Annotated in this window: 55 protein-coding genes and 1 riboswitch (1 of these 56 running past the window's edge); of the genes, 30 read left to right on the top strand and 25 right to left on the bottom strand. The window is 41.0% G+C overall.

Annotated features, from left to right (window positions below; all coding sequences use genetic code 11):
- The 3 genes from CDG77_RS11200 to CDG77_RS11190 form a co-directional block, all read right to left on the bottom strand.
- Positions 1 to 320, bottom strand: partial view of a hypothetical protein gene (locus tag CDG77_RS11200; protein ID WP_094329450.1) — the 5' end (the start) only. It extends 460 nt beyond the left edge of the window; the window shows 320 of its 780 coding nt (coding positions 1-320); its start codon is at positions 318 to 320; the stop codon falls past the left edge of the window.
- 165 nt (positions 321 to 485) lie between these two features.
- On the bottom strand, positions 486 to 1,322 hold the full coding sequence (locus tag CDG77_RS11195; protein WP_094329449.1) for a CheR family methyltransferase: 837 nt from the start codon (positions 1,320 to 1,322) through the stop codon (positions 486 to 488).
- Between the two features lie 210 nt (positions 1,323 to 1,532).
- Positions 1,533 to 2,078, bottom strand: a complete 546-nt coding sequence (locus tag CDG77_RS11190) for a hypothetical protein (protein WP_094329448.1) — start codon at positions 2,076 to 2,078, stop codon at positions 1,533 to 1,535.
- Positions 2,079 to 2,389: 311 nt separating this feature from the next.
- On the opposite strand from CDG77_RS11190, the gene CDG77_RS38495 reads away from it, so the two are divergent.
- From CDG77_RS38495 to CDG77_RS11175, 4 genes are all read left to right on the top strand, one after another.
- Positions 2,390 to 2,671, top strand: coding sequence for a Uma2 family endonuclease (locus CDG77_RS38495; RefSeq protein WP_262985149.1), 282 nt, complete (start codon positions 2,390 to 2,392; stop codon positions 2,669 to 2,671).
- Entirely contained in the window at positions 2,662 to 2,907 is a 246-nt protein-coding gene (locus CDG77_RS38490) for a Uma2 family endonuclease (RefSeq protein ID WP_317615915.1), read from the top strand. The genes CDG77_RS38495 and CDG77_RS38490 overlap by 10 nt, the downstream gene beginning before the upstream one ends.
- A gap of 160 nt (positions 2,908 to 3,067) precedes the next feature.
- Positions 3,068 to 3,619 carry a DUF2231 domain-containing protein gene (locus CDG77_RS11180; protein ID WP_094329447.1) on the top strand — a complete coding sequence of 184 codons (552 nt, stop codon included), beginning with the start codon at positions 3,068 to 3,070 and terminating at the stop codon, positions 3,617 to 3,619.
- 382 nt (positions 3,620 to 4,001) lie between these two features.
- The gene (locus tag CDG77_RS11175) at positions 4,002 to 4,223 is read left to right on the top strand and encodes a hypothetical protein (protein ID WP_094329446.1); all 222 of its coding nucleotides are present in this window, start codon (positions 4,002 to 4,004) and stop codon (positions 4,221 to 4,223) included.
- Positions 4,224 to 4,228: 5 nt separating this feature from the next.
- Here the strand turns inward: CDG77_RS11175 and CDG77_RS11170 are convergent, their stop codons facing one another.
- Positions 4,229 to 4,450: a ferredoxin-thioredoxin reductase variable chain gene (locus CDG77_RS11170; protein ID WP_181154510.1), complete on the bottom strand. Its 222-nt coding sequence runs from the start codon at positions 4,448 to 4,450 to the stop codon at positions 4,229 to 4,231.
- A 655-nt stretch (positions 4,451 to 5,105) separates the two neighbouring features.
- On the opposite strand from CDG77_RS11170, the gene CDG77_RS11165 reads away from it, so the two are divergent.
- Positions 5,106 to 5,849: a M50 family metallopeptidase gene (locus CDG77_RS11165; protein ID WP_094329445.1), complete on the top strand. Its 744-nt coding sequence runs from the start codon at positions 5,106 to 5,108 to the stop codon at positions 5,847 to 5,849.
- A 31-nt stretch (positions 5,850 to 5,880) separates the two neighbouring features.
- Here the strand turns inward: CDG77_RS11165 and CDG77_RS11160 are convergent, their stop codons facing one another.
- Positions 5,881 to 6,885 carry a 2-hydroxyacid dehydrogenase gene (locus tag CDG77_RS11160; protein ID WP_094329444.1) on the bottom strand — a complete coding sequence of 335 codons (1,005 nt, stop codon included), beginning with the start codon at positions 6,883 to 6,885 and terminating at the stop codon, positions 5,881 to 5,883.
- A 409-nt stretch (positions 6,886 to 7,294) separates the two neighbouring features.
- On the opposite strand from CDG77_RS11160, the gene CDG77_RS11155 reads away from it, so the two are divergent.
- The 3 genes from CDG77_RS11155 (at position 7,295) to CDG77_RS11145 (ending at position 9,629) form a co-directional block, all read left to right on the top strand.
- Complete coding sequence (locus CDG77_RS11155) at positions 7,295 to 7,855, top strand: hypothetical protein (protein WP_094329443.1); 561 nt, start codon at positions 7,295 to 7,297, stop codon at positions 7,853 to 7,855.
- Positions 7,856 to 7,882: 27 nt separating this feature from the next.
- Entirely contained in the window at positions 7,883 to 8,656 is a 774-nt protein-coding gene (locus CDG77_RS11150) for a nucleoside phosphorylase (protein WP_094329442.1), read from the top strand.
- 391 nt (positions 8,657 to 9,047) lie between these two features.
- Complete coding sequence (locus CDG77_RS11145) at positions 9,048 to 9,629, top strand: retropepsin-like aspartic protease family protein (protein ID WP_094329441.1); 582 nt, start codon at positions 9,048 to 9,050, stop codon at positions 9,627 to 9,629.
- 3 nt (positions 9,630 to 9,632) lie between these two features.
- Here the strand turns inward: CDG77_RS11145 and CDG77_RS11140 are convergent, their stop codons facing one another.
- Genes CDG77_RS11140 through CDG77_RS11125 form a run of 4 tightly spaced genes read right to left on the bottom strand, consistent with a single transcriptional unit; the run spans position 9,633 to position 12,312 of the window.
- Positions 9,633 to 10,466 (bottom strand): energy-coupling factor ABC transporter ATP-binding protein, encoded by an 834-nt coding sequence (locus CDG77_RS11140; protein WP_094329440.1) that lies wholly within the window; start codon positions 10,464 to 10,466, stop codon positions 9,633 to 9,635.
- Positions 10,441 to 11,253 (bottom strand): cobalt ECF transporter T component CbiQ, encoded by an 813-nt coding sequence (gene cbiQ / locus CDG77_RS11135; RefSeq protein ID WP_094329439.1) that lies wholly within the window; start codon positions 11,251 to 11,253, stop codon positions 10,441 to 10,443. The genes CDG77_RS11140 and cbiQ (CDG77_RS11135) overlap by 26 nt, the downstream gene beginning before the upstream one ends.
- Positions 11,250 to 11,549: an energy-coupling factor ABC transporter substrate-binding protein gene (locus CDG77_RS11130; protein ID WP_094329438.1), complete on the bottom strand. Its 300-nt coding sequence runs from the start codon at positions 11,547 to 11,549 to the stop codon at positions 11,250 to 11,252. Before CDG77_RS11130 ends, cbiQ (CDG77_RS11135) begins: the two co-directional genes overlap by 4 nt.
- Positions 11,536 to 12,312 carry an energy-coupling factor ABC transporter permease gene (locus tag CDG77_RS11125; protein ID WP_094329437.1) on the bottom strand — a complete coding sequence of 259 codons (777 nt, stop codon included), beginning with the start codon at positions 12,310 to 12,312 and terminating at the stop codon, positions 11,536 to 11,538. Before CDG77_RS11125 ends, CDG77_RS11130 begins: the two co-directional genes overlap by 14 nt.
- Positions 12,313 to 12,338: 26 nt before the next feature.
- A riboswitch (cobalamin riboswitch) is annotated at positions 12,339 to 12,492 on the bottom strand.
- Between the two features lie 158 nt (positions 12,493 to 12,650).
- On the opposite strand from CDG77_RS11125, the gene cbiM reads away from it, so the two are divergent.
- The 8 genes from cbiM to CDG77_RS11085 all read left to right on the top strand — a co-directional run bounded on the left by cbiM (position 12,651) and on the right by CDG77_RS11085 (position 18,260).
- Positions 12,651 to 13,403, top strand: coding sequence for a cobalt transporter CbiM (cbiM, locus tag CDG77_RS11120; protein WP_094329436.1), 753 nt, complete (start codon positions 12,651 to 12,653; stop codon positions 13,401 to 13,403).
- 30 nt (positions 13,404 to 13,433) lie between these two features.
- Entirely contained in the window at positions 13,434 to 13,808 is a 375-nt protein-coding gene (locus CDG77_RS11115; protein ID WP_094329435.1) for a PDGLE domain-containing protein, read from the top strand.
- Positions 13,809 to 13,851: 43 nt separating this feature from the next.
- Positions 13,852 to 14,631, top strand: a complete 780-nt coding sequence (gene cbiQ / locus CDG77_RS11110; RefSeq protein WP_094329434.1) for a cobalt ECF transporter T component CbiQ — start codon at positions 13,852 to 13,854, stop codon at positions 14,629 to 14,631.
- Positions 14,632 to 14,651: 20 nt separating this feature from the next.
- A complete protein-coding gene (locus CDG77_RS11105) occupies positions 14,652 to 15,446 on the top strand; it encodes an energy-coupling factor ABC transporter ATP-binding protein (RefSeq protein WP_094329433.1) in 795 nt (264 codons plus the stop codon).
- A gap of 219 nt (positions 15,447 to 15,665) precedes the next feature.
- Positions 15,666 to 15,872 carry a hypothetical protein gene (locus tag CDG77_RS11100; protein ID WP_181154470.1) on the top strand — a complete coding sequence of 69 codons (207 nt, stop codon included), beginning with the start codon at positions 15,666 to 15,668 and terminating at the stop codon, positions 15,870 to 15,872.
- 208 nt (positions 15,873 to 16,080) lie between these two features.
- Complete coding sequence (locus CDG77_RS11095) at positions 16,081 to 16,449, top strand: Crp/Fnr family transcriptional regulator (RefSeq protein ID WP_094329462.1); 369 nt, start codon at positions 16,081 to 16,083, stop codon at positions 16,447 to 16,449.
- A gap of 188 nt (positions 16,450 to 16,637) precedes the next feature.
- The gene (locus CDG77_RS11090; protein WP_104900000.1) at positions 16,638 to 17,003 is read left to right on the top strand and encodes a Lin0512 family protein; all 366 of its coding nucleotides are present in this window, start codon (positions 16,638 to 16,640) and stop codon (positions 17,001 to 17,003) included.
- 105 nt (positions 17,004 to 17,108) lie between these two features.
- The gene (locus tag CDG77_RS11085) at positions 17,109 to 18,260 is read left to right on the top strand and encodes an endo-1,4-beta-xylanase (protein ID WP_094329431.1); all 1,152 of its coding nucleotides are present in this window, start codon (positions 17,109 to 17,111) and stop codon (positions 18,258 to 18,260) included.
- Positions 18,261 to 18,360: 100 nt separating this feature from the next.
- Here CDG77_RS11085 and fghA read toward each other — a convergent pair whose 3' ends face one another.
- Both fghA and CDG77_RS11075 read right to left on the bottom strand, forming a co-directional pair.
- The gene (gene fghA, locus CDG77_RS11080) at positions 18,361 to 19,218 is read right to left on the bottom strand and encodes an S-formylglutathione hydrolase (RefSeq protein WP_094329430.1); all 858 of its coding nucleotides are present in this window, start codon (positions 19,216 to 19,218) and stop codon (positions 18,361 to 18,363) included.
- Positions 19,219 to 19,282: 64 nt separating this feature from the next.
- Complete coding sequence (locus CDG77_RS11075; protein ID WP_094329429.1) at positions 19,283 to 20,074, bottom strand: ion transporter; 792 nt, start codon at positions 20,072 to 20,074, stop codon at positions 19,283 to 19,285.
- 88 nt (positions 20,075 to 20,162) lie between these two features.
- Here CDG77_RS11075 and CDG77_RS11070 point away from each other — a divergent pair, with 88 nt between their 5' ends.
- On the top strand, positions 20,163 to 20,588 hold the full coding sequence (locus CDG77_RS11070) for a nucleoside deaminase (protein WP_094329461.1): 426 nt from the start codon (positions 20,163 to 20,165) through the stop codon (positions 20,586 to 20,588).
- Positions 20,589 to 20,647: 59 nt separating this feature from the next.
- Here CDG77_RS11070 and CDG77_RS11065 read toward each other — a convergent pair whose 3' ends face one another.
- From CDG77_RS11065 to CDG77_RS11055, 3 genes are all read right to left on the bottom strand, one after another.
- Complete coding sequence (locus CDG77_RS11065; RefSeq protein WP_094329428.1) at positions 20,648 to 21,196, bottom strand: hypothetical protein; 549 nt, start codon at positions 21,194 to 21,196, stop codon at positions 20,648 to 20,650.
- Between the two features lie 186 nt (positions 21,197 to 21,382).
- The gene (locus tag CDG77_RS11060) at positions 21,383 to 22,045 is read right to left on the bottom strand and encodes a response regulator (RefSeq protein WP_094329460.1); all 663 of its coding nucleotides are present in this window, start codon (positions 22,043 to 22,045) and stop codon (positions 21,383 to 21,385) included.
- Positions 22,045 to 23,310 (bottom strand): sensor histidine kinase, encoded by a 1,266-nt coding sequence (locus CDG77_RS11055; protein WP_094329427.1) that lies wholly within the window; start codon positions 23,308 to 23,310, stop codon positions 22,045 to 22,047. The genes CDG77_RS11060 and CDG77_RS11055 overlap by 1 nt, the downstream gene beginning before the upstream one ends.
- 365 nt (positions 23,311 to 23,675) lie before the next feature.
- On the opposite strand from CDG77_RS11055, the gene CDG77_RS11050 reads away from it, so the two are divergent.
- From CDG77_RS11050 to CDG77_RS11035, 4 genes are all read left to right on the top strand, one after another.
- The gene (locus tag CDG77_RS11050; protein ID WP_094329426.1) at positions 23,676 to 24,194 is read left to right on the top strand and encodes a Spy/CpxP family protein refolding chaperone; all 519 of its coding nucleotides are present in this window, start codon (positions 23,676 to 23,678) and stop codon (positions 24,192 to 24,194) included.
- 64 nt (positions 24,195 to 24,258) lie between these two features.
- Complete coding sequence (locus tag CDG77_RS11045) at positions 24,259 to 24,780, top strand: Coq4 family protein (protein WP_223269782.1); 522 nt, start codon at positions 24,259 to 24,261, stop codon at positions 24,778 to 24,780.
- 248 nt (positions 24,781 to 25,028) lie between these two features.
- The gene (gene sipA, locus CDG77_RS11040; protein ID WP_094329425.1) at positions 25,029 to 25,271 is read left to right on the top strand and encodes a regulatory protein SipA; all 243 of its coding nucleotides are present in this window, start codon (positions 25,029 to 25,031) and stop codon (positions 25,269 to 25,271) included.
- Between the two features lie 57 nt (positions 25,272 to 25,328).
- A complete protein-coding gene (locus tag CDG77_RS11035; protein WP_094329424.1) occupies positions 25,329 to 25,886 on the top strand; it encodes a peroxiredoxin in 558 nt (185 codons plus the stop codon).
- Between the two features lie 142 nt (positions 25,887 to 26,028).
- On the opposite strand, the gene modA is transcribed toward CDG77_RS11035, so the two are convergent.
- Positions 26,029 to 26,823 carry a molybdate ABC transporter substrate-binding protein gene (modA, locus tag CDG77_RS11030; protein ID WP_094329423.1) on the bottom strand — a complete coding sequence of 265 codons (795 nt, stop codon included), beginning with the start codon at positions 26,821 to 26,823 and terminating at the stop codon, positions 26,029 to 26,031.
- Positions 26,824 to 26,917: 94 nt separating this feature from the next.
- On the opposite strand from modA, the gene CDG77_RS11025 reads away from it, so the two are divergent.
- The gene (locus CDG77_RS11025) at positions 26,918 to 27,349 is read left to right on the top strand and encodes a TOBE domain-containing protein (protein ID WP_094329422.1); all 432 of its coding nucleotides are present in this window, start codon (positions 26,918 to 26,920) and stop codon (positions 27,347 to 27,349) included.
- Positions 27,350 to 27,390: 41 nt separating this feature from the next.
- On the opposite strand, the gene CDG77_RS11020 is transcribed toward CDG77_RS11025, so the two are convergent.
- Positions 27,391 to 29,010 (bottom strand): cyclic peptide export ABC transporter, encoded by a 1,620-nt coding sequence (locus CDG77_RS11020; RefSeq protein ID WP_094329421.1) that lies wholly within the window; start codon positions 29,008 to 29,010, stop codon positions 27,391 to 27,393.
- A gap of 162 nt (positions 29,011 to 29,172) precedes the next feature.
- Here CDG77_RS11020 and CDG77_RS11015 point away from each other — a divergent pair, with 162 nt between their 5' ends.
- Positions 29,173 to 30,828 (top strand): B12-binding domain-containing radical SAM protein, encoded by a 1,656-nt coding sequence (locus tag CDG77_RS11015; protein ID WP_094329420.1) that lies wholly within the window; start codon positions 29,173 to 29,175, stop codon positions 30,826 to 30,828.
- Here the strand turns inward: CDG77_RS11015 and CDG77_RS11010 are convergent.
- The 4 genes from CDG77_RS11010 to CDG77_RS10995 all read right to left on the bottom strand — a co-directional run bounded on the left by CDG77_RS11010 (position 30,825) and on the right by CDG77_RS10995 (position 34,959).
- Complete coding sequence (locus tag CDG77_RS11010; RefSeq protein ID WP_094329419.1) at positions 30,825 to 31,226, bottom strand: DUF1636 family protein; 402 nt, start codon at positions 31,224 to 31,226, stop codon at positions 30,825 to 30,827. The two genes, CDG77_RS11015 and CDG77_RS11010, sit on opposite strands and share 4 nt — an antisense overlap.
- Positions 31,227 to 31,562: 336 nt before the next feature.
- Positions 31,563 to 32,657 carry a phosphate ABC transporter substrate-binding protein PstS gene (gene pstS / locus CDG77_RS11005; protein ID WP_094329418.1) on the bottom strand — a complete coding sequence of 365 codons (1,095 nt, stop codon included), beginning with the start codon at positions 32,655 to 32,657 and terminating at the stop codon, positions 31,563 to 31,565.
- A gap of 134 nt (positions 32,658 to 32,791) precedes the next feature.
- Entirely contained in the window at positions 32,792 to 34,189 is a 1,398-nt protein-coding gene (locus CDG77_RS11000; protein ID WP_094329417.1) for a cytochrome c biogenesis protein, read from the bottom strand.
- Between the two features lie 29 nt (positions 34,190 to 34,218).
- On the bottom strand, positions 34,219 to 34,959 hold the full coding sequence (locus CDG77_RS10995; protein WP_094329416.1) for a cytochrome c biogenesis protein CcdA: 741 nt from the start codon (positions 34,957 to 34,959) through the stop codon (positions 34,219 to 34,221).
- A 521-nt stretch (positions 34,960 to 35,480) separates the two neighbouring features.
- On the opposite strand from CDG77_RS10995, the gene CDG77_RS10990 reads away from it, so the two are divergent.
- A complete protein-coding gene (locus CDG77_RS10990; RefSeq protein ID WP_094329415.1) occupies positions 35,481 to 40,838 on the top strand; it encodes a trifunctional serine/threonine-protein kinase/ATP-binding protein/sensor histidine kinase in 5,358 nt (1,785 codons plus the stop codon).
- A 59-nt stretch (positions 40,839 to 40,897) separates the two neighbouring features.
- On the opposite strand, the gene CDG77_RS10985 is transcribed toward CDG77_RS10990, so the two are convergent.
- From CDG77_RS10985 to CDG77_RS10980, 3 genes are all read right to left on the bottom strand, one after another.
- Positions 40,898 to 41,890: an NAD-dependent epimerase/dehydratase family protein gene (locus tag CDG77_RS10985; RefSeq protein ID WP_094329414.1), complete on the bottom strand. Its 993-nt coding sequence runs from the start codon at positions 41,888 to 41,890 to the stop codon at positions 40,898 to 40,900.
- Between the two features lie 84 nt (positions 41,891 to 41,974).
- Positions 41,975 to 42,133 (bottom strand): hypothetical protein, encoded by a 159-nt coding sequence (locus CDG77_RS37495; protein ID WP_223269781.1) that lies wholly within the window; start codon positions 42,131 to 42,133, stop codon positions 41,975 to 41,977.
- Positions 42,134 to 42,471: 338 nt separating this feature from the next.
- Positions 42,472 to 43,506, bottom strand: a complete 1,035-nt coding sequence (locus CDG77_RS10980; RefSeq protein ID WP_094329413.1) for a methyltransferase — start codon at positions 43,504 to 43,506, stop codon at positions 42,472 to 42,474.
- Between the two features lie 833 nt (positions 43,507 to 44,339).
- Between CDG77_RS10980 and CDG77_RS10975 the strand changes: the two genes are divergently transcribed.
- The 3 genes from CDG77_RS10975 to CDG77_RS10965 all read left to right on the top strand — a co-directional run bounded on the left by CDG77_RS10975 (position 44,340) and on the right by CDG77_RS10965 (position 51,008).
- Positions 44,340 to 47,549, top strand: coding sequence for a GAF domain-containing protein (locus tag CDG77_RS10975; RefSeq protein WP_223269780.1), 3,210 nt, complete (start codon positions 44,340 to 44,342; stop codon positions 47,547 to 47,549).
- Between the two features lie 330 nt (positions 47,550 to 47,879).
- Positions 47,880 to 50,465 carry a GAF domain-containing protein gene (locus CDG77_RS10970; protein ID WP_094329412.1) on the top strand — a complete coding sequence of 862 codons (2,586 nt, stop codon included), beginning with the start codon at positions 47,880 to 47,882 and terminating at the stop codon, positions 50,463 to 50,465.
- A gap of 39 nt (positions 50,466 to 50,504) precedes the next feature.
- Entirely contained in the window at positions 50,505 to 51,008 is a 504-nt protein-coding gene (locus CDG77_RS10965) for a DUF6174 domain-containing protein (protein WP_094329411.1), read from the top strand.
- 331 nt (positions 51,009 to 51,339) lie between these two features.
- On the opposite strand, the gene CDG77_RS10960 is transcribed toward CDG77_RS10965, so the two are convergent.
- A complete protein-coding gene (locus tag CDG77_RS10960; protein WP_094329410.1) occupies positions 51,340 to 52,530 on the bottom strand; it encodes an FAD-dependent oxidoreductase in 1,191 nt (396 codons plus the stop codon).
- Positions 52,531 to 52,600: 70 nt separating this feature from the next.
- Here CDG77_RS10960 and CDG77_RS10955 point away from each other — a divergent pair, with 70 nt between their 5' ends.
- Genes CDG77_RS10955 through CDG77_RS10945 form a run of 3 tightly spaced genes read left to right on the top strand, consistent with a single transcriptional unit; the run spans position 52,601 to position 56,299 of the window.
- Entirely contained in the window at positions 52,601 to 53,149 is a 549-nt protein-coding gene (locus CDG77_RS10955) for a (2Fe-2S)-binding protein (RefSeq protein WP_094329409.1), read from the top strand.
- A complete protein-coding gene (locus CDG77_RS10950) occupies positions 53,136 to 54,113 on the top strand; it encodes an FAD binding domain-containing protein (RefSeq protein WP_094329408.1) in 978 nt (325 codons plus the stop codon). Before CDG77_RS10955 ends, CDG77_RS10950 begins: the two co-directional genes overlap by 14 nt.
- Positions 54,110 to 56,299, top strand: coding sequence for a xanthine dehydrogenase family protein molybdopterin-binding subunit (locus tag CDG77_RS10945; protein WP_094329407.1), 2,190 nt, complete (start codon positions 54,110 to 54,112; stop codon positions 56,297 to 56,299). The genes CDG77_RS10950 and CDG77_RS10945 overlap by 4 nt, the downstream gene beginning before the upstream one ends.
- Positions 56,300 to 56,326: 27 nt before the next feature.
- On the opposite strand, the gene CDG77_RS10940 is transcribed toward CDG77_RS10945, so the two are convergent.
- Positions 56,327 to 57,535 carry an MFS transporter gene (locus CDG77_RS10940; RefSeq protein WP_094329458.1) on the bottom strand — a complete coding sequence of 403 codons (1,209 nt, stop codon included), beginning with the start codon at positions 57,533 to 57,535 and terminating at the stop codon, positions 56,327 to 56,329.
- Between the last annotated feature and the right edge of the window lie 136 nt (positions 57,536 to 57,671).

The following is a 57,671-nucleotide window of genomic DNA, read 5'->3' as shown; positions in this document are numbered from 1 at the left end:
ACTTTTTCAAAGTTTGGATAGCTGTCTTTGAGAAAGTCTTGCCCAAAAAACTCTAGGGTTTCCCATGCTAGTTGGGCAAATAGCTGAGAGAATGAGGGTATCAAGTGAGCTAGTTGGGGGCGATCGCTAAATAAGTCAACGTCACCATGCTGTAATTTGTATAGGAACAACTGTGCCATCTCAACATAGCTTTGGGGATGGGAAAGTCCGACACTCGTGGTTCCTCTAGCAATGTCTTGCCATGTAGAAGGTAGTTGAGAAACGTGAACCGCATTTTCTCCAGCAATGACTGCAACAGGAGGACATTCGAGAAGTTGCATCGACAATCTCCTTTAAGACTTCAATGTGTAATTTACCTTAAGCGATCGCTAAGTGTATCTTCTCAACACAATTAAAAATGTTTGACAGACTGTCTTTTGACAGAATTGCAACTTTGTTATCCCAAAAATACTTAGATTAAATCTAAAATCTAAAATCCAAAATTTTTAAGCCCCAGCTATTTTTTTATATAGTTTCTCTCCTTTGACTATCTCTTCATAGTGCTGTTCATAAGAGGTGAACCTGATGGATTCTTGTTTTCCTAAACCCAAAATACCAAAGGTACAAAGGCTATTATAAAACAGTTCGTGTACCCGCTTTTGAAGTACCTGATTGAAATATATCAGGACGTTACGGCAAAGAATGACATTAAACTCATTAAAAGAACTGTCAGTTGCTAAATTATGCTGGGCAAACACAACGTTTTCTCGTAATGATGCTCTAAAAATAGCATTATCATAAGCTGCTGTATAATATTCTGAAAATGACTTTTTGCCGCCTGCTTTCAGGTAAAGCTGAGTATATTCCTGCATCAGTTTTATGGAAAAAATGCCAGTTCTAGCACTTTGTAATACCTTCTCGTTAGTATCAGTTGCATATATTCGGCAACGGTGATAAAGTCCTTCTTCTTGTAGTAGAATTGCTAATGAGTAGACTTCTTCTCCCGTAGAACATCCAGCGTGCCAGATGCGAATAAACGGATAGGTTTGCAAGAAGGGAACAACTTGATTTCTGAAGGTGTTATAAAAACTAGGATCGCGAAACATTGATGTTACATTCACCGTCAGAGCAAGCAAAAATCGTTCCAAATAAGCACGGTTGTGCAGTAAACGCTCTTGCAAGGCAGAAATATTAGCTAATCCCTCTAATTGCATGAAGCTCTGAATGCGGCGCTTGAGTGAGGAAAGAGCATAATCGCGGAAGTCATAACCGTAGTATTGATACACCCCTTCCAAAAGGAGATGTATTTCAATATCCTCCAAGGTTGGTTTGGGTAAAGTCATAGTACGAATTAGCATATATGCTGAACCAGCTATTTAAATATACTGGTAATACATGGGTTAAGCTGCTTGGAGTTAATCAAACAACTGTTTTCCAAAACGTTTCATCTAGCAAAAATTATTTATATTCTAGGATACTAAGTTCTTAGAAGCCAAATGCATCTTACGCCTAAAGTAGCTTGCTGGATCTATTAAATTTGATAACGGTGCTACTTATGGGTTTAAGTTTAACTTAATTGCTGTCACTGCTAAAACAGCGATCGCTATTATTGAAATCCAAGCTAGCAATCTAACCTGGGAACGCAGATTGTTAATCTCTTGGTAAGGATTTTCTGTCGGTGGTATAGGATATGGCTGAAGTTCTGCAACTTCAACAGCAATTTCTTGAGGCACATTTTGAATCCTTTCAAAAGCTACCTGCGTATGTAGCCAATTAGTAATTAGTTGAGGACAATTTTTCTTAAACCAATTTAAAGCCAAAGTTTTAAAAACTGGTTTAGACATTCTGGCAATTAATTTCATCACCCTGTTTAGAGGCTTCACGCGAAGCTTTTGGTTGATTATATTGACTGAACCAACATCATAGAGACAATCCAGAATTAGTTTTACAGTGGCTTCTTCACTGTTAATCAGATTTTGCAGCAAAAGTAGAACGTCGCGCATCCGCTCTGCTTCAATGCGCTTTTCTGCTAATGTTTCTGGAATGTTTACTGAAGGATTTACGGTTGTATTTAAGGCGTTTTGTCTTACTATCGTCATATTAGTAACATAGCAGTCATGATAATGTCAGTACACCTATCTGCCGAGAGAAAGGTTTTTTATCTAGAGAGAGAACATAAAAGCCAAATTTTGTTTGTGAGACATATCACTATATCGTCCCTGGAAAAAAGCTATTTGTCTAGCTCCTATGAATCCTTTTATAATAAACCGCTTCAGACACAGAGAACGCAAAGCAGGAGAAGAGAATCTCAGTCTAAAATTGAAATATCTATCAAGCTTGCTATGACATTATCATGACCAGCGAAAAAATAACCGTCCAGTCTTTGTATACTGTAACTGATGAATAACTAATGCTGATGAGTTCGCAAAACTCAGAACTGCGATTTGAACGCAATGCGAATGGAACCTTAGAAACTATGCCCCCTACTGGTGGAATTTCTGGTAATCGAGAAATCAAAGCAGGAGCCTATTTGTTAAATTGGGTAGAAAGTCAGGATTTAGGTGAAGTTTTTAGTTCCAGTACAGGTTTTAGATTAGCAAATACGGCTGTTAGATCGCCTGGTGCTGCTTTTGTCGCTAAAGGACGTTTACCAGAAGTTGGGATCGACAAGAAGATAAATTTATTAACTTAGCACCGGATTTTGTAATTGAAATTCGTTCTAAAAATGACAGTTTGGCAAAACTCAAAGCCAAGATGGAAGAATACATTAGTAATGGTGTTCAATTAGGATGGTTAATTGATAGTAAAAATCAGCAAGCTTTTGTTTATCGTCGGGATGGTTCGATTACTCAATATCCAGCTACGGCAATATTAAGCGGTGAAGATGTTGTGCCTGGTTTTAATTTGCTTTTAACAAAATTATTATAAAATTTTGCCTCCGTATTTTATTTAAAATAAATCATGTAGTTATACTTTTAGACACACAATATTTAAATCTATATTCCATCATCAGATAGATAAGATTTTGATGTTAGTTTATTAAATTGATTCAAGGATACGCTATTTAGCTATTTATACGAGTCAATTTATGGAAAGTACAGAAACAACGCAAACAAGTTCAACACCTTTTCCAAATATTCCACCAGTCATTGAAAGTAACGACAGTGAGTATCTGGATACAGGTGTACCTAGCACAGTTGCGATCGCAGGACATCCACTACATCCCCTGAGTGTAATCTTCCCCATCGCCTTTTTAGCTGCCGCTTTGGGAAGTGACATCGGCTACTGGTTAACTGGTGATTTCTTTTGGGCTAGGGCTTCGCTATGGTTAATCGGCCTCGGATTAGCTGGAGGTTTACTCGCATCTGCCATCGGCCTGAGCGATTTTGTGAAAATTGAACGAGTCCGCAAGCGTACCGCCGGTTGGGTGCATTTGATCCTTAACGTTTCTATCCTTGTTTTATCACTCATCAACTTCCTTCTCCGTTGGGGCGACGCTGAATCCCGAATAGTACCTTGGGGACTGTTAATCTCGCTCGTTGTTGGTACACTAACCAGCGCTTCCGGCTGGTTTGGTGCCGAACTTTCCTATCGCCACAAAATTGGTGTAGTGGGTGCTGGTAGCAAAAGATACCCATAATTACGAATTATCGAGAAAGAGCATTTTGTCAAGGCTAAAATTTTCGTTAGTTTTTAGCCTTGACAAAATGCTTCAACATTGCAATCAAACAATATTTATTATTTATCGAAACAGAATTCAGGAGTCAGGAGTCAGAATTCAGTACCACTGGCGGATAGCACAGCGTAAAGCCTACGGCATAGATTAGCTTATAACGAGTCCGCGAGCGTCTGAATAAGATGTTTGAAAGTTTATAATGGATAACTTAACAAGGGGGTAATCGGAATCAAAGTCACCCTTTTTAAGGGGGATTTAGGAGGAACTAAAAGTATTTGATCCATCACTAGCAAATTTTAAAACATCCTCTAACTTCCAACTCCCAACTTCTAACTCAATTAACTTTATGTCTAAAAATTTACCTTATATTATGCCATCCCCTCAACCCCAAGTTGAGGAAGCTTTTGCAGCTTACCAAACAACTCACCAATTCTACCATGAAGTTCGGTCACGGTCAGAGTTTCAACGTTATTGTGAATGGTATTACACAACAGCAGAACAGCATCGCCAAGAGCTTAAAAGAATGCGCGGCGAACTGAATATTTTTCAGTGGTTTCGCCGGCGATAAGCGATCTAGATGACCTCTAACTCATTTTCACGTAAATGGGCTTTAAACTTTTTACTAAACTGGACTACAATCGGCAAATTAGCGCTTACAGGTCTGTCTCGCCATTGGGTGGCAATATTTACTACATCGCCTTCTGTGCCTTTGATGTCAAAAGCCTGATTCCGGTGTTCAGGATGATGATACACCACTACCGAATCTTTAACGCGGACGCGATCGCCAACTTTCATAACAACATTTACACCTAGCATTTGCTTTTCCACAAGTATCTGCTACAAAATATATGATTAAATCGCTTAAAATTTGATTTAATCAGCTATTTCTTGACGCTTCACAGGGGGGCGACGGCGCATTTAACCCTCTGCGTCCAGGCACGTTTTAGCTATCCGTGCATACTTTTGCAAGTTTTTGCCGCGTTAATGTTTATCACTCCCACCCTCCGTTTTACCCCAAAACTAGGGAAAAAAAGAAAATGAAGCGATATTTCAGATGTGCTTAGTACTTTGGCAAGAGATATAACCCAATCGTCTTCAGGGTAACTGAAAGTTTTCGGGCATTTTAAAACCCTTCATTTGGATGAAGGGTTTTAAAATCTGGTCAAGAGAATATTTTACACAATTCCTGGAACAACAGGTTCACGATTTTATTCAAGAGTTTATCTTGGATATGTTTACCGCCTAGCAATTTCTCATCTTGCTTACTGATGTTGGTTTTGATTAAAAAATAAATGCAAGCACAGTAACTATTTTAGCTATTGACTATATGTAATTTAAATGCTTATCAGTTTAAGTACACTAGGATAGAGAAAATACACTGTCCATTTTAGATTTTGAATTTTCCAGAAAATCTAAAATCTAAAATCTAAAATCCAAAATAGAGTGACTTATGAGGGAACCAAGTAAAAATTTAGAACCCTTGCTTACCAAAGAAGCCCCGCCAGTTGTCGAACGCATGGGGCTAACCTGGCTAATTGCAGCAGCGATCGCAACAGCTTTACTGTGGCAAGTACCAGCAGGTGATTATATCTTATACCCATTTACAATTCTGGCAACCTGGTTTCATGAAATGGGTCACGGCTTAATGGCACTCTTATTAGGAGGGCAGTTTCAGAAATTACAGATTTTTAGCAATGGTTCTGGTGTTGCAACTTATAGCATCCGGTCGTTATTGGGGCCAATTGGCCCGGCAATGGTGGCAGCAGCAGGCCCAATGGGGCCGCCTCTTGCTGGTGCGGCTTTGATTCTAGCTTCCCGCAGTTTTACAGCAGCAACCCTCTGTTTAAAAATATTAGGGAGTTTTTTGCTATTATCCACATTAATTTGGGTACGTTCCTGGTTTGGATTGGTAGCCATTCCCTTGTTGGGTTTAATAATCTTGGGTATCGCCCTGAAAGCACCTCGCTGGGCGCAAGGATTTGCCATTCAATTCCTGGGCGTACAAGCTTGTGTAAGTACGTTCCATCAACTCGATTATCTATTTAGTAGTTCTGCCGGCCCCCTGGGACTCTCTGATACAGCGCAAATGCAGCGATATTTGCTTTTACCTTACTGGTTTTGGGGCGGGTTGATGGCGATCGCATCTCTGGTGATTTTAGTCCAAAGTCTTCGCCTTGCCTATCGTTCAGAATGAAAATACAGATGAAGCGATCGCCAAACCTTACCTAAGCTGGCTGTTGAGCGCGAATTTCATTGGTACAAGGACGACCATTTTCAATATCAGCAATATTAGCAAAAGTTGTTTCTGCGATATTGTGGAGTGCTTCTGCTGTAAAAAAAGCTTGATGTCCAGTAATGAGTACATTGGGGAACGTTGTCAGACGTTGGAAAATATCATCTTGAATAATTTCGCCAGATAAATCCTCAAAGAACAACTCCGATTCTTGTTCGTAGACATCCACACCGAGATAGCCAATCTTACCAGACTTCAATCCCTCAATCACTGCTTGGGTGTCAATCAGCGCACCTCGGCTAGTATTAATTAACATCACGCCTGGCTTAATCTGTTCTATAGCCTCAGCGTTAATCAAGTGATGCGTTTCAGGAATCAGGGGGCAATGTAGAGAGATAATATCGCAGTTGGCAAATAGCTCAGGTAGTTCTACATACTTTCCACCTAGCGCCTCCAATTCGGGATTGCGATAAACGTCATAAGCGAGTAATTTACAGCCAAACCCCTTCATAATCTGTCCTAAAATCAGACCGATTTTGCCGGTGCCAACAATCCCCACTGTGCGCTCATGCAAATTAAATCCCAACAGTCCATCTAGGGAAAAATTGCCTTCTCGGACACGGTTATAAGCCCGATGAATTTTGCGATTCAGACTTAAAATCAATCCTACAGCATGTTCTGCTACTCCATAGGGTGAATAGGCGGGAACACGCACAACGGTAATTCCTAAATCTGCTGCGGCTTGTAAATCTACATTGTTAAACCCTGCACAGCGAAGGACAACCAACCGAGTTCCCTGTGAGGCGAGAAGCTCTAAAGTTGGGGCATCAACCCGATCGTGTACAAATACGCAAACCGCCGGAAATTCGGCGGCGAGGATAGCAGTATCCCGATTTAAACGGGGTTCAAAAAATACTAATTCGTGTTGTGGGGGAGAATTTGCAACTGACAAAAACTTCCGATCGTAGGCTTTTGTACTGAAGACTGCTACTTTCATGCAAAACCTCAAGCTGTATACTGCACGGTATTCGACTACATAATACCTTGGCAGTTAAAGAAGCGATGTCTATAACGGGCTATTCAACATCACAGCTTTGAATATTGCCAGTCTTCAGAATTGATGTTTGGTAAGCAATTTTATCAGGACTTACGCAACTGGCACAATGCGATCGCAGGTGATTTGTGTTTAATCGCAGATGATATAGGACTCATATTTGATTTTTGAAATACACGTAGGGTGTGTTATGCCGTAGGCTTAACGCACCACCCTTTATGTTTTGGTGCGTTACGGAAGCCGTAACACACCCTACACATACTTAGATTTTTTCAGAAATCAAATACTAGTCCTATATGATTGCGATCGCCTCAAGCTTGCAGTTGCGTAAATTATGGTATAAAAACAAAAGATGACTGGTCAAATTAGCGATCAATTAATTTATAAAAGTCAAATATTCTCCATTGCAGGTGTGGATGGTGTGGGATTATTTGATCCAACGCAACACGGTTTTTCTCCTCAATGGGGTACAACAGCTTGTTGGCGAGGCTATTGTTGTACTTATAAGGTAATAGAAGAGACACTTTACTTAAAAGAATTAATTATCTCTCTCAGCCTAAAAGAGAAACTTGCAAAACAAGGGAAAGCAAAAGATTTTCTGGGTGTCTTACCTTCTCGTCGAGATACGCCTGTGGCTCATCCTAGCGCTATTTATGGTGAACTAAATTATCTTGTTGAATTTACAGGCAGTTTATTAGTAGCCAATAATTTTATTAAGAACCTATATGTTCATCTTGGCTTTCAATCTGCTTATAAATATGAGGAAGTTCATGAACTTCTCTTTGAAAGTGGTTATCTGATGCAAAGTATTAACCGCTCCGAAGAAATGGCAGAAATTCGCCAAAAGATTATTCCACCGTTTTATTTATATGACCAATGGCATCTTATCTGGAGAGGTAAAGACGGTTCGTAAATAAGATAATCCAAAATCTAAAATTTTATGCCAAATAAACGCTTTTATCACATTGGCTTTGGACAAGATGATTTAGGTTCATCGCCTCCCAGCATTGCTTTATTATCTGGCGACCCGGAGCGATCGCGTCTAATTGCCCAAACTTATTTCCAAGATGTCCGCGTGTTGTCAGAAAATCGCGGACTCAATAGCTATGTGGGATACTTACCAAATGGTCGCAGCATCTTATCAGCTACTAGTGGTATGGGTGCGCCTTCATTGAGTATTGTGGTGAATGAGTTAATCCAAGTAGGAATCCGGCAAATTATTCGCATTGGAACTTGCGGCTCAATTCAACCTTATATACCAGTTGGTAGCGTTGTTATTAGCAGTGCAGCATTATGTCGCCAAGGTGCAGCTTATGACATTGCCCCTGTGGAATATCCAGCCGCAGCAGATCCGTTTTTGACAGTTGCTTTAGTTAAAGCCGCGCGAGAATTAAAGGTTGAACATTACATAGGAATCACAGCATCAGTTGATACTTTTTACGAAGGACAAGAACGCACAGATTCAGCGAATCCAAATTTAATGCGATCGCTGCATGGTATTACAGAAGAATATCGGCGCTTGAATATCTTGAATTATGAGATGGAATGCGGCACGCTTTTTAAAATGGCAGGTGTATATAATTTTGCGGCTGCTGCTATTTGCGGTGTAGTCGCTGGGCGGACTGTGAGTGAAAATATCATCTTAGAACAGAGAGAGATTGCCGTTAAAAATGCGATCGCAACTGCTGTACATACAGCTACAACCTTTGAATAAGCTCAAAAATGTATCTTATCTAACTTCTTATGATGCCAGATTGAATCTGCTCTAAGTAGTTTTATCATGTCTTTATCTAATCTTTAATTTATCAATCAGTAATTATAGGTAAGATGTATTGAGTAAAATGCCATTTTATCTGATGGAGACACATAAATAAAAAACTTCATTAACTAGCTTTCGAGTAAAAAAGTTGTGTGGATATACTAGACATAATATATTAGACAAAACAATAACTAAAACAATGCAATATATTTGAAATTTGTAAAAGGTAAGTTCATAAAAATTACGTTTTTTATGAAATATATGTGGTTGTAGTACCTAATTTTTATAGCTATTATAATAAATTTATCTATTAAAGAATATCAGCAAAATTGGAGATAAATATAATATGAAGAATGCTTGTAGGCGTTGGATTAAGACGGTTAACCTAGCTGCGATGTCTACGACCGGCTACGCCTACACACTAATCCCGACACTAATATTTTTAGCATTCTCTCATCAGGCAATAGCTGACGATCCAGGAGCATGTTACATGGTAACTTCTTCCGGTAAAACCGTTAGATTAGAAAGGCTTTGTGGCAATATAGCCGCACCTTCAGACGACAGAGTTTTTCGAGTCTCAATCAAACGCCGCTTTGGTGGAACTCCTGTGATTGACGTTACCTTCAATGACAAAAAAACCTTTGAAATGATTGTAGACACAGGTGCTAGTGGAACCATTATCACTCAAAGTATGGCCAATACACTTGAACTCCAGGCTACAGGTACAATGCAAGCTCAAATTGCCGATGGTAGCGAGGTAGAATTTCCAACCGGTAAGATAAAATCTGTTGCAGTAGGTGGAGTTACAGCTAATAATCTTCAGGTAGCGATCGCACCAAAAGCAAGTATCGGCTTACTAGGCCACGATTTCTTCGGTAGCTATGATATTAAGATTCTGGAGAAAGAGGTTGAATTTCATCACCGTTAATCCTCACAGGACATTCCGAAATTGCTCTAATATTCGCTGTCGCACTCGTTCTATCACTACTTCTTCCTCAGCAGATAGCCCATCAAATAACATTTCATATATGAATGGTACACCCAACTCTAACTCCGATAAAAGTTGACGCTGACTAAATACATCTTGTGGTTTGCCTTCTATCATCAGTCGCCCTTTATCCATAACAAAAACCCAATCTGCCCACCGATAGACTAAATCTAAATCATGGGTAGCCATCAATAAAGTAGTGCCATCTTGATGAATTTTTTTCATCGTTGCTATCAAGTTGCGAGTATGTTTGATATCTAAATAAGCTGTTGGCTCATCCAGCACCAAAAGTTCTGGCCGCAGTACCATCACATCTGCTATAGAAACTCGCTTCTTTTGTCCTAAACTCAGATGATGTACTGGCCTTTCTGCTAAAGTAGTCAGCCCAAATTCAATTAAAGCTTGTTCTACTCGATCTTTAATTTCAGATTCTGGTAAACCCAAATTACACAAACCGTAAGATATATCTTCTTCAACAGTAGAAGCTACTAATTGTTGTTCTGGATCTTGAAATACTAGCCCCACCTTTTGCCGTAAGCTGCTAAGATAATTTCGGTTATAACTTAACGGTTCACCGCGCCAACGGACAATACCAGAATTAGGTTTATATAGACCATTCGCTAATAAAAATAGTGTAGTTTTACCACAGCCATTTTGCCCAATTAATGCACATCTTTTGCCAGATGGAATCTTCAGTGTTAGACCATTCAAAGCTGATTGCTGTGTGCCAGGATAGGTGTAATATACCTGCTCAAATTCGAGTAAATATTCCTGCATTCCGCCAAAAGTCCAATGCTATTAATACTACACAGCCGAAAATAGCTTCAATGATATATCGCCCTTGAGGATAATAACGGCGGGGATGCCAAACTCTAAATTCACTCACAAAACCCCGTGATTCCAGTCCGAGAGAGAACTGACTATATCGTTGTAAGGTTCGCTGTAATAGTTGTCCGATTAGTAGTGCTAAACTTTTCATCCCACTACGCCAAGTGCGGTAGCCACCACGAGAATTTTGGGCAGTCAACAATTCACTAGCTGTATTTAGCAGGATGAAAATAAACCGATACATTAGTAATAACAAATCGCTCAGAAGCACAGGAAATCGCAAGTAACGCAGAGTTTGTAATATCTCTGGGAAAGGGACAGTTAACATGAGAAAATATAAGCAAGAAACAGAAGCTAATGCTCTGGTTAAAATTCCCCATGCTTGGATACTGCCACTATGACTGATATAAATATAGAAGTGTCCGAGAGTTAATCCATACCACGAGTCTAATTGCACCTTGGACAAATCAGTAATTGCAACTCCATTCACCATCAAGGCTGGTAAACTCGTCAAACAAAAAACTATGGTGAACATTAACAACCGAAAATAAACACCAGCTGGAATTTTTGCATAAATAACTGTCCAAACACCCAGCCAAAGCGCTATCAAAATTTGTACTAGCGGATGGGTAACAAGGGAAATTGCAAGAGTAGTAAATGCAAAAATTATTTTATGTTCTGGTGGTAATCTTCGCAGTCGATTAGTGTAAGCTAAAGTGTCTAGTTGCAGGCTCATTCTTCACGTTTTTGTTGGGAACGTCCTTTATACAACCCAATTGCATAACCGACTACTCCCGCACCTAAAGCTGCTTGCGAAGCAAATAATAAGCTTTCTATTTCTCCACTAGCTGGTTCAAAAAATGATTTAAACCAGGGTTTATATCCAGGCTGGATTTCAGTAATTGCTTTTTCAGCTTTGTCATCAGAACCGGCAAATTCCCCACCACGTACAAATATTAATGGTGCAACTGCTAAAGCTAAGACAGCTACTACCAACAGCCAGTTACTCAACCCTTTTTTAGATTGACTCATTACCATTTCCTCGCTTGATTAATTGCAACAGTTCCAATTCTTGAGGATTATAAGATTGCAGCCAGTTCCATACCAACACAGTTAGTAATCCTTCACTAATTGCTAAGGGAACTTGAGTTATAGCAAAAATTCCGGCGAACTTGATAAATGAAGCAATAAATCCACCAACGGGGGCAGGAAAAGCTAGGGCGAGTTGAATAGAAGTGATAACGTAAGTGAGTAAATCTGCGATCGCAGCTGCGAGAAATATGGCGATTCTTTGTTTACCACCCAACTTCATTGTCAGATTATATATCCAGTAAGCTGCAAAGGGCCCTGCGATCGCCATCGAAAAAGCATTTGCCCCCAGCGTCGTCAAGCCGCCATGTGCCAGTAACAAAGCTTGAAATAACAATACCAAGCTACCTAAAACTGTCATGGTGAGGGGACCAAACAGCACCGCACCTAACCCTGTCCCTGTCGGATGAGAACAGCTACCTGTGACGGAAGGGATTTTCAACGCTGACAACACGAAAGTGAAAGCACCAGCCAAGCCCAGTAGTAGTTTTAGTTCCGGGTTAGCTTGGGTAATGCGTGTCAGACTACGCAATCCTAATAAAAAAAATGGTAATGCCACAACCCACCAAAAAATTGCCCACTGCACTGGTAAAAAACCTTCCATAATGTGCATGGCATAAGCGGGTTGGGGTAAACCAACTACCAAGTAAAAACTGATAACTCCCATCAGGGTTAGACTAACTAACGCCTGTTTTTTTCTTTTCATAACCTGTACCTCGCAGATTTATGTAAACGAATTGGTTCCCATCGGCGGGCATCCTGACTCACCTAATTTTGGCTCACAGTTGCGGGACAGCGCCGGATTCACACCGGACTTTCCCCCTTGCGTCCGATAGCGCAGCGTGGCGTTATGCTCCCCATCAGAACCGATTGGAGTAACTATATCACCATTACTCAAGCATCAAAACCGCGAACACAATAATACGATCGATCTAAATTGTATTTAATATGCCCCCCTAGTGGATTGAAGTTTCTAGAGAATACGTGGTCTACTAGACAACTGGACGCTTAAATCAATCTGGCTGCAAAGGACACTTCTTAAACATGGAAACAATACCATTTATGGGTGCTTCGTCCTTCGGCTGGCTGTACTGGGTAATACAGCCGCATTTAGCTATGCACATTCCAGATGGCTTCTTGAACTTACCCGTTATCCTTGTCACCTGGATAATTGCTCTTGCTTTAATTACACTAGCTATTAAGCGATCGCAAGCAGAATACCAAGAACGAGCAGTACCTTTAATGGGAGTTTGTGCAGCATTTATCTTTGCAGCGCAAATGATCAATTTCCCGATTCCAGGAGGCACTTCTGGACACCTTTTGGGCGGAACACTAGCTGGAGCTTTATTAGGGCCTTGGGCTGGATCGCTAGTTATGGTTGCAGTGTTTATCGTGCAAGCTGTTCTATTTCAAGATGGTGGACTAACAGTTTTAGGGGCGAACATCTTTAACATGGGATTAATCGGTACCTTTGGTGGTTACTATCTCTATCGCACAATAAGATTTGCTACTGGGCGCGATACCTTACGAGGTATGACAATTGGTGCGGCGATCGCTGCTTGGACAAGCGTAGTGGTAGCTTCAGTTATGTGTGCCTTAGAACTAGCTGTGTCTGGAACGGTTCCTCTGGCGGTAGGTTTAACAGCAATGGCTTCTTGGCATGTCGTAATTGGCATTGGCGAGGCGCTGATTACCGTAGTAGCACTTAGTTTTATTTGGCGGACTCGACCTGATTTATTTTACGATCCACCCCGTCAGACAAAATCACCTATGTCTCGTCCAGTCTCTCGTTATTAAAAGGTGTGACTAAATCAGGATTTAATACTTATGAGTAGCAATCTCTCGCGATCGCGCAACCGGGCTTTTGTTATCGCTGGCTTAGGTATTGCCTTATTGATTGCAATTTTCCTTTCGCCACTAGCAAGTAAAAACCCAGATGGGCTAGATAGAGTTTCCCAAGACCTAAAGTTTGACAGCAAAGAACTTGGAGAGAAACCCGCTCAGAAATTACCCTTTTATGGAATTTTTGATGAGTATGCCCTCAGAGGAGTACCAGAAGCGATCGCTACTCCATTAGCTGGATTAATTGGAACATTAGCAACTTTCGGTTTAGCTTGGGGTATTGGCAAACTAGTTATTCGTGGTTCTAGTTTACCTTCTACACAGTATGACGCTGATTCCGACTCAGATGCGCCAGATTAACAATTCGTAATTAGGAATCAAATACAGATAGGAACTTAACATCATGCTGCTGCACGTTGGAGTATTTGTATTAGATGTCGATAGCAAACAAGCGACTCTCTGGCACAAACTCGCTCCCCGTACCCGGATACTTTGTACCTTATTGTTTGTGTTTGCCAATGTTCTCACACCAGATGGGCATTGGTGGACTTGGGCTATTTATGGATTAGCTTTAATCAGCCTCATATTGCTAAGTAAAGTCACTCTATCAGTACTAGTGAAACGGTTAGCAGTTGAGTTAACGTTTATTAGTGTGGTTCTGTTGGGTACTTTATTTCGGGGTGGTGGTGAGGTGTTGTGGTCTTGGGGGCCATTGCAGATTACAACGGTGGGGTTAACTGTCTTAGGTAGTGTCACGCTTAAGGCTCTGTTATCGCTGCTAATACTAAACTTACTAACTTTAACCACTTCGGTAACAGCCCTCCTTCATGCCCTGTTGGAATTGAGAACTCCACCACTATTAGTTGCAATTCTGGCATCGATGTATCGCTATATCAGTGTGTTGATTGGCGAGTTTAACGCTATGCGTCGGGCGGCAGAGTCTCGAAATCTGATGAACAGGAATCGCTCTATTCGGTTAATTGTTGGCAACATGATTGGAGCGCTATTTATCCGCACTTACGATCGCGGAAATCTCGTTTATCAGGCGATGCTCTCACGAGGCTATCAAGGAGTGCCACCAATGATGGAAAAAGTCTCGCTAGGGGGACAATCTGATGTTGTAGCTTTAAGTCTGACTGTAATTTTGGCACTATTGGGTCAGGCTATTTACTGGCGGAAATAACTTTTTTTCGTGTTATCTCAATGCACCATAATCCAATATCAATTCAAAATCTTAGCTATACCTATCCTGATGGGACTCAAGCTTTAGACAAAATAAATTTGTCTATCAAGGCAACAGAGCGAGTGGCATTAATCGGAGCCAATGGTTCGGGAAAATCCACACTGCTGTTACATCTGAATGGAATTATCATGCCACAAGCGGGAGAGGTGACAATTGGAGAGTGGTCTGTAAATTCGGAAAATTTGCGAAATATTCGGAATTTTGTGGGTTTGGTGTTTCAGAATCCAGATAATCAGTTGTTTATGCCAACAGTTTGGGAAGATGTTGCTTTTGGGCCGCTCAATATGGGTGTGCAAGGTGAAGAATTGCTCCAGCGAACTCTGCAAGCAATGGCAGCAGTGGACATCGATCCCCAATGGTATGGACAACGCTATACCAATAATTTATCTGGAGGTGAAAAGAAACGGATTGCGATCGCTGGAGTCTTGGCAATGAACCCACAGATATTAGTATTGGATGAACCCTCTGCTCAGTTAGATCCCCGTTCTCGTCGGCAATTTATTGAGTTGTTACAAACCTTACCTCTGACACAACTGATTGCAACCCATGATTTAGATTTAGCTTTAGATTTATGCGATCGCACTGTTGTTCTCAGCCAAGGTCAAATCGTATATGATGGCCCAACCGAACAGGTAATGAGTAATCCAGAGTTTTTAGATGGGCACGCTTTAGAGTCACCACTCTGCTATAGCCGCCCTTACTGTCAGTTAGAACATGCACCTGTTAAGGCATCTCGATACCGCGAACTTGTTTAATTTACCCACATATAGGAATCCGATTTGATTTATGAAATAAATCTAAGTATCTGTAGGGTGTGTTATCGCGTATAACGCACCAAAGCTTTTGGATGGTGCGTTAGCCAGAGGCATAATATCAATTAGTTATAATTCCCACAGTCATTGTACCCCACACGCCAGACGATCCATTTGGAGAGACCCCTTGACGCTAGCCTCTCCCTTTGAGAGAACCCTTAGTTGGCGATCGCTGCTTATTCTGCTGCACTGGAAGTAAGAACGCGCAGCGCTTTTCCTCAAAACCATGCAGAAACTTTGTCAAATCTCGGCAGGTTATACCAAGACGAAAAACAGTTTAACTCAGCTTACAATACCTTTGTTAAAGCAATAGAAACAGTGGAAGCTTTGCGGGGTGAAATTGTTTCTGGCGAAGAAGCCAAACTCTAGAAGACTTGTGCGTACACCGTAGCTCCGACGGGCGAGAGGGGCGGTTTTGCCTAGTAAAGCCAGGGAAAGGTTTTTAGACGATTAGGGGACTAATCAGGAATTTTGTGGAGATTGAGAGTTAACCAACATAAAGTAGTATACTTTTTTGGGTTCGCCTAAAGCTATCAAAAAGTTTCGTCTAAAAACCAATAATTTTGGGGTTGCTCTAATGCTAAGTCCTGTATTAACAGTCAGTATCTTTCAAAAACAACCCGATCCTCAAGCATTTTCCGCAGGCGAAGTCATCTTTGAAGAAGGACAGTCTGGTGACAAAATCTACGGCATTCTGGAAGGAGAGGTAGATATATTAGTCAATGGCAAGGTTGTAGAAACCATTGAAACGGGCGAAATTTTTGGTGTTGGGGTACTTGTAGGAGTGCAAAATAGAACTTACACAGCTATTGCTAAGGTGGATAGCAAACTAGGTTTCCTCGATCGCGAAGGGTTTCTCTTTGCTGTTCAGGAAACACCCATGTTTGCTATACAGGTGATGAAAAGTTACTCAGAGCGTCTGAGTCGCTTGCAGCGTATGATCTAAATCACCTCAGCCCGTATAAGTTCCAAAACGAATCAGAATCTGCCACGAATTTTACCTTTTTCCCAGAAGGCTATAGATATATTCTCTTGCTTGGGGAGTTAGAAGTCAGTATTCAGAAAACTCTAGATTCAGACTTTTGACTCCTGATTTATATAAAGTGAAAGGTGCAAAATTTACTGGAGATAGCAATGGCGCGTAAACGCTTGATTATCGAGATGGGGATGGGAATAGATCAGCATGGACAAGAACCAACTGTAGCAGCATCTAGGGCTGTTCGTAATGCGATCGCTCACAATGCTTTACCTGGTGTTTGGGAGGTTGCAGGTTTAAGTCACCCCAATCAAATGATTATAGAGGTTCAGGTAGCAGTGCCATACCCAGAACAAGTTAGAGAAGAAGAGGTACTTGCTGTATTACCATTTGGGCGAAAAACCCTCACCGTAGAATCTGGGGGGATGGTGGTTCAAGGGCGGGCGATTCCCGAACTCAATGATAAAAATGATGAAATGTTGATTGCGATCGCAGCTGTTACAGTTCTGATTGAAGATGACTAGTTAAGGTAAAAAATAGACCAGTGGGAATCATCACCAAACCTCAAAAAGTCTCAAAACTGATTATGTAATATAATAATTCGTGTGTTTCTTAATTAAGTAAAATTTATGCCTTATCGGAGAAAATTTTTAACAAGAGCAGGATACACAACCCTTTCTGCCTTGTTGACTATGGGCTTTTTACAAAAGGATAAGCAGAAAGAAGACCAGAGTACGAATTATATTGCAGGAACTTATACAAATGTAGATTCTCCGCTTCGGCAAGTAGCTGCTGCTAAAGGTAAGCGTTATGGCGCAGCAGTTGATGCTGAATTTTTGCTGAAAGATAAAGATTACGCTAACCTAATTGCTCGTGAGTGTTCGATTGTGACACCGAATGGTGAATTAAAATGGAATGCCACTGAACCACAGCCAGGAAAATTTACCTTTGAATCAGCAGATGCGATCGCTAATTTCTGTCAGAAGAATAATATAGCATTACATGGGCATACCCTTTTCTGGCACATGGGAAGACCAGACTGGCTTCCTTATCCCCCAACTCTTGAGATGATGGAACGCCATGTTAAAGGAGTCATGGGGCATTATCGTAATAGCCCCGTTTTAAAGTCTTGGGATATTGCCAATGAAATTATCGCTGATAATGAAAATGAGACTGATAACGCTACCTACGGTTTGCGTAAAGGGGTAAAACGAGAATTAATTCGAGACTTGTTTAAAATTGCCGCTTCAGTTGATAACACCAAGAAATTTTACCTAAACGATTTTGGCATCGAAGGCGCTACATGGAAATCAAGCCGTTTCTTAAAAATGGTTGAGTATCTGAAGAATAGTGGCGTTAAAATTGACGGCGCAGGCATCCAGTCGCATCTATGGTTTTCTACCGCTTATGGTTTTGATGCCAAAGGATTTAGTTCTGTCTTAAAACGGCTTAACGATTTGGGAGTTAAACCAATGATTACAGAATTAGATATTATCATTGATACCCCACTACCCGATAGTATCCAAAAGCTAGACCAGATGGTAGCCGACAGTTACAAGCGATATCTTGACCTGTGCTTTGCTGCTAAAGTTGATACTGTGATTACATGGGGAATTACCGACCGTCATACCTGGATACGTCATCCCGACTGGATGCCAAAGAAAACCTATAGGGACAATCCAAGTCTCTGGAAATTTCTGCGTCCGCTTCCCTTCGATGAGAACCTAAAACCTAAGATTGCCCGCAATGCTATAGCCCAGGCTTTTGGGCAAGCACCTTAAGACTCCACTCACTAATAAATCGTCAGATGGAAGCTATCAGTTGAGCGAAATCAGCTTTACTGACAAAAAAGCAATTGGAAAGCTGAAGCTAAGAGGGTGTTTATTTAGTCACTGTAACTCCGAAAGCGATCGCATGGTGGCGGATATGATCTTCAATAAAACTGGCGATAAAATAAAAACTGTGGTCATAGCCTTCTTGGTAACGCAAATTTAGGGGTTGCTTAACATCTGCACAAGCTTGTTCAAAAACTTCTGGCATTAATTGTTCAGCTAAAAATTTATCGGCAGTCCCTTGGTCAATGAGAATTGCACTGTGATATCCTACTTGCTTGACCAATTCACTGGCATCATAAGCACGCCAACTTTCTTGATTGCTGCCAAGATAACCACTGAAAGCTTTTTTACCCCAAGGACAACCCATAGGTGCAGTAATAGGTGCAAAAGCTGATACTGATTTATAGAGTTCTGGGTTTCTCATCGCACAGACTAGCGCCCCGTGTCCGCCCATTGAATGACCGAAAATTCCTTGTTTTTCGGGTTGAGTTGGGAAATTTGCGGTAATTAAAGCAGGTAATTCCTGGACGACATAACTATACATTTGGTAGTTTTTACGCCACGGTTCCTCTGTAGCATCAACATAAAAGCCCGCACCTGTGCCAAAGTCCCAATCATCATCGTCACCTGCAATGCCACTATTTCGGGGGCTAGTATCTGGTACAACCAGCATCAAACCGTACTCAGCTGCGTAGCGTTGCGCCCCCGCCTTAACCATAAAATTTTCTTCCGTGCAAGTTAAACCAGAGAGAAAATAGAGAATTGGCACAGGTTTTTGAGTTGCTTGTGGTGGTTGATAGACAGCAAAGCGCATTTCACCGTTACAGCTTGAGGAGGGATGACTGTAAAAGCCGAGTTTGCCACCAAAGCTTTTATATTCTGAAATGAGATTGAGGTTAGGCATTGGTTATATTCTCTTTTCTGAGCAGTTGCCAAAGAAAGATTATCTTACCGTGAAATTTCCTTTTTCAATCAACCCTCCGACTTGGTAACTTAGTTCCGCACCTTTTACAAAACCCCGCATCTACATCATGGAAAGCCAAACCACAATTTGAGCAAACGGTTTCTACCTGATTAGCAGTTTTCACTACTCGCTTAATTAAATCCCCCACTTGCCAAGGAATCAGTGCAATTCCGGTAAAAATCATCAATACTGTTAGCAAGCGCCCTAATTCAGAAATGGGAATAACATCGCCAAATCCCACAGTTGTCATGGTGACAACAGAGAAATAGAATGCATCCAAAAATGTACCGTAATTTTGAGGATTAACCGGATGCTCTACTTGATAAATTAAACCAGAATAAATAAAAACAATTGCAAATAATGTAAATAATATTCGCGCAAAAATCATTCCATCTTCGGTACTGATACTGGCGAATAAAAATTTTCTATCTATAAATCTAATTAATCTTAAAATCCGAAACCATCGCAGTAGGCGGATAAAGCTAATATCCACCATTCCTAGAAAGAATGGTAAAATCGCCATTAAGTCAATAATCGAATAAAAGCTAAAAATATACTGAACTTTATTTTCTGCACTCCACAGACGGAGTGAATATTCCACCGCGAATATGATGACGATCGCAGTATCAACAAGATGCAATTGAAACCGCACAGAATCAGGGATATTATAAGTTTCCGCCACAAAAATTCCTGATGATACTAACACCATAGCGGCTAGTGTTAAATTAATCGCTTTACCTATTGGTGTTTCTAGGTCTGTTAAGTAGAATTCTGTTTCTTGTCTGCTCAGTAACATATTCGACCATTAACTAATCTTAATTCCCAGTTATAGCATTAGAAATACGATATTATTAATCATTATCCTTATGTTAACACCAGCTTATATGAACCCAGAATATTTTATGCGTTTAGCTTTGGCAGAAGCAAAAGAAGGAGATGCACCTTATGGTGCTGTGATTGTTAAAGATAACGAAGTCGTTGCAGTAGGTCATAATACTGTTATAAGAGATAACGATCCATCAGGCCATGCAGAAATCAATGTTATTCGTAATTTAACAGCTAAACTTAAAAACCCTTCTTTAGAAGGTTATAGCATATATACAACTGGCGAACCTTGTCCGATGTGTGCAACTGCTTGTGTTTGGAGTGGTTTATCAGAAATTGTATATGGTGCTTCCATTCAAGATTTAATCTCGATAAATCAGTCACAAATTAATCTATCTTGTGAAGAGATAATTGCTAAATCATTTAGGAATATCAAAGTCACCAAAGGCATTTTAAAGCACGAATGTTTAGATTTATTTAAATAGCCTGTAATTTAATTCGACATTTTTCGGTTCGCAGACTAACTAAATTTTGCCTACTACTTTTACGGCATAAAATTTATCTGATTGTTTAGAGGACAGTGAACACTTCTACCAAAAGAATCGCCAGTTTCTGCATCTATTAATTCCACAAGTTTGGCGTTATCAGTGCAGACACTTCTACCTTTAGACATTCTAAACTCACCTTGGACAAAACCAGTTATTATCCACACCATACGGTTGTTAGAAATCGATGATTTGTACATTCCTGTTTGGGCTGCGAATTCCTCGTAAGTTGTAAGTTTTGCTTCTGTTATTTGCATATTACTAGACTTTTTAATAGCACGTTCAATCGTAATCAGGCGGCTTGCTGGTAGGCTATTATTTGCAGGGTATATTCGTACTCCTGAGTTTAATGGTTTTGCTTGATTGACTTGCTTTTTTATCTGTACAGGTTTAGCTGTGACTGTCTGCACTAGCAGTAAAGTAGTGGTGCTAGCAAATACAAAAGCAGAAAATGAAGTTATTGTAAAAATATTAACCATATTGCAAATGCGCTTCATAATGCTCAGAATTCCAACAACTTCTACAGCAATTTTAGCGATTGCATCCACATTAGTAAATCCTAAGTTTAGTCTTATATATAGGACTAGTATTTGATTTTTGAAATGTGGGTAGGGTGCGTTATGCTACGCTAACGCACCACCCAAATGCTTATAGTGCGTTACGACGTTCCGTCTAACTTATATTTTTTCAAAAATCAAATATGATTCCTATTAAAGATTAAAATTACGAATTATTTAACTTGCTTCCTTCAAATAGGATAAATATGTATTTGCCCAAATCGCTGCTTGAGTGCGATCGCGCAAATTTAACCGATTTAAAATATTCGTAACATGATTTTTGACCGTACCCTCAGAAATGTAGAGTTGTTGAGCAATTTCTCGGTTACTAGCGCCTGTAGCAATTAACCGCAAAACCTCTTTTTCTCTGGGAGTAAGTTCAGTTAAACTAGATGGTACAGGGGGTGACTGGGTTACTATACCATTAGAAAACTGAGTTAATAGCTTTTTAACTATACCTGGGCCTAATTGAGTATATCCTTTATAAACAGCACGAATAGCAACAGCTAATTCTTCTGATGGTGTATCTTTCAATAAATAACCCATTGCCCCATTTTGCAATGCTGCTGATACATATTCATCATCATCAAAAGTTGTTAAGACTAAAATTTTAGTTTTTGCAAAACGTTTTTGAATCTCCTTCGTGGCTGCAACTCCATCCATAATAGGCATTCTAATATCTAGCAATACCACATCTGGCTGGAATTCAGCAACCAAATTAATTGCCTGTTCGCCATTTTCTGCTTCTCCGACTATCTCTAAATCTGGTTCTAATTCTAATAACGCTCTTAATCCTTGACGAATTAAACCTTGGTCATCTACCAACAATACTTTAATCATCATCTCAACCTCATTAAAGGAATATTAACTGTAATTTTGCAACCAGAACCAGGAGCGCTATTAATATTAAACTCACCTCCAAGTGCTAAAGTGCGATCGCGCATACTATGAAGTCCAAAACCAGTAGTATTTTGCCCTAAATCAAAACCTCTACCATTATCCTGAATTATCAATCGCAAATTTCCTCTGGTTGTCGTGAGTTCCAGTTTAACCTCGGTTGCATAACCATATTTAGTTATATTTGTCAAAGATTCTTGAATAATCCGGTAAATAGCAGTATTGATTTCAGGTGGTAGAGAATATTCCAGGTTGATTTGGCAAATTGGTAAAATGCCATTAGAGCGATGAAAATTTTCTGAAAGACTAGCGATCGCACTATCTAAAGATTGCTCTTGTAAGGGATTGTAACGCATAGTAGAAACAGATTGGCGGACATCTTTTAGCGCCTTGGAACCTAATTCTTTTGCTGTTGCTAGAAATGTTTCAGCCTTACCTGGGTTAGATTGCCACAGTTTTAAAGCTGTTTCTAATTGCAAATTTAAAGCAGTTAGAGAATGTCCTAATGAATCATGAATTTCACGAGCAATGCGGTTACGTTCTTCTAAGGTAGCTTGATTTTCAATTCGCATGGCATATTCACGGAGTTTTTCGTTAGCGATCGCTAGCTTTTCTCGGCTGTGGCGTTCAGATAACACTGCATTCATCATCAACAACACAAAGACCAAACTTAAGCCAAATACTAGCGACCAATTCAAGCTAAGAAATCTGAATTTTTCTTGTGCTTGTGGAGATGCTTGTAAATTGAATAGCTGATATTTTAACTGTGTCGTAAATAGAAATAACGTAAAGGATAGGGAGGTAACAAATAAACGTCCAGGCAAGTTAAATATTAGGCAACTGCGAGTAACTAAAATTATGTAAAGAAAAGGAAAAAGACGAGCGAATCTTTCACCAAATAATCCAGTAGTTAAAATTAATGAAATTTCAACAACCGTGTATATTATTTTAGATGTCTTGCTCTTTGTGGGTAATATCAAGCCCATTAATGCAAAAATAACCAGACTATAAATTGACAGTTCTGGCAATAGATTGCAAACTGATAAGTCGGGAAATGTACCACAAATTGATAGCTCTGGAGGTTTGGGATGAAATCGCCGTAAGGGAGGTGGGATCACTGCTGTTAATGCAGTGATAGCCAGTAGTATCCACTCCAGATAAAGTAGAGATGGAAAAGGATGCTTGTTAATTTTAAATTGACTATTCATCAGTCATTTTGCTCCAGTTAATGAATGAGTTAAGAGTTTGGAGTTATAAATTCTAACTCTTTTAACGGTTACTTCAGCAGTTTAAAGTTTTCGCCAAGTGAGTAATTAATAGTAAATGCAGGGGATAAAAACATAATGCAATAAGCTAAATAAGGATTTATAAATCAATCATCATAAAAATATTCATCATTTATAACTTCTAATTCCTAACTCCCACCTCCTAACTATTTATTGTCAGTCAAATTTGTCAAAATTCAATCATGACTAAAGTCATGGGTAAAACCATGACCTTCTCCTCATGTAACTACTAAAGATAAGTTCTTATGATGGTGACAACCAACCAGGAAAAACCCACAGGATAAGTAATGAAACTCAAAGTATTATCGCTAGTCGCTGGAGCGATCGCTCTAACTTTAACTGCAACCTCCTTTGCTGTTGACGCTCAAACAGCCTCTCCTTCACCCTTGTTACTGGCACAAACTCCACAAAAAGAAAGGGGCCCTTGGAAAGACTTAAATCTAACAGATGCCCAAAAAAGCCAAATTCAGACAATTCGCCGCGATAGCCGCACCAAAATGGAGGCAGTTTTCACGCCAGAACAAAAGGCAAAATTAGAAGCAGCAAAACAAGCGCATCAGGCTGAACGGCAAGCGCGTAAGGCTCAGGGGCAAACAGGTCAAGGGCAACCAGGTCAGCATCGTGGTCGCAAAAAAGGTAATTTTGCTGACTTAAATCTGAGTGAAGCACAGAAAACCCAAATGCGACAAATTCGGGAGTCTGAGAAACAACAGATTCAAGCAGTCTTAACCCCCGAACAGCGCCAGAAAATAGAGCAATTCCGTCAAAATGCTCCTTCTCGCCGTCAACAAGGCAATCCTCAATAATAATCTTTCAAAAAATAATAATTCTGGGATGGGCAGTGCTGCCCATCTCATCCCAAGATAGATTATGATGCAACCCTTTGCTGCTTCTCCAAATCCTACTCCTCGCCTGCAACAGGTTTTAGATTTAATCGATCGCGTCGCCATAGCACAAGGACGAGATGTTCCTCAAATTGTGGAAATAGAGAGATTGCGTTTTCTCCCTACTGGCACTTTTGGCAGAACTTGGGCGAATTTCCTCAATGAACACAATCTACAACCTTTTACCACTGGTAGCCGTCGGAAACAACTCCATGATGGGATTCACATCCTTACAGGCTACGGTGCTGACTTCATTGGTGAAGCAGAAGTACAAGCATTTTTATTAGGAACAAAATTTAGCACAAGTAACTTGATGCTGGGGCTAGGACTGTTGCGAGTCATCCATAAAAACCTAAATTCTCAACAACAATTTAGCTGGGACAGACTCTGGCAAGCATATCAACGCGGTTGTAACTCCCACCTTGACCCAGATACTTGGCAACCAGAATTACTGTGGCACTTACCCTTGACTGATGTCCAGTCATTATTTTCCACAGTCAAAAATTAATAGACTTCTTGCAGAAGATGCGGAAAGGGGATGAAATTTTCCCCTTTCCCTTTCCCCTTTTTAGGGATTAGTCTTTTCAAAGTAACTTCTAAAATCTCTGCTTTCCTCTCTGCGCTCTCCGTACCTCTGCGGTTTAAAAGTGATTTCTTGAACCACATCTACCTAATTCCCAATTCCCCATTTACTAGACTTTCAAGATAGTTATGAGTTATGAGTTATGAGTTATTGAACCTCCTAGCTTGATTAAGATGTCTCAAGAATTCGCAATTGGTAGTAAAGTGCGGGTTGTGGCACTACCGCCCTACGTCAAAACAGCTGAACCTATGCCCATGCTGCGCCCCCCTGATGTTATTCGCATTGGTGAAGAGGGGATAGTGATTGACCGCCGTCCCGGTGGATATTGGGGTATTCGGTTCACCAGGGGAGCCTTTCTGCTAGATAGCCAATACATCGAAAGCACAGATAACCCTCCCAAATCTGACTCTAAGTGAGATTTGCTGCAACCAAGAATTGTAAACTTGTGTAAAGTTGTGATTCTGGTTTACACCATGATTTCCCGCCGCACTTTTTTAAACATATTATTTGCCAGCTGTATTTCTGTCATCAGCTGGCTGAACTTTACCCCTGTTGCTGATGCTCTTGGTGGTAAACTTCCTACAATTAATCAACCCGCACCAGAGTTTACTTTGCCAACTAACACAGGTGATGGCAAAATTTCCCTCTCTGACTTGCGCGGTAAGTGGCTAGTCCTCTACTTTTACCCTAAAGACTTCACCTCTGGTTGCACCATAGAAGCTCGTCGTTTTCAGCAAGACTTACCTCAATACCTTGATAAAAATACCCAAATTATTGGCGTAAGTGCTGATGACATAGATTCTCACGCCAAATTTTGTGATTCAGAGGGACTAAAATTCCCACTATTGGCTGACACCGATGGTTCAGTGAGCAAAGCTTATGGTTCGTGGCTCGGTTTCTTATCGAGCCGCCATAGTTTTATCATCGATCCTCAAGGCATCTTGCGCGAGACTTTTGTCAAAGTCAACCCAAACATTCACAGTTCAGAAGTGCTGGCACGATTAGAAAAGTTGCAATCCACGGCTTCTTAGGACTTCCAAAAAAAATAACCAATCGCTGTGTAAGTAGGGGGCAGGGGGAGTAAGAAAAATATAATCTGAATAAATTGGATAGTTTATTTTCTGGAAGTCCCTTAGACCTCAATTAAGATAAGGGGCTTAAGCCCCTTGTTCTTCAACGTATAATAAACCCATATTTTTTGAGTACATCCTTCGCTTGACTGTCAGATAAAAACTGGATAAACTCTTTGGCTGCGGGAATTTTTTTACTACTTTTAATTACTGCCATTGGATAGACAATTGGTGAGTGAAACTTATCGTCAGCAGCGACTACAACTTTTACCTTATTGGAGATTTTGGCATCAGTGGCGTAAACTAAACCAGCTTCAGCGTTACCACTTTCTACTGCTGCTAAAACTTGACGCACATTGTTAGCAAAAACCAATTTGGACTTTACCCGATCGTAAAGTTTCAATTTTCTTAAGACTTGCTCCCCATATTGACCGGCGGGTACACTTCTGGGTTCACCGATCGCAATTTTTTTAATCTTACTATCTGTTAAATTGTAGAAGCTATTAATGCCAACAACATCCTGAGCCACAATCAAGACTAAACGGTTATTTGCCAGGTTAGTCCGGCTACCTGGTACCAAAAGTCCTTTTTGTTCTAAGGCATCCACTTGTTTTTTGCCGGCAGAAATAAAGATGTCGGCTGGCGCACCTTGTTCAATCTGTTGCTGCAAAGCACCAGAAGCCCCAAAATTATAATTAATGTTGACATCTGATTTACTTTGTTGGTACAAAGGCTTAATTTCTTCCAGTGCCTCTTTTAAGCTGGCGGCTGCGGACACGAGGATAGTGGTGTTTGACTGTGCTATTACAGGAGAAGGAGTAACTAACGGTAAACCGATTGCCAAGAATAAGCCAGCAACTGCTACACCCAGGAAACCAAGAATTTGTCTTCTTTTCATAGAATAAGGTGCTTGAGAGGTTTTTTTCTAAAATTGATGCTAGGTAGAATCGTACCAATAATACCAAGATTTTCCCAACTATATCGGTAAAATTATGCCTAAAAAAGAACAAGGCTGGGTCACATTCCAAACCTCAGAAGAGGAACGAAAGATTTTAGAAGAGTTTTGCGGCCAGTCTCAGCGAACCAAGACCGAAATTCTGCGGGAATTGGTACGCGGTCTTAATCAACACTCTTCACCATCCAATTCCCTACCAACTGAGGAACATCTCTACACTCAAAACCCTGAGATAGAAATTAGTACTCAAAAGAAATCACTCAAAGTTAGCTCCCGCAATATTCTGAAGGGTGTTATTAAACGAGTTGTGACAGGAGCAGTTAATAGTGAGGTGACACTGGAGATTATTCACAGAGTTGAGTTAACTTCGATTATCACCAGAGTATCGGTAGAAGAGTTAGATTTGTCTGAGGGGAAAGAGGCTTATGCCGTTATTAAGTCCAACGATATAGTCATTGCCAGAGAATAGGAGTAGGAAAAGATTTGTGATTTTACTCCAATACTCTGGGATTAAGTTTTGTCTGACTCGATTTTTCCATAGTCAAGTTTAATAATTCGGTTGGCTAAATGAAAATAGCGGTCGTCGTGGCTAATCACTAGTACTGTTTTGCCCCGCGATCGCAGTTCGGGTAGTATCTGAGTGTAAAATATTTCTTTGAATACTGGATCTTGATCGGCTGCCCACTCATCAAATAGATAAATTGGTCGATCTTCCAAATAGGCTGTAAGCAAAGCTAGCCGTTTCCGTTGTCCTTGAGAAAGTGCTGTGGTGGAAAGTTGCCCATTTTCAACTTTCACTTTATGGTCTAGTTGCAGTTGTTTTAAATATTTTTTGGCTTGAATATCCAAGTCACCATTTTTTAATCCCAAAAGTTCTTCAAATAAATAAAAGTCGGAAAATACTACAGAAAAATGCTGCCGATACCATTCTCGGTTCTGTTCGCTAATTAACTCATTATCAAACCAAATCTCACCATTTTCAGGGATATAGAGTCCGGTAATTAGTTTAGCTAATGTAGATTTACCGCTACCATTTCCCCCGACAATAAAGACTAATTCTTGAGGAGAGAGTGTCAAATCGATGGGGCCAAAGGTAAAGCTATTGTCTTCTTGAACTGTGTAGTAAGTATGGGTAACACTTTTAAATTTTAAGCTGTGCCAATCATCTTTCAGAGCAGGTGGAACAGTTGATATTTCAGTTCGACTAGCTAGAGATAAACCCAATGACTCGATTTTTTGCAAGGCAATACTGGCTTTGCTTAATAGGGGAAGTTTGCTGATGATGTTATCCATTGGTAACACCAAATAAGTGAAAGTTAAAATGTAACCAGAAAGAGTTTCAGAATTGATGGTAAGCAGATTCGGCAAAACGAATAGGACAAAACCGAGGGCAAAAAAGAATATGAGTTGACCCCAGCTTGAAGTTATGGCAAAAAGGGTCAGACCGTTAACATTGTGATGACGAAACTCGTTAGCAGTTGATTGCAGTTTTTCTGCTAAAAAGTCCTCACGTCGCCTGTAATTTAGTTTAAGTTCCTTGACTCCTTCGGTAATAGTGCGAAAATGTTTAAACAGATGATCCTCATCTTCACGAGCTAAGGCCAGCAATTTCCCGCCTCTGTTGAGTAGCCACTGACAACTAGCGATCGCCACTACTGAAATCCCACACACCATTACCAGTACTAACCAAGACAGCCAAGTTATGTACGCTATGCAGCCCAGGACGATCGCTAAATTAATAAAAATGAAAGGCATCTGATAAACAGCATTAGCAACCGCTTGAATGTCTTCTGTGAGAGTTGCCAATAATCGAGGATTCCCTAAGCGTTCCAGATGACTCAATTCAGAAGCGAGAATCTGGCGACTCAAACGCATCCGTAATTGCAAAACGGCATTCTGAGAAAGACGAATCAGCATCACTTGAGAAATGATACTGGTAATCAGTGCAATGATCGCCAGCCCCACAAAACCCCAAGCGATGGATGTGAAGCGGGAAGCGGAACTGCTACTTGCTGTATGGCTAATTAAGGCAATTAAGCCAGCACTACTACCGCCACTCAGGAATCCGGTAGCGATCGCGATCGCTACCATTCCCCATGAAGAACGCAAAAGAAAGTAAATCAAATTCATGACAGTGGCTTGCAAACTAATTCAGTTCGCCCTTCTAGGAGAAATTTTATATCTTAACAGTTAAAAACTTCTGAAAGATCGCGGTAAGCTAGTTTGGATGACAGCTGATTACGTCAATAGATTGTCAAATTAGCTGTTCAGTCTTCTGGGGTGAAATTTGCGATGACTGTAAATCTGAAGTCTTTAGAGAACCCAACTTATATAGCGGCCGATTCAAAAACCGCTCCGATCGCTAAGAGAACCAGCTACGTTCCCTCAAACCATCGACGCATTCTGTGTATTTTTCCCAAGTACAGCCGCTCCTTTGGGACTTTTCATCACGCTTACCCACTTATGGGTAAAGTTCGGGCTTTTATGCCACCCCAAGGTATTTTAATTGTGGCTGCCTACTTACCTCAAGAATGGGAAGTGCGGTTTATTGATGAGAATGTCAAATCAGCAACGAGGGGTGATTATCAATGGGCTGATGTGGTGATTGTCAGTGGAATGCATATCCAAAAACCACAGATTAATCAAATTAACGAACTCGCCCATCGAGTCGGCAAAATCACAGTTGTTGGTGGTCCTTCAGTATCTGGGTGTCCAGAATATTATCCTGAGTTTGACATTTTAAATTTGGGTGAATTGGGAGATGGAAGCGATCGCCTGATCGAGTATCTAGACCAAAATCTGGAACGTCCCCAAGCGCAAATCCGCTTTGAAACTAAGGAACGTTTGCCCCTAACGGAGTTTCCCACCCCAGCTTATCATTTGCTGAATATCAATGATTATTTTCTGGCAAATGTCCAGTTTTCCAGTGGTTGCCCTTATCACTGCGAGTTTTGTGATATTCCCGAACTCTATGGCAACAGTCCCAGGATGAAAACACCAGAGCAAGTAGTCGCCGAGTTAGACGCAATGCGACAATCTGGCAATTTGGGGGCAGTGTATTTTGTCGATGATAACTTTGTTGGCGATCGCCGCGCCGCGATGAAGTTACTACCTCATCTGATTGACTGGCAAAAACGCAATGGCTACCCCATCCAGTTTGCCTGTGAAGCAACGCTCAACCTAGCTCAAAGTCCCAAACTGCTAGAGATGATGCGCGAAGCTTATTTTTGCACAATCTTTTGCGGCATCGAAACACCTGAACCAAATGCTCTCCATGCCATTTCCAAAGACCAAAATCTGAGTATGCCCATCTTAAAAGCAATTCAGGTTTTGAATAGCTATGGTATGGAAGTAGTATCAGGAATCATCATCGGGTTAGATACAGATACACCACAAACAGCAGACCGAATTATCGAATTTATTCGAGCATCGCAAATTCCGATGTTGACAATTAACCTACTTCATGCACTACCGAGAACTCCTTTATGGCGGCGGTTAGAAGCAGAAGGACGACTTCTCTTTGATGAAAACCGCGAATCAAATGTTGAGTTTTTGATGCCCTACGAGCAAGTTATTGAGATGTGGCGGCGTTGTATCACAACTGCTTATGAGCCGGAATTTTTATATGAGCGGTTCGCCTACAACATGGAACACACCTATCCAAACCGCATCAAAATTCCTAACAGCCCGTCTCGCGCTTCTGCGGCTAATATTCGCAAAGGTTTAACTTATTTAAGTAATATTTTGCTGCGGGTAGGCATATTTAGTAACTATCGTCAAACTTTCTGGAAAATGGCAAAGCCAGCACTAAAAGCAGGTAATATTGAAAACTTGATTCACGTTGGACTTGTGGGACATCATTTGATTAAATTTGCCCAAGATTGCGCCAAAAACGAAGAATCAGCTTCGTTTTATTCCCAAAAAATTCTCACCAAAGTCCGTAGCTAATGACCCGGCGGCAGAGGTGGAATCCGGGCGATCGCTCCGGCTCTGAGCAGTTCCGGGCGCTTGGCGTAGGCGAGCAAACCATCTGGCTTGGCGTGATATTGACTAGCACAGTCAAGTATGGCAGTTGCTGTCTCCTCTACACGTTCAGCATCAGCAGGCAGATCGCCGAATAAGTAGGTGTGTTTGTTAGGAGAGACGAAAGCAATTGCACAAACCTGCTCGCAAACACCCATACATTCAACGGGTTGAATCGAGAACTCATCTTGCAATACCCAGTCATGATATAGGGTTTGTAATTTCTCTAGCAGCCGTTCACCGTCGCTTTTCGCAACATCCTGTTTTGTCTGATGGCTACTTCCACAGATTGTGCAGACAAATATAATGTGTTGATGATTCATAGATAAATTGCAGGGTTCAATTTCTCATCCTGTATCTATATCTCAGTCCTAAAGGGACTGAGAGTGTCAATCTCAAATAACGCGATCGCTTACTCTAAGAGGATGTTTGAAAAGTCCTCTTGTCGGTATCAAAAGTTTTAGATCCCCCTAAATCCCCCGATAAATTGGGGGACTTTGATTCTTCCCCCTTTTTAAGGGGGGTTAGGGGGGATCTAAAGTGCCTAAAGTCACAGCGAAACACTTTTCAAACAACCTCTAAACTAAAAACTAAGTAAGTTGGTAGAAATAAGCCAAATTACGTTAAGAAACGTAAACAGCATTAAAGCCCTGACTTAGTTATTCTGCAATTTTATTTGCAGCAGATTGCACTTGAAGCACAACTTTTTTAGACAAAGGAATATATCCGAGTTCCAAACTGGATTTTTGCCCCTCAATCAAAGCCCAATCAATAAATTTTTTTAGCGCTTTACCTTTGACTCGGTTTGGATACTGCTGATAAGTCAAAAGCCAGCTGTAAGTGACGATGGGATAAGACTGGGAACCTGTAGGATCGTTGATAAAAGCAATCAAGTTATCGGCGGGTAATTTCACTGACTCCAAGGTTTGAGCTACAGATTCTGGTGTCGGCGTAATATAATTACCAAATTTATTTTCCAAAGCAGCCATAGGGAGTTTATTTTGTTTGGCGTAAACGTATTCTACATAGCCAATAGCTCCTGGTATCTGTTGAATTAAGGCGGTAACACCTTCGTTACCCTTTCCACCAATTCCCACTGGCCATGCTACAGCTTTACCGGCTGCAACCTGGCTTTTCCATTCTAGACTTATAGTACTAAGATGTTGCGTCAATACACTTGTAGTCCCACTACCATCAGTACGGTGTACAACCTGAATCGGTAGATTGGGCAAATTTACCCCTGGATTAGCTACAGCTATTCTTGGATTATTCCAATTCGTAATTTTTCCGAGAAAGATATCTACGTAAACTTGGCGTGATAGGTTTAAACCATTTGGTAGATTGGCTTGAGGTGACTGGCGAGTGGGCGCGAGGTTGTAAGCCAGTACTATGGAACCAGCAGTCATAGGTAAAGCAATTACTCCCTTTTTTATCTTAGCTGCTTGTTCATTTGTAATTCCCACATCACTAGCTGCAAAGTCCACAGTCCCTTCAATGAGTTGTTGCACTCCAGCGCTGCTTCCTATAGCTTGATAGTTAATTTGCACATTAGGATTTTGCTGGTTGTAATCTGCAAGCCAGCGTTCGTACAAAGGTGCAGGAAAACTTGCTCCAGCACCAACCAGGGAAACATGCTTGATGCTTTTATTACCAGCAGTGCAAGAAGCAATACTCAACAAGATCGCGATCGCAGGTAGAAGGCAAACCCGTCGTTTAGATTGAAGTTGAGCAGATATATAAATCTTTAGTTCCAATGTTTAATAATTTTCCAATCTGTACCCGTGTGGGCATAATCATTTGTAAAACGAGGAAAATAACTTTGAAATCCATAGGTACGCAAAGGGATCGTGTATGTGCCCCTACCCTGCGGGAAGGGGAAGCAATACATTTAAACTTCAATCGCCGCCTCTTTCTCCTCAACTTTTGGTTGTGAACTCAGCCAATCTAAAATCTCTAAAACCTCTTGTTCAAAAGCAACTTGGGCGCGATTAGTTTTGCCACCCACATACAAGCGATCGCCTTTTTGCAATGCCCATATTTGCGAATGAGAAAAGTAACTCATCACCACACCCAGCATGAGTAAGCCAAACCCTGTGTAAACAATTGGTATGCCTGGATCGGCTTTAATTTGTAAGCCAGTGCTACCAATGACATCCAAAATTTTCAGCTTCACACCATTGACTTCGGTTGACATTCCGGCGCGGACAGTATCAACGAGTTTGCCAGTAGGATCGTAAATTAATACCATCCCTTGCAAGTCTTTAGCTAATAAAGAGACACCCTCACTCAAATCTGGTTTAGTCGGAACCCATGTTCCCCAAATCCGCCCTTGTCCCTTGGTGTTCAATAGCGCCATCGGTAGCTGAAAAATCGGGCTGTTGTTAAATTGGACGCGAACACCTGCGATTCCCCAATCAGTTTGGTAGAAAGTTATGCCATGATAGCGCAGAGGCTCGTTGACAAAAATCTTCTTGCGATCGATTTCCTCTCCCTGCTTATTTAAGACAGACATATCGGAATAAAATTGATCGATGCCGCCAGATGGAGTGTAGTCAATCCAAAAACGATTTACTCGCACAGACCAATCTTTTGAGACTTGGGCAGCTATTGGCCCAGCATCTACAATATTTGTCACTTGAAATGTATCGCCACTAGCAACCATTTCTTGTGCCAGAAACCCAGTCATCGCTCCCCAAATTCCCCCTAGCAGAATAGCTACGATGCCAATATGAACGATAATTGGGCCGATGCGTCCGACTATTCCCTTGCGGGCGTAGAGGAGATTTTCTTTTTCTGGATCTGGAAAAATTTTATAGCGGCGTTTCTGTAATATTTCGCTGAGAGAATTTAGGGAACCATTATCTAGTTCGGCACTTAAAGCTAATTTTTGAAATTGTCGTGGTTCTTCGTAATATTTCCAGCGCTGGGCAGCTTTTAAGGCTGGTAACTGACGGGTAAATGAACAAGCAGTTAAACTCGTGCCAAATAAGATGAGTAATGCCAGAAACCACCAGGTACGATATACATGGTCTAACCCAACTACCTGAATTACCTTCCAAGTTAGGAAACCAAATAAAGCGGGATGTTCTGGGTAATTGCTTTGGTAAAATGCAGGTGACTGGCCTTGCTCAATTACAGTACCAGTGGAGCTAAAGATTGCAATCAATAGCAGGAGTGCGATCGCTAATCGTAAGTTAGTCAGTACGGGCAAAAGCTCCTGCCGTAAGAACTTTCCAGCTACTGACCACAATTTTAATTCTTTGGACGCTGAATCATCTATTGTCATTAGGTGTAAAAGCTAACAAAGTATTGATCTTAAAAATTGCCGAGGGGAATCCGAGAAATTAAGGAAAATACACCGAATCCTACCAACAGCGCCCCGCTAACTGGGTTAATCCAACCAGACCAGCGACGCAATTCTAGTAACTTTTTAATTGAAGCTGTAAAAGTCCCCGCCAAAATCAAGGGTGCTACATAACCGGCTGTGTAAGAAAGTAGCAAAATAGCGCCTAAAATTAAATCTTGTGTACTGGCAATCCAACTCAGCAAGCTAGCTAAAACAGGCGTGCTACAAGGGGATGCGACTAAGCCGAAAGTCAGCCCCAGCAAATAAGAACGCAATCCTGCTGGTAAATCTGGCGAAATCCAATTGGTTTCGCCCAAGGATGGAAATTGCAGAGGTAATGCTTCTAGTAAGTTCAGCCCCATGAGAATGGCGATAATGCTGACAATAATCGGCAAACCAATTCCCACTTGACCATAGACTTTTCCTAATAAACCTGCTATAATTCCTAGCCCTGCTAATGTAGTTGCTAATCCTAAAGCAAACCAAGTTGATTGGGCAGCTGCTTGGAGGCGATTTTTAGCTTCATAACCGCCAATATAACCAATGGTAATTGGCAGCATGGAAAGCATACAGGGTGTAAGACTGGTGAGCAAGCCAGCGGCAAAGATGATCCCAACGCTTACCACGCTAAGGTGTGTCAGTTGGTTATGAACGAGGCTGTTGGCAAATTGTTCTAGTTGGTAAATTTGGGTTTGCAGGTTATCAAGCATGAGGGATTTATGAGCGGGAAATGCTTACTCTGCTTGAATTTTAGCTTATTTTTGGTTTGTGAGTCAGCAGAAGTGATAATCCGAATCTGATATTATCTAAATTTCATCTGCTCAAAGAAATGTATCTAAAATACGAGTAAGCTCGGATTATCCCTGAAGAAACACGGCTGGAGTATTTTGGCATGATGATTGCATTACCCGGATTTAAAATGTCACTTTGTTAAAAGCAGGGGTAAAAGCAGTCATATACCGTGGAATCAAGCTTAAGGAACAGTGTCTGGTAATTATTAAAGGGTTGCCTCCAGAACAGTAGACTTGTCCGAAAACTCCAAAGCCAAAGATATCAAAGCTTTGAGACAAAACTTTGATATCTTTGCGAAAACGCAGTTATGAGGGTTTGAGATAGTTAGTTTGAACAAAGGCACTCATTTCCGAGACAAATTAGTTGTTCAAAAATCAAATAGGAGTCGTATAGTCCTATATGGGAATACTAAATCCAGAAATCGTCAGGATTTAGCAGCATGGTTAGCAATCTAATTAGTATTCCCGGATATTACATAACTGAAGAACTCTACAATGGTTCCAGAACCCTTGTTTATCGAGGGTATCAAGAAACCGACTCCTTAAGAGTAGTCATCAAGCTGCTGAAAAATCCTTATCCCAGCTTTAGCGAACTCGTACAATTTCGCAATCAATACACCATTGCCAAAAATCTCAACTTAAGAGGAATCATCCACACCTATAGCCTAGAACCGTACCAGAATGCTTATATATTGGTGATGGAAGACTTTGGGGGAATTTCCCTCAAGGATTATTTCGCCGACAATAATAATGTCGCGTCTCTAGATGAATTTTTACAAATAGCCATATCTCTATGTGACATCTTAGATATTCTTTACCGTCAGAGAATTATTCATAAAGATATTAAACCCAGCAATATTTTAATTAACCCCGAAACCAAACAAGTAAAGCTAATTGACTTTAGTATTGCCTCTTTGTTACCACGAGAAATCCAAACGCTCATCAGCCCTAATGTATTAGAAGGTACACTTGCTTATATTTCTCCAGAACAAACAGGAAGGATGAATCGGGGAATTGATTACCGGACTGACTTTTATTCTTTGGGTGTAACTTTTTACGAATTGCTCACAGGAAAGTTGCCCTTTGAGTCAAATGAACCGATGGAATTGGTGCATTGTCATATTGCGAAACAAGTACCAGTATTAGTTGACAGTAAAGAAATTCCCCAAGTTATTTCTGATATCGTCATCAAATTGATGGCAAAAAATGCCGAAGATAGATATCAAAGTGCTTTAGGTTTAAAGCATGATTTAGAAAAATGTTTGTATCAGATCAAAGAAAGTGGTAAAGTTGAAACCTTTGAGATTGGTAAGCGGGATATTTGTGACAGCTTTATTATCCCTGATAAACTTTATGGACGAGAAACCGAAGTAGAAAACCTGTTCCAAGCATTCGAGCGCATCAGTACGGGGACAACCGAAATGATGTTGGTAGCTGGTTTTTCGGGTATTGGCAAAACAGCAGTTGTTAACGAAGTTCATAAACCCATTGTTAGACAACGTGGTTATTTTATCAAAGGAAAATTTGACCAATTTAATAGAAATATTCCCTTTTCTGCATTTGTGCAAGCATTCCGAGATTTAATGGGGCAATTGTTAACAGAAAGTGATGCCAAAATCCAACAATGGAAAACCAAAATATTAGAGGCTGTAGGTGAGAACGGACAGATAATTGTTGAAGTTATTCCCGAATTAGAAATAATTATTGGTACTCAAGCACCAGCACAGGAATTATCAGGAACTGCGGCACAAAATAGATTTAATTTATTATTCCAGAAATTCACCCAAGTCTTGACTAGTAAAGAACATCCATTAGTGATGTTTTTAGATGATTTGCAATGGGCTGATTCGGCATCCCTGAAATTAATTCAGCTATTAATGGCTGATACAGCATATCTTTTCTTAATTGGTGCATACCGTGATAACGAAGTCAATCCAGCCCATCCGTTAATGTTGACTTTGAGTGAAATTCAAAAAACGGCGGCAACTATTAATACTATTACTTTAGCTCCATTGAATCAAGGTAAGGTGAATGAATTAGTTGCTGAGACACTTAAGTGTACAGAAACTTTGGCATTACCTCTTTCTCAATTGGTAGATCATAAAACTCAAGGTAATCCTTTTTTTGCTACACAATTTCTCAAAGCATTGCATCAAGATGGACTAATTAAATTTGACTTTGATTTAGGCTGTTGGCAATGTGATATTGCAGCAGTGATTCAGCGAGTGTTCACTTCGGATGTGGTTGAATTTATGGCATTGCAGTTACAAAAACTGCCAAAGTCAACACAAGAGGTTTTAAAGTTAGCTGCGTGTATTGGCAATCAATTTGATTTACAAACATTGGCGATTGTTTGCGAATTATCTGAGGTAGAAACGGCTACTGATTTATGGGCTGCTTTGCAGTCAGATTTGATTTTACCCCAAAGTGAGGTTTATAAGTTTTATCAAGATAGTTATGAATACAGTCAAATTAGCGATCGCCAGACAGCTAAGTATAAATTCTTGCACGATCGCGTCCAACAAGCTACTTATTCTTTGATTCCTCAAAATCAGAAGCAATCTACTCATTATCGTATTGGCAACTTACTCCTAGAGAATCTCTCAGAGGTCGATAGGGAAAATCAGCTTTTTGAAATTGTTCATCACCTGAACATCGGCAGTTCATTAATTGTTAGCCCCTCGAAACGTGAAGAACTTGCCCAGTTAAACTTGGCGGCAGGAAATAAAGCCAGAATTTCTACTGCTTATGAAGCTGCTTCTAACTACTTTGTTGCTGGTATTGATTTATTAGCAACAGACCATTGGGAAAAGCAGTATCAGCTATCCCTAAAATTGTTTCTGGAAAGAGCAGAAGTTGAAACCCTTACAGGTCATTTTGAGTTGGCATCTAGTTTAATCGAAACAGTTCTCGAACAAACGGATATTTTACTCGATAAATGTGCAGCTTATGAGCTAAAAATGCGAATAAATACTGCCTCTGGACAACCCCAAACCTCTATCGAAACTGCTTTGGTGGCTCTGAACTTATTAGGGATTCCATTGGAATCAGAACCTCCTAGCAGCGTTGATTTTGAGCAACTACTAAACCTCCCAGAGATGAGTCATCCCGAAAAGCTCAAAGCAATGGAAATTCTCATGTCGGTTATTGGTGCTGCGTATGTTGCCCAGCCCGGACTCATGTTGCCAGTAACCCTAACCATGCTCAAATTATGCACTCAGCATGGCAATTCACCAATTGCTGCGTTCACCTATGCTTTTTATGGTGTCTTACTCTGTGGGTTTATGGGCGATATTGAATTGGGTTATCAATTTGGTCAACTTTCGCTCAAAATTCTTGAAAAATATGATGCTCTTTTCTTGAAAAGCAAGGTATATGCTCTCTTCTATTCGATGATATGTCCCTGGAAAGAACCTATTTCTGCAACGATTGATGGCTTGCTAGAGTCCATTCAAAGCGGTTTAGACACAGGGGATATAGAATATGCTATGTACAGCTTAAAAGATTACTGCCATTATTATTTTCTAACAGGTGCATTTCTTGATGATGCTAATGCAAGATACGAAAAATATCTGGCATTAAGTCGCAAGATTGAGTATATACATGACGATCTTGCGATCTGGCAGCAGATAGGAATCAACCTGAAAAATTCCTACATTGGAGATGTACAGATTACCCTTAAAAATCTCAATGAGGCAGATACTTTCCATAGTTTGAAAAAGAAGCAATATAATATACCTTTGTTTAGTGCTTACTTTGCTAAGTGCCAACTAAATTACTTCAAGGGTGACTATGCAAAAGCCATTGAAAATGCAAATAAGGCTAGCACTTACCTTGACTTTGTTGTTGGCAAAATCTATCCTACGGTGCATAATTTCTATCTATCGCTGGCACTATTGGGGCTTGCCGAAACATTAGAACCAGAGGAACGCTCAGAATATCTTGATCTAGTCAGGAAAAATCAAAGTCAATTACAAACCTGGGCTAATCATGCCCCAATGAATATCCTCCACAAATTTTATCTAGTCAAAGCTGAAATTTGTCGAGTTTTGGGAGAGAAAAGCGAAGCCATCGAATACTATGATCGCGCGATCGCTCTCGCCAAGGAAAACGGCTATATCCAAGAAGAAGCCTTAGCCAATGAACTTGCGGCTAAATTTTACCTAGATTGGGGTAAACAGAAAGTTGCCGCCAGCTATATGCAGGAAGCTTACTACTGCTACGCTCGCTGGGGTGCAAAAGCCAAAATTACCCATTTAGAACAACAATACCCCCAACTACTAGCGGGGATTCTTCGATCCTCTTCCCTTCCCATCACCTATGAGGGAACCATCGCCCCAACCTTGATCAGGAGTTTCACTAACGTCAATAGCAGCCAGAATTTATGGTTAGATGTTCCGGCGGTAATTAAAGCAGCACAAGTTATCTCACAAGAAATTGAGTTAGAAAAACTGTTAGCAACCTTGATACAGATGGCGATCATTTCGGCGGGAGCGCAAATCGGTTGTTTAATTCTCCGCCAAGACGAACAATGGTTAGTAGTTGCTCAAGCCAATTCAGAGCAAACACACAGGTTAAAAATCCTCCTCGAACAATGTCAGGAAATTCCCCAAAGTGTTATTTATGCGGTAGCGCGGACACAAGAGACGACTGTGTTTGAAAACTTGAGCGATTCAGCCCAATTTGCAGGCGATCGCTATATTACCACCCACCAACCCAAATCCGTGTTATGTACTCCCATTAACCATCAAGGAAAATTAATTGGCATCCTGTACTTAGAAAATAATCTCACTACAGGAGCATTTACGAGCGATCGCCTGCAAGTGATTCAACTGCTCACCGCCCAAGCAGCTATTTCCTTGGAAAATGCCAAGTTGTATTGCCAATTAGAGGAATATTCTCATAGTTTGGAGCAAAAAGTCTCCAAACGCACCCAAGAGCTAACACAAAAAGCAACGCAGCTAGAATCAACTTTACAGGAATTGCAACACACTCAAGCTCAACTAATTCAAGCGGAAAAAATGTCCGGTTTGGGACAATTAGTTGCTGGTATTGCCCACGAAATTAATAATCCGATTAATTTCATCTATGCCAACATCCAACCAGCGAGTGAATACGTTACATCCTTAATTGAATTAAATCATTTATACCAGAAAAACTACCCGCAACCAATACAAGAAATTGAACAAAAAATTGCTGAGGTGGAACTAGATTTTTTGGTGAATGATTTGCAAAGTCTGCTTAAATCGATGCAAATAGGAGCAGACCGCATCTGCGAAATTGTTTTATCACTGCGTAATTTTTCCCGTTTAGATGAAGCCAAAATAAAACCAGTATATATTCACGAAGGCATTGATAGCACGCTGTTAATTTTACAGCATCGGCTCAAAAATAGGAGCAAAAACACAGAAATTTCACTCATTAAAGAATACAGCCAAATACCTTTAGTTAATTGTTATCCATCCGCTTTAAATCAGGTTTTCATGAATATTCTCAGTAATGCCATTGATGCCCTAAAAGAATTAGATGTAAATCAGAAACCAGCTATTACAATTCGTACTCAAATACAAGAAAAAAAATATGTTTCAATCCAGATTATCGACAACGGGATGGGAATGAGTGAATCAGTACGAAATAAGATATTTGAACCATTTTTTACTACGAAACCTGTAGGCAGTGGCACAGGTTTAGGATTGTCAATTAGCTATTCGATTGTAGTAGAACAACATGGAGGTCAGTTAAACTGTATTTCGGCTCCAGGAAAGGGTACAGAATTTGTCATTCAAATACCAATGTAAATTGATTCCCATATCTGGAAATAGGGGTAAAGTACCCAGGCTATCTAATTGTGTCCCGCCTAAAGTTGATCCCCATACTCATTTCTAATCATTAGCAACCCATCTATTAAGGAGATTTTTGGTTCCCATCCTAATAGCTGTTTCATCTTGTTATTACTAGCGCACTGATTGACAATCTCTAAATATTTTACTCCTTCTTCAACCTCGACATATTTTTCACCTGGGTTGAAGACACTAATGATACTCTCTAGGACATCTCTTACCCTATATTCTTTACCACTGCTAATATTAAAGATTTCACCAATAATATTTGGCTTCTGCTCTAATAAGGCTTTAGCTACCACAATAATACCTTCAACAACATCAGAGATATGAATAAAATCTCGCGTATATTCCTGACCGCCCTTTGTCAAACGTAATTCAGGAGTAAGACCATTTTGTAATCTTTGTATAGTCCGTGGTACCAGACGTGAACTATTTTTGTCTAGACCCCCGTAGATGTTAGCAAAACGCACGATTGCTAATGGTATTTTATAAGTCAGATAATATGATTGCGCTATCAAATCTGCACAGATTTTAGAGGTTTCATATATGTTTTTCGCCACCAAAGGTTCATCTTCAAGATAGGGTTTTATTTGGGTTGCATCCCGTCCATAGACTTTATCTGTTGTACTTAAAATCATAGAACATGAGTAAGTACTTTTTCGTATAGCTTCTAATAGAATATAGACTGCACGGATATTGTATTCACAAGTTTCAGAAGGGTTCTCAAAACACCATCCTTCAACTGCAACACCTGCCAGATGGATTACCAGATCAATCTGGCTTGTTAAAATTTTCTGAACCACCTCGTTATCAGGAATTTCTAAAGAGCTAGTAATAAACTCATCATACCAATGATGATTAGGAGCTTTTATATCCGTTGCTATCAAATAAATATGAGGATAATCTGCTTTGATTTTTTTACATAATTCTGAACCTACGTATCCACTAGCTCCAGTTACGAGCCACACTTTATTGCTTAAGATGTCTTTTGTCCGATCTGAAAACATATAAAACCCAATATTTTTCTGATGTAGATTTTGTTTGCTTATGCAGCATTTAGATAGAGAAGTAAAAGCCTAATCAGCTTTTTCCTAACTCCAGAAACAATGGGCGAACCGGGAGTTAACCGTCTCGGCTATCAGTGAATGGCGAGTGATGAAGGTATTTTGGTAAAGTACTTTGCCATCGGACTGATGGGTGAGCGTTAGTTTGCACCAAAAGACTCGCAAGGCTTTTTGGGTGTCTTTCAAGGGAATCAGATTGATGTAGCGATAGCGTTCAAGAAAGTAGGAGGCAGAGGGCAGCTATGCTGAAGGAGCCAATTGGAAGGGGATTAGATTGTGACCCCTCCCAATTGGAAGCCACCAAATCAAAGATATTTCCGGTTCTTTATACCCTTACTCGTTTGAAAATTGATGTCGCCTTTATCTAGAGCATCGATTCAGTAATCAAAAACCTAACCCCCCAGCCCCCTTCCCTACGAGCGTTGGGGGAGCAAAACTCCCCTTTCCGCTATGCCTAACGGCAGGCTTACGCCAACGGAGAGGGGTTGGGGGAGAGGTTCTTCCAGGATTACTTCTTTGGTGTTCTAGGGTTTTCTACCACTGACGAGAGAATAGTAACCGGAGGTTGGAGTGAACAATATATCTTCAAATCCACATTCTGTCAGCAGTTGATGAAGCTCATGAGCTGTGAATTGCTTGCCCTCAGCCATCCAAACCATGCACATCGAAAATGAAGTTGCAACTAGAGGACTATCTTTAGTGTCTGACAGCAATATTTCATGAAGGTAGATATGACCTCCTTTTGGCAATGCTTCAAAGCTACTACGTGCCAAGTGGAGACATTTTTCTCGCCCCCAGTCATGAAAGATATTACTGAATAAAATTGCATCGTAACCTTTAGGAAAGGGGTCTTTAAAGAAATCTGCTTCTAAAGTATCTATTTGTTCTTGGAGTCTAGCAGCAGAAATGTATTCTTCTGCTATCCTACAGACTACTGGCAGTTCTAAGACAGTGCAACGTATTTCTGGATAATGTTGAGCCAAGGCAAAACAAAAAGCACCAGAGCCACCACCCACATCAAGAAGACGTTTGACATCTGCAAAGTCTCCTGTTTTAGCAGCACATAAGGCGGGAGAGATTGTCTGGCTGTGCATGTGTCTGGTAAACGCTTTGGCTTGTTCTGGGTCTATCTCGTGAGCTTCCCAAATATCTTGATCTTTGTAGATAGTAGACTTATCCTTTTGTAATGCCTCTAGCAGAGATGAGTGAGATAGTGGATTAGTTCGCATTAAATGCAATATTCCACCCCAGTAGTAAGGGCTATTGGGAAGGAGGAAATTTCGCGACACATCAGTGATGTAAAACGTTCCTGAATGCTGAACCAGATAACCGATTGATGTCAGGACTCCCAAGAGTGCTTCAGTAGAACGGTTTCCTAAACAAAGGATTTTAGCTACTTCAGCAGCCGTTGCCGGAGACTTTTCTAGTAGAGAAAATAGCCCCAGTTCATCTGCAACAGTAAGCGTAGGAAAATGGAACATGGACATCCATGTATCCCATAGTAATCGGTCATTACAAGTTGCTGAAGGGAAATTTACTTGTTGAATATATGGTGACATACGCAGCAGGCTAAGTGGGTGGGCTGCATCAGTGATAGGTTGTTGAAGAGAAAGGCTAAGGGAACTGGATAGAAAAAATCATCCCATAGAGGGTATCCGCCGAGATAACGGGAAAATGGGACACGTTATCAAGTTATGTTACGCAGATGTTTGAAAATCCCTGATTTTACGTTGTTTCAATATCAGATTGAGCATGTCTTCTCTTGTGAAAACATCTCCTAAAACCGAATGTATTCTGACTCCTTCTTGAATTAATTTTTATTTTTCAGAGATTAATTATATTAATAACGTAAAATTTAAAAAAAAGGATCAGTAATTATCTATTTATATAAGTACCAAAATCTTGGAAACGGGGCTTGAGTAGCAGGCGATGCTGTTGGCGAAATATTTCTTCACATTGCCGACTAAGGAAGCTCGATGTCTGGAAGAGTTGTAATTTCGCCTTGGAAACAGCTTTTTTGGGTGATTTAGAAACTGTCAATCAAAAGTTTTAGTTCTGCAATCATTCTATTTAAGGCTTTTTGGGCGGCTTTATAACTAGAAGCCTGCCGCCCCTACTTTAATTCAAATAAAATGCGAAGCGCTAACTCGCCGCTTTGCTAACGCATATTGCATCAAAATCCACAATGTCATAAACAAAAGTAACTGCGGAGTGTTCCTTCAGTGTGGATTATTAAATTAATTACATTTTTTACCTATAGGCAGTATACAGAAGTGCTAAATTGTGCATTGAGATTATCCACGTTTCCAGTTGCGACACTGGCATTAGCCATTGAAACAGATTATATTTTATATTATTCACTGACTCCAACGGCTCTTTATCCAAAACTATCTTGTCAATTTTCAGTACAGGTGAACACCTAGATTTTCTATCGGTAGTTAAAGCCTCTCAAACTATATCTAGTGAAATTGTGCTTTCACGGTTGTTGAAGACATTAATGCAAATTGCGATCGAGCAAGCAGGAGCAGAAATCGGTTATTTATTGCTGGAACATGAGCAAAGTCTAGTAATTGAAGTAGAAGCTAAAGTTAGTCCCCAAGCAGAAAAGCTCAATATTTCTCGAACCGTATTTGAAGGCGAAATTTCACAACTTATTCCGCAATCAATATTAAATTATGTTCAACGAACTCAAGAAACAGTGATTTTGCATAATGCAACTGAGCAAAATCTGTTTTCTGGAGATGAGTATGTCATCCAAAAGCAACCTAAATCTGTACTTTGTTTAGCGATCGCCCGTCAGTCGAAATTACTTGGTATTTTATACTTAGAAAACAATCTCATCCCCAGTGCTTTTACACAGGAAAAACTTTCCGTCCTGGAGATTTTGACAGTTCAAATTGCTATTTCTCTAGAAAATGCTCGTCTTTTTCAAGGTCTAGAGAACAGCCAAGCACAACTCAACTTGGCGTTAAAATCTGGCAAAATCGGTGTTTGGAGTTGGGATATTGTCAACGATCGCTTTGACTGGGATGAGCAGATTTATCAACTATTTGGGTTAACACCCGAAACCTTTGCTGGCACTTCGCAAGCAATCCTCGATTGTCTGCATCCAGACGATCGAGAATTATTAGCTCAATCCTTGAGTCGAGCGATTAACGAAGGTGTAGAACATAATTTAGAATATCGAATTATTCAAGATGACGGCAGTATCCGCTACGCAGCCTGTCGGGGTAAAGCCTTTTTCAATGAAGCGGGTATTGCCACACACATGAGTGGTGTTGTGTTAGATATCACCGATCGCAAACAATCTGAAGCGGAACGTATTCAACTAATTCAAGAGCAAACCGCCCGTCAAGAAGCAGAAGCCGATCGCCAACGAGCAGCATTTTTGGCTCAAGTCAGTGCAACCCTCGCAACTTCCCTCGATTACGAAAAGACGCTAGCAAGTGTGGCTAATCTGGTTGTGCCTTATTTCGCCGATTGGTGCAGCGTCGATTTGCTACAAGACAACCAATCAATTAATCGGGTAGCAGTTGCCCACCGAGATCCAGAGAAAGTTAAACTCGGTTGGCAACTTCATCAATATTATCCTAGAAAGTTGGATGAACCTTATGGCGTGCCAAAAGTACTGCGTACAGGGATTCCTGAAATGGTAACTGAAATTCCAGATGCACTTCTAGCAGCAGGCATTCCAGATGCAGAACATCTAAGAATTATCCGTGAAATTGGTTTAAAGTCCTGTATAATTCTTCCTTTGATGGCTCGGGAAAGAATTTTTGGTGCAATTTCCTTTTTTACTGCGGAATCAGAACGTCGTTACAGCACAGCAGACTTATTACTAGCTGAAGATGTTGCCCATCGGGCGGCGATCGCGATCGATAATGCCCGCCTTTACCAAGAAGCACAGCAGGCACAAAAAACGGCAGAGCAAGCTTTAGAGCGCATTGCCCGTCTTCAATCCATTACGGCTGCCCTCTCAGAATCGCTGACACCAGCCCAAGTATCTGAAGTCATTGTAGAGCAGAGCATGGCTGCTTTGAGAGCTAATTCTGCCCTCGTTGCCTTGGTGAATGAAAACAAAACTGAACTAGAAATTGTGCGGGCGGTTGGCTATAACCAAGATTTGGTAGACACTTGGCGGTATTTTTCCATTGATTCACCTTCCCCTCTAGCTGAAGCTGTGCGGACTGGACAACCTATTTGGGCTGAATCGAGACAAAATAGAATAGCTCGTTACCCACATCTAGCTGAAGCTTACGCCCAATATGACATTGATGCCTGGATTTCTATTCCATTGATGGTAGAAGGTTCGGCAGTGGGCGGTATAAGTTTGGGATTTAATGAACTTCAACAACTTAGTGGAGAAGATCGAGCATTTATCTTTGCTGTTGCTCAACAATGCGCCCAAGCGATCGCTCGGGCCCATCTCTACGAAGCCGAACTAACGGCGCGAAACGCTGCTGAATCAGCAAACCGAATCAAAGACGAATTTCTAGCCGTTCTCTCCCATGAATTGAGAACACCACTTAACCCAATTCTGGGTTGGACAAAACTGATGCGAACCCGCAAACTTGACCAAGCAACAAGCGATCGCGCCCTCGAAACCATTGAGCGCAATGCCAAGTTGCAAACCCAATTGATTGAAGATTTGCTTGATGTTTCCCGCATCCTTCAGGGTAAACTTAACCTCAACTTCGGGCGGATTAATTTGGTATCAGTCATTGAAGCTGCCATTGAAACGGTGCGTTTATCAGCACAGGCCAAGTCTATCGAGATTCAGACAATTCTTGAATCCGGTGTCGGGCCAGTTTTAGGCGATGCCAATCGATTGCAACAAGTGATTTGGAATATCCTTTCTAATGCCATTAAGTTTACTCCTATCGGTGGACAGGTAAAAATCAAATTAGAGCAAGTTGGCTCACAGGTAAAAATCCGCGTAACTGACACAGGAAAAGGGATTGCACCTGAGTTTTTACCTTATGTCTTTGATTATTTCCGTCAAGCAGATGGTGCCACAACTCGAAAATTTGGCGGTTTGGGTTTAGGATTAGCAATCGTCCGACATCTCGTAGAACTTCACGGAGGAACTGTCCAAGCAGACAGCCTGGGCGAAGGACAAGGAGCAACCTTCACCGTTAAACTTCCATGCTTACAGGATGAAAGTCAAGAAATCAAGGATGCAAAAAATAACTCCTCACTTCTGGCAGATCGGTCCTCACCCTTGTCTGGCTTAGAGATTCTCGTGGTCGATGATGACGCAGATATGCGAGAGTTTTTGCCCTTCATGCTGGAGCAATATGGTGCAACAGTGACAGTTGTAGCCTCAGCCGTTGCAGCTTTAACTGCACTAAGTCAATCCCAGCCAAATTTGATCGTTAGCGATATCGGGATGCCAGAAATGGATGGTTACATGCTAATGCGACAGATCAGGAGTTTGAAACCAGAGCAAGGCGGGACAATTCCCGCGATCGCTTTAACTGCTTATGCTGGAGAGATGGATTATCAGCAAGCGATCGCAGTCGGATTTCAACAGCATATTTCCAAACCTGTAGATCCAGAAGAATTGCTAAAGGCGATCGGAGCATTAATTAAAAGTTTGTGATAAGCGGCTCCAGCCCTACTTGGTTCGCCTAGCATCTCCAAGAGAGGGCTGTATCTGCTCAGTCCGAGCTGCGGAAAATATTGTTTTATCGTTTAAATCAGGGGTATGACCCTCCATTCATCATCTGTATCCGTCAGTGGGAAGGGGTTTTGGTCAAAACACGCTTGTTTGTAACCGACTCCCAGCCTTATTCACAGGATGACGCTAGCTAAACAAGCGATTAAACTATGGATAATATCGAACTATTGTTGCTTTTAGCACAACTTACATAAATTTCATCTCATTCTTTCTTAAATTTAAAATCTCATCCTGCTATATAAAATACCAGTTATGTCAGTGTATCAAGAAAGTTATGGGGAGACCACCGATTTGATTATTGGTGTTCACAACCAAGAAAACCTCGAATTACAAGTAAATTCTGCTCCTGTGGGCGCTCTGGCCACAAGAAAAGGAACTTTTTCTACCTTTCTTGCTCCCCTAACTCAGGATACTTTTAAGCAGGTTGTTCAGGATGTCGAGCAAAAATTACAGATTGTCCATCAAACCCTGTCAATGCTGGATTCTCAGGGATTTGAAACCATTCTGCAAGAAATGTTGCATTCGATTACCTTAAAAACTGGAGAATTACTGGGGGCAGATCGGACGACAATATTTTTGTTAGATGAAGAAAAACAAGAACTCTGGTCAATTGTCGCTGCGGCAGAAGGCAATCGCTCTTTAGAAATTCGTATCCCCGCCAATAAAGGGATTGGTGGGGAAGTCGCTACTTTCAAACAAGTTATCAATATTCCCTTTGATTTTTATAACGATCCGCGATCGCATTTTGCCCAAGAACAAGAGAAAAGAACTGGCTACCGTACCTATACCATGCTGGCTTTGCCACTTTTAAATGAACATGGGCAATTAGTTGCAGTAGTACAATTACTGAATAAATTAAAATCTGGAAATAATCACGATGCTCCACTTGTAGAGCGCATTGATACCAAAGGTTTTCTTTCTGCTGACGAACAATTATTTCAAGAATTTGCCCCTTCGATTCGCCTAATTTTAGAATCTTCGCGCTCTTTTTATGTCGCCACTCAAAAACAAAGAGCAGTGGCGGCGCTAATGAAGGCGATCAAGTCCCTTTCTCAAAGCAGTCTCGACTTAGAAGATACTCTGAAGCGGGTGATGGATGAAGCCAAGGAACTGATGAATGCCGATCGCAGTACCCTATGGTTAATAGACCACGATCGCGATGAATTGTGGACGAAAATCACCCAAGATGATGGTTCAATCAAAGAGTTACGAGTCCCCGTGGGTATAGGTTTTGCTGGTCTAGTCGCGGCTTCTGGCAAGAAACTGAATATTGCCTTTGACTTGCACGATCATCCTGACTCGGAGACATCCAAAAAATTCGACGAGGAAAATGGCTATCGCACCTGTAGCTTGCTTTGTATGCCAGTATTTAACGGCGATGAACAACTAATTGGCGTTACCCAGCTTGTAAATAAAAAGAAATCTGGTGATTTTCCCCCTTATAATCCAGCTGATTGGCCGAAAGCTCCCGACTGCTTCCAAGCTAGCTTTGACCGCAATGATGAAGAGTTCATGGAAGCTTTTAATATTCAAGCGGGAGTAGCGCTGCACAATGCCCAGTTGTTTGCCACAGTCAAGCAACAAGAACAAATGCAACGGGATATTCTGCGTAGTCTTTCCAATGGAGTGGTTTCCACTGATAAAACCGGCTTAATTATCGCCGCCAATGAAAGTGCCAAGCGGATGCTAGGAATGGAGCTAGAAGATCGTTTAGAAGGGAAATTAGTGACTGATGCGATCGCCATCAAAGAAGGTGACTTTAGCAAGTGGTATCAGGATGCTTTACATGCAGCCGATTTAAAAGGCCGCCAGCAGTATTACCCCGATCGCACGCTCATAACTACTGGTACACAGCAGCACAGTATCAATTTATCCATTAACACAATTGCTGATGCTAGCGACCACGAGCAAGTCCGGGGGGCGCTGGTGGTGATGGAAGACATCAGTGATGAAAAGCGGCTCAAAAGTACGATGTACCGCTACATGACCCAGGAATTAGCCGAAGAATTGCTGAAATTAGATGATGCTAAACTTGGAGGCGATCGCAAAGAAGTTTCGATTTTATTTTCCGATATTCGCGGCTACACCACTTTGACAGAAAACTTGGAAGCAGAAGAAGTGGTAAGTATGCTCAATGAATATTTTGAATCAATGGTGGAGGCAGTCTTTAAACATAAAGGCACTCTTGATAAATACATCGGCGATGCCATTATGGCTGTATTTGGTTCTCCTCTAGCATTACAAGAACACGCTTGGATGGCAGTGCAAACATCCTTAGAAATGCGCGTTCGCCTGCACGAATTTAATCAACGTCGCTATGCAGATAATAAGCCTGGAATTAAGATCGGCATTGGCATTAATTCTGATACCGTGATTAGTGGGAATATCGGTTCTAGTAAGCGGATGGAATTTACTGCCATTGGCGATGGCGTTAATCTTGGCTCTCGATTAGAAAGTGTCAGCAAACAATATGGTTGCGACATTATTATTAGCCATAACACTTTTAAACCATGCCAAGATAATATTTGGGCTAGGGAACTAGATTACATTCGTGTCAAGGGCAGAAATGAGCCAGTAGCCATATATGAATTACTGGGTTTGCGTTCCAACCCGATTGAAAGCGAAAAATTGCAAGTCATTGAGCATTATCATAAAGGGCGTGAGTATTACCTCAAACGCGATTTTAACCGTGCTAGGGCTGAATTTGCCCTAGTTTTAGCAGCAGACAACCAGGACAAAGCTGCTATGTTGCATCTGTTGCGTTGTCAGCATTGGTTACAATCACCTCCAACAGAGTCAGATTGGGATGAAGGAGTTTGGACTTTTCTGGAAAAATAAATATAATTATTAAAATAGGGTTTTTACAAATAGATTAATATGCGTCTACCTATCATTACAAGTGCAATAAGTGCAGCCCTGTTGCTATCTATAGGTCTGAATTTTTCAGCCATCTCTCAAACTCCCGTAGAGACAGCAAAATCTCCAGCGAATAATAACTTGAATTTAAGACGATCAAAATTTAATCGGCATTTATGGAATCAGGCAAAAATATCTAACTATCGCTATACGTTTAGTAACGGTTGCTTTTGTATACCAGATGCTAGAGGGCCAGTTGTGATTGAAGTCCGTAATGGTCAAACCACTTCAATCACTTCTGTAGCTACAGGTAAACCAGTTAATCCGCAATATTTTGAAAAATATAAAACAATTCCCAAGCTTTTTAATGTGATTCAAGATGCTATTAACCGGAACGCATTCAGCCTGAATCTAGGATATAGTCCTAAACTCGGCTATCCAACCAAAATTGATATCGATTACGACAGTCAAATAGCTGATGAAGAAATCTTTCTGACAATTGAAAATTTTCAGGAAATTAAATAGATACTAAGCAGATTATTGGCACTCAATTTCAACCAATAATCGCAGGAAAGTATAACTTCAAAATTAGATTTTATACTTTACTTTGCCCTGAAACAATAATGGCGATCGCATTTCATAAAAATTAATATTTTGATTAAGTTGTGTTGATTTTACGCAAATAATTCTCAATAAATCAACGAATTTATTGGGTTTGGGGGCTTGACTAAAAACAGTCACTTTTGATATTATTAAATCACTTGGTTAAGATTAGCAGTTGTTATAAGTTTTTCTGCTAACTTTACAGATTTTGTCCCTACTTAAAAAAATAGCTTTCTCCTTGTAACACTAAGATTTAACTTATTACAGATGGCTTGTAATCATACAACCATTTATGAAAATCATCATTAAGGCTCATTTGCCGCTCCTGTTGCCCATTAGATACTACGGTGTTGGCATCGAAGTAGCGCATCTCACCCAAAGCACTACGAGCTTGGATGATTTTTGTGCGCTCAATGCGACGCTGTTCGTAGCTAGTTAAAGCTTCTTGAAAATTAGCTGATTGAGAAAAACACTCTTGCAGTTCATAAGCATCTTCAAAAGTGGTATTGGCTCCCTGTCCCATAGCAGGTGCCATTGGATGGGCAGCATCGCCTAAGAGTGTAACTCTGCCTTGACTCCAGTGAGTTAACGGTGGGCGATCGCAAATCGGCCCCTCCCAAATTTGCTCGGCTGGTGTCGCTTGTACCACCACCTGAAAAGATTCATCCCAATCAGCTAATTCAGAGAGAATGCGAGATTTTACTTCATCGGCGCTGTGGGAAAGAGAGTACTCAGGCGAGAACTTCCGACTAATCCAACTGGTATAGCCGCCGCCCACATTCAGAAGGTACATAAACTGTTGATTGCCTTTGACAAAAACTAATTCATAGTCATTAAATAGCTCGTGGTGATATTTGATGACGGCACGCCAACACATACTACCAATATAATTAGGCTTACCCTCGCCAAATAAAGTTTCTCTAATTACAGAGTTAACGCCATCAGCGCCAATCAGCAAATCTGCATATATCGATTTTTCACCATCAAAATGAATTTCCACACTGTTTTCATCTTGCTCAAAGCCGATACAATGATGATTGAGGTGAATGATGTCAGATGGCAATCTAGACGCTAAGACTTGCTGTAGACGATACCACCAAATAGTCAATAATGGCTGTCCATATTGCTCTAAGTATTTGGTTGCGTTAGCCCGGATTGTTTCTCCCTGAATATTCTTTAAAACTGTGTGGTGAACCTCACACCCTGAACCTTTGAGGGTTTCGACAATTCCCGGTGCGATCGCATCTAGAGAACTCAAGCCATTTGGAGCTAGTCCTAGTCCAGTTCCCGCCGGACGAAATTCTTGGGCTTTTTCGTACACTTGAACGTCTATCCCTTGGCTTCTCAGTGCTATAGCAGCAGCCAATCCACCTGGACCAGCACCGACAATGGCAACTTTTTCCACTATGGGTTTGGATAATTTCTGAGTTGGCTTTGTATTCATATACTTATATTTTTTCAATAATCAAATATGATTCCTATAATAAACATAAATATTAGTCTGCTCGCTAAATATGAAAGAAAATTCCTTAGCTCCAATAACTTCAAACTCTCTTAGCCAAGAATTGAAAATATTCGGTTCAGAGGAAGTAGACTTATCGCTGAATATCAATAATATCTCCTATTCGCTAAAGCTAGAGCCTCGTGTCACTTTACTCGATGCGCTCCGGGAAAAGCTAGGTTTGATGGGCACTAAAAAAGCTTGCGATCGCGGTGAATGTGGTGCATGTACTATTCTAGTTAATGGTCGGCGAATTAACTCCTGTATGACTTTAGCAGTAATGCACATCAATGCTGAAATTACCACAATTGAGGGATTAGCCCAAGATGGCAAACTCCACCCCATGCAAACAGCCTTTATTACCCATGATGCTTTTCAATGTGGATACTGTACATCGGGTCAAATTGTATCAGCCGTAGGGATGATATTAGAAGAATTGCCAAAATCTGAGGCAGAAATTCGAGAAAAGATGAGTGGAAACCTTTGCCGTTGTGGAGCATACCCAAATATTATTGCGGCGATTCGAGATGTACTAGAGGAAATGGAAGATGCAGCCATTTAGTTATGCTAAAGTTACTTCCCAAGATGCAGCGATCGCTACAGTTGAACAAAACGAAACGGCTGCATTTATCGCTGGGGGTACAGATTTACTAGGATTGATGAAAGATGGAGTTCAAGCAGCGAATATATTAATTGATATTAATAGTTTGCCCCTCGCAGATATTGAATCTCAAACTCATGGAATCCGCATTGGTGCAATCTCTCGAATGAGTGATGTGGCTTTTCATCCCAAAATTCAGGAGTGTTATCCAGTAATTAGCCAAGCATTGTTACAAAGTGCTTCACCCCAACTGCGAAATATGGCAACAGTGGGCGGTAATTTATTGCAACGAGTCCGTTGTGGCTACTTTCGCGATCCGGTTTTTCCTTGTAATAAACGCACCCCAGGTTTAGGTTGTGCCGCAATTACAGGCTACAATCGAATGCACGCTATTTTTGGGGCGAGCGAACATTGTATTGCCGTTCACCCTTCCGATTTAGCTGTGGCGCTGACGGCATTAGATGCGATGATTTGCATCCAAGGCGCAGAAAAAGCCCGTCAAATTTCAATTCACGATTTTTATCTCTTACCAGGTGAGACACCAGAAAAAGAAACTCTATTACAGCCTGGAGAGTTAATTGTTGCCATTGAAATTCCAAATTCTGCATATAAATCCTATTATTTAAAAGTTAGGGATCGAGCTTCCTACGAATTTGCTCTCGTTTCTGTAGCTGTTGCTTTAGACGTAGAACAAGACACAATTAAATCAGCACGCATCGCTTTTGGGGGAGTAGCACCCAAACCTTGGCGGGCAAGGGATGCTGAGGAATTTCTCAAAGGCAAAGTAATTAACGAAGTTAGCTTTACAGCCGCAGGAGAAGCAGCCATTAAAGAAGCGAAACCACAAACCCACAATGAATTCAAAATTGAATTAGTCAAACGCGCTTTGGTACGTGCGCTTTCAGTTGTGACAGAAAAATTATGAATAAAATTATCGGTAAACCACTCGATCGCGTTGATGGCAAACTCAAAGTTACTGGAGAAGCACCGTATACAGCCGATGTTCCCATAGAGAATTTAACTTATGGAGTGATTTTTCAAAGCGCGATCGCAAACGGTAAAATTATCCAAATAGACACATCCGCCGCCGCCGCCGTTCCAGGTGTGGTAGATATCATTACTTACCAACAAACTCCATCTCTGGTAAAAATCCCCTTCTTTTCGCCTCCACAACCTCAGCCAACCGAAAAAGACGATAATATTTACTACGATGGTCAACATCTGGGGATTGTAATAGCTCAAACTTTAGAACAAGCCGAAACCGCCGCTTCCCTAGTTAAAATTATCTACGAAGAAGCCCCGGCAACAGTCACAGTGGCACACGCAGAGATATTTGAACCAGAATCAATATTTTTTGGCATGATGCCAGGTAAAATCACCAGAGGGGATGTTGAATCTGGGAAAGCTCAAGCAGATGTTCTGGTAGAGCAAATTTATACCACGCCAATGGAACATCATAATCCCCTTGAGCCTTCTGCAACGATCGCCATCTGGGAAGGGGATAATTTGACGCTGTATGAAACTACTCAAGGCATTTCAGCAACCCAAAAAGCGATCGCATCTGTTCTGAATATTCCTCAAGAAAATGTCCGCGTCATTTCCAAATATTTAGGCGGAGGATTTGGTTGTAAGGCGTTGTTGCGATCGCACACTATTTTAGCTGCGATCGGATCTCGTCAAGTAAAACGCCCAGTGAAAGTTGTGCTAACGCGATCGCAAATGTACACTGCTTGCGGCTATCGATCCCCAACTCAGCAGCAGCTAACGCTAGGTGCAACCAAGGAAGGTAAACTAACCGTTATTAATCACATTGGCACATCCTTAACATCGCTATTTGATGACTTTGTAGAACCAGTTGGCACAGCAACAACAATGATGTACGCCTGTCCAAATCTGGAAATTAAATACCGTTTAGCCCGCATCAATGCCGGCACACCAACCTTTATGCGTGGGCCGGGAGAAGCCACAGGGATGTTTGCCCTAGAGTCAGCAATGGATGAACTAGCATACACCTTAAATATTGACCCAATTGAACTAAGACTAAAAAATCATGCAGATATCGATCCCCACAAAGGATTACCTTGGTCGAGTAAATATCTAAAAGAATGTTACCAAAAAGGGGGAGAAATTTTTGGTTGGTTCCAACGCAACCCAATTCCCCGTTCCATGCGAGATGGTTATTTCCTAATTGGTTGGGGAATGGCTAGTGCGACATTTCCCACCAACATTGGAACTGCATCAGTCAAGGTAGAAATTTTTGCTAGTGGAGAGGTGCGGGTGCAAAGTGGAACCCAAGATATTGGTACAGGTACTTATACAGTGATGACGCAGGTAGCTGCTGAGGTATTAGGTTTACCAGTGCAGTTTGAACTAGGTGATAGCAATTTTCCCAAAGCGCCGATTACGGGTAATTCAATTACAGTTGCTAGTGTTTCCCCGGCGGTACAAAAAGCAGCGATCGCAATCCGCGATCAAATAATCCAAATGGCGATCGGAGATCCAAGTTCTCTACTTTATGGATCTCAAGCAAAAGATATTGGTGTTGAGTCAGGGCAAATATTTTTAAAACCCGATCCTTCCAAACAAGACAGTTACACCGAGATTCTGCACCGTAACCAATTAGAGAGTTTACAAGTCACAGAAGAAACCTCACCCAGCCCAGAGAGTAAACAATACGCCAAACACTCATTTGGTGCAATCTTTGTGGAAGTAGCTGTCGATGAATTGTTGGGGGAAATCAAAGTCAGACGTTGCGTAGGCGTTTATGATGCAGGGCGAATTCTCAACTTCAAGACAGCACGGAGTCAGGTTTTGGGTGGGATTACATGGGGAATCAGTATGGCGTTGCTGGAGAAAACTGTAATGGATACAAATCAGGGAAGAATAGTTGGTGCTAACCTTTCCGATTACCTAATTCCGGTTCATGCAGATATCCCAAATATGGAAGTGCAATTTGTTGAGGAACCCGATCCTTATGTAAATGCTCTAGGGACGAAAAGTCTAGGGGAACTTCCAATCGTTGGGGTAGCAGCAGCTATATCTAATGCAGTTTATCATGCTACAGGTAAACGGATTCGTGATTTACCAATTACACCAGACAAGTTGCTGTGAATAGGCGCATAATAAAATCTCAACTTCCTACTCTTCGGGAAGGCGAAGCCGCCCATAGGTTTCCAAAAAGCCACTCACCGCAATGCAAACACCAGCGAACAAAAACGCCAATGCACCCCCAATCGCACCGATAAAAGGTGTTATTGCTTGCGGTTGGGTAAATATAACGCCAAACAAACTCATTGCTAAAGCAAACCCACCAAAATACGTCCCAATTCCTAATCCCGCCCACTGCTGGGGTACTAATCCTAAAGCAAAAGGAATTGCCCCGTTGACAATTAAACTAAAGCCAGCAACGATTAATAGAATTATCGGAATTTGTACGCCCACAGATATCATTATCAGTAATGAGGGAACGATCGCACAGATCCCACAAAGCATTGCTTGACGATTACCAATTTTGACGGCGAAGATCCCAGCAGGTATGCTGGCAATTGCGATCGCTAATCCGATCCACACCATAAGCACATCAATATTATCAGTATTCAGTTGGGTTTTTAGTACTTTACCCAAGACATCCATCAGAAATCGGATACCCCACGCTACACCAAAACCAGTTCCTAAAATCAAAGCCAATTTCTCTAAAGGCAACTTGACTACTTCTGCTTGGTGTCTATCCACTACTGCTTCTGGAGGATTGACTAACCGCAACACAGCCGCCGCCCCCAGCATAACGAAAGAACCGATCGCAAAAGTATAAACTGGCCCTAAGCTCAGAATAAACTTATAGCTTATTGGTTTAAAAGCCCCAATCATACCACCGGCTAAAGTGACAACACTTACTGCTAAAGGTAACTGGGCTGGTGTAGAATACATTCCCAACAAACACATCGCTGGAGAACGAAATATTGTCATTGCTAATGCCCAGGCTACCAATACTATAGGTAAGAGCGATCGCATTATGGTAGTAGGCGGAATTAAGCTCACAACGCATGGTATGGCAATGAACAAAGCCGATGCCAGAATCATACCTACTGAGATGAAGGGAAACCGAGTCCCTACCCAGCGTCTAGCTTGGTCTGACAGTCCACCCATTAGAGGTTCCAGCACAGCACCCAAGGCATTTTCAAATAGCACCAAGGCAACTGCTAGTGAGGCAGGAAAACCAAACTGAGTCAAAAGTTGTGGCAAATATATATTATAAATTAACCAGGTGAGAGTAATTGCTCCCTGCACTACTGCCAACACCCAAATTTGCACCCATAAAATATTGAAATGAGATTTTGAGGTAATCATAAAAAGATGGGGAATTGGGAATTGGGCGTTGGTTGTTTCTTCCTCAACCCAAAACAAATACGGTTGCTGTTATACAACGCCTTAGATATGAAATTTCGGGAGTTGAAACTGCGTCCTAACCCGATTCGCCCAGTCA

The organism is Nostoc sp. 'Peltigera membranacea cyanobiont' 213 (assembly GCF_002245975.1).
Lineage (GTDB): Bacteria > Cyanobacteriota > Cyanobacteriia > Cyanobacteriales > Nostocaceae > Nostoc.
This window is presented reverse-complemented; position numbering and strand designations above follow the sequence as displayed.

Excerpts from the sequence above, each read along its gene's own strand:
- CDG77_RS10960 (WP_094329410.1), bottom strand. The coding sequence starts at position 52,530 with ATGAATACAAAGCCAACTCAGAAATTATCCAAACCCATAGTGGAAAAA.
- CDG77_RS11070 (WP_094329461.1), top strand. The coding sequence starts at position 20,163 with ATGAACCCAGAATATTTTATGCGTTTAGCTTTGGCAGAAGCAAAAGAA.
- CDG77_RS11150 (WP_094329442.1), top strand. The coding sequence starts at position 7,883 with ATGCCAAATAAACGCTTTTATCACATTGGCTTTGGACAAGATGATTTA.
- CDG77_RS11015 (WP_094329420.1), top strand. The coding sequence starts at position 29,173 with ATGACTGTAAATCTGAAGTCTTTAGAGAACCCAACTTATATAGCGGCC.
- CDG77_RS10970 (WP_094329412.1), top strand. The coding sequence starts at position 47,880 with ATGTCAGTGTATCAAGAAAGTTATGGGGAGACCACCGATTTGATTATT.
- CDG77_RS11010 (WP_094329419.1), bottom strand. The coding sequence starts at position 31,226 with ATGAATCATCAACACATTATATTTGTCTGCACAATCTGTGGAAGTAGC.
- CDG77_RS11025 (WP_094329422.1), top strand. The coding sequence starts at position 26,918 with ATGCCTAAAAAAGAACAAGGCTGGGTCACATTCCAAACCTCAGAAGAG.
- CDG77_RS11145 (WP_094329441.1), top strand. The coding sequence starts at position 9,048 with ATGAAGAATGCTTGTAGGCGTTGGATTAAGACGGTTAACCTAGCTGCG.
- modA (WP_094329423.1), bottom strand. The coding sequence starts at position 26,823 with ATGAAAAGAAGACAAATTCTTGGTTTCCTGGGTGTAGCAGTTGCTGGC.
- CDG77_RS11075 (WP_094329429.1), bottom strand. The coding sequence starts at position 20,074 with ATGTTACTGAGCAGACAAGAAACAGAATTCTACTTAACAGACCTAGAA.
- CDG77_RS11165 (WP_094329445.1), top strand. The coding sequence starts at position 5,106 with ATGAGGGAACCAAGTAAAAATTTAGAACCCTTGCTTACCAAAGAAGCC.
- CDG77_RS10945 (WP_094329407.1), top strand. The coding sequence starts at position 54,110 with ATGAATAAAATTATCGGTAAACCACTCGATCGCGTTGATGGCAAACTC.
- CDG77_RS10985 (WP_094329414.1), bottom strand. The coding sequence starts at position 41,890 with ATGTTTTCAGATCGGACAAAAGACATCTTAAGCAATAAAGTGTGGCTC.
- CDG77_RS38495 (WP_262985149.1), top strand. The coding sequence starts at position 2,390 with ATGCTGATGAGTTCGCAAAACTCAGAACTGCGATTTGAACGCAATGCG.
- CDG77_RS11125 (WP_094329437.1), bottom strand. The coding sequence starts at position 12,312 with ATGAAAAGAAAAAAACAGGCGTTAGTTAGTCTAACCCTGATGGGAGTT.
- CDG77_RS11180 (WP_094329447.1), top strand. The coding sequence starts at position 3,068 with ATGGAAAGTACAGAAACAACGCAAACAAGTTCAACACCTTTTCCAAAT.
- cbiQ (WP_094329434.1), top strand. The coding sequence starts at position 13,852 with ATGCTGCTGCACGTTGGAGTATTTGTATTAGATGTCGATAGCAAACAA.
- cbiM (WP_094329436.1), top strand. The coding sequence starts at position 12,651 with ATGGAAACAATACCATTTATGGGTGCTTCGTCCTTCGGCTGGCTGTAC.
- fghA (WP_094329430.1), bottom strand. The coding sequence starts at position 19,218 with ATGCCTAACCTCAATCTCATTTCAGAATATAAAAGCTTTGGTGGCAAA.
- CDG77_RS11130 (WP_094329438.1), bottom strand. The coding sequence starts at position 11,549 with ATGAGTCAATCTAAAAAAGGGTTGAGTAACTGGCTGTTGGTAGTAGCT.
- CDG77_RS11050 (WP_094329426.1), top strand. The coding sequence starts at position 23,676 with ATGAAACTCAAAGTATTATCGCTAGTCGCTGGAGCGATCGCTCTAACT.
- CDG77_RS11055 (WP_094329427.1), bottom strand. The coding sequence starts at position 23,310 with ATGAATAGTCAATTTAAAATTAACAAGCATCCTTTTCCATCTCTACTT.
- CDG77_RS11155 (WP_094329443.1), top strand. The coding sequence starts at position 7,295 with ATGACTGGTCAAATTAGCGATCAATTAATTTATAAAAGTCAAATATTC.
- CDG77_RS10940 (WP_094329458.1), bottom strand. The coding sequence starts at position 57,535 with ATGATTACCTCAAAATCTCATTTCAATATTTTATGGGTGCAAATTTGG.
- CDG77_RS11175 (WP_094329446.1), top strand. The coding sequence starts at position 4,002 with ATGTCTAAAAATTTACCTTATATTATGCCATCCCCTCAACCCCAAGTT.
- CDG77_RS11160 (WP_094329444.1), bottom strand. The coding sequence starts at position 6,885 with ATGAAAGTAGCAGTCTTCAGTACAAAAGCCTACGATCGGAAGTTTTTG.
- CDG77_RS11095 (WP_094329462.1), top strand. The coding sequence starts at position 16,081 with ATGCTAAGTCCTGTATTAACAGTCAGTATCTTTCAAAAACAACCCGAT.
- CDG77_RS11035 (WP_094329424.1), top strand. The coding sequence starts at position 25,329 with ATGATTTCCCGCCGCACTTTTTTAAACATATTATTTGCCAGCTGTATT.
- CDG77_RS11105 (WP_094329433.1), top strand. The coding sequence starts at position 14,652 with ATGCACCATAATCCAATATCAATTCAAAATCTTAGCTATACCTATCCT.
- cbiQ (WP_094329439.1), bottom strand. The coding sequence starts at position 11,253 with ATGAGCCTGCAACTAGACACTTTAGCTTACACTAATCGACTGCGAAGA.
- CDG77_RS11000 (WP_094329417.1), bottom strand. The coding sequence starts at position 34,189 with ATGACAATAGATGATTCAGCGTCCAAAGAATTAAAATTGTGGTCAGTA.
- CDG77_RS11045 (WP_223269782.1), top strand. The coding sequence starts at position 24,259 with ATGATGCAACCCTTTGCTGCTTCTCCAAATCCTACTCCTCGCCTGCAA.
- CDG77_RS11085 (WP_094329431.1), top strand. The coding sequence starts at position 17,109 with ATGCCTTATCGGAGAAAATTTTTAACAAGAGCAGGATACACAACCCTT.
- CDG77_RS11140 (WP_094329440.1), bottom strand. The coding sequence starts at position 10,466 with ATGCAGGAATATTTACTCGAATTTGAGCAGGTATATTACACCTATCCT.
- CDG77_RS10990 (WP_094329415.1), top strand. The coding sequence starts at position 35,481 with ATGGTTAGCAATCTAATTAGTATTCCCGGATATTACATAACTGAAGAA.
- CDG77_RS11170 (WP_181154510.1), bottom strand. The coding sequence starts at position 4,450 with ATGAAAGTTGGCGATCGCGTCCGCGTTAAAGATTCGGTAGTGGTGTAT.
- CDG77_RS10965 (WP_094329411.1), top strand. The coding sequence starts at position 50,505 with ATGCGTCTACCTATCATTACAAGTGCAATAAGTGCAGCCCTGTTGCTA.
- CDG77_RS11020 (WP_094329421.1), bottom strand. The coding sequence starts at position 29,010 with ATGAATTTGATTTACTTTCTTTTGCGTTCTTCATGGGGAATGGTAGCG.
- CDG77_RS10995 (WP_094329416.1), bottom strand. The coding sequence starts at position 34,959 with ATGCTTGATAACCTGCAAACCCAAATTTACCAACTAGAACAATTTGCC.
- CDG77_RS11090 (WP_104900000.1), top strand. The coding sequence starts at position 16,638 with ATGGCGCGTAAACGCTTGATTATCGAGATGGGGATGGGAATAGATCAG.
- CDG77_RS11060 (WP_094329460.1), bottom strand. The coding sequence starts at position 22,045 with ATGATTAAAGTATTGTTGGTAGATGACCAAGGTTTAATTCGTCAAGGA.
- CDG77_RS10950 (WP_094329408.1), top strand. The coding sequence starts at position 53,136 with ATGCAGCCATTTAGTTATGCTAAAGTTACTTCCCAAGATGCAGCGATC.
- CDG77_RS11190 (WP_094329448.1), bottom strand. The coding sequence starts at position 2,078 with ATGACGATAGTAAGACAAAACGCCTTAAATACAACCGTAAATCCTTCA.
- CDG77_RS10980 (WP_094329413.1), bottom strand. The coding sequence starts at position 43,506 with ATGTCACCATATATTCAACAAGTAAATTTCCCTTCAGCAACTTGTAAT.
- CDG77_RS10955 (WP_094329409.1), top strand. The coding sequence starts at position 52,601 with ATGAAAGAAAATTCCTTAGCTCCAATAACTTCAAACTCTCTTAGCCAA.
- CDG77_RS11195 (WP_094329449.1), bottom strand. The coding sequence starts at position 1,322 with ATGACTTTACCCAAACCAACCTTGGAGGATATTGAAATACATCTCCTT.
- sipA (WP_094329425.1), top strand. The coding sequence starts at position 25,029 with ATGTCTCAAGAATTCGCAATTGGTAGTAAAGTGCGGGTTGTGGCACTA.
- CDG77_RS11115 (WP_094329435.1), top strand. The coding sequence starts at position 13,434 with ATGAGTAGCAATCTCTCGCGATCGCGCAACCGGGCTTTTGTTATCGCT.